This window comes from Cognataquiflexum rubidum (assembly GCF_022538115.1).
Taxonomy (GTDB): Bacteria; Bacteroidota; Bacteroidia; order Cytophagales; family Cyclobacteriaceae; genus Cognataquiflexum; species Cognataquiflexum rubidum.
The window spans coordinates 115,344-173,014 of record NZ_JAKZAL010000001.1 but is presented as its reverse complement, the minus strand read 5'-3'; the positions used below and the strand labels follow the sequence as shown (position 1 = coordinate 173,014).

Below are 57,671 nucleotides of genomic sequence, written 5' to 3'. Positions count from 1 at the left end.
AAGTTACAGCAGGTCAGAGCTTTTGGAGCTGATCTGGGGATATGATTTCAGTGGTTATGAACATACCGTCAATGCCCACATCAATCGGCTGAGGTCAAAAATCGAAGTTGATGGCAACAATCCAAACTTTATATTGACAACATGGGGCATCGGTTACCGCTTCAATGACGAATGGTAAAATCCCCTTAAGAATTAAATTAGATGGTATGAAAAGTCTATTTTGGAGAATCTCCCTGGTTTTTACCTTAGTCATGATGGTGGTAGGCTTTGCGTATATCATGATCACTACAGTCGCATCCAAAAACTATTTCCTGGAAACCACACAAAAACTGAACGCTTCAGTAGCTGAATATCTGGTCAAAGAAGCGCCACCTTTCAAAAACGGTAAAGTCAACGAGGATGCCTTGGGTGTAATCATGCATTCCATGATGGCCGTCAATCCAAGCATTGAGGTATTTCTTCTAGATCCCGAAGGGGAAATACTTTCGTTTGTGGTATTGGATTCCAAGGTCAAGCTCAAAAGGGTAGATGTCAAACCTGTAAAAGAATTCATTGCATCCGGCGGTTCCGGGTTTGTTCTCGGAGATGACCCAAGGGCAAATGGGTATCAGACCATCTTTTCTGCGACAGAGGTCATCGAAGATGGCAAACTCTTGGGGTATGTCTACATCACTTTGGCAAGCGAAAAATTTGAAGAAGTAGCAGCAGGTCTTTTGGGAAGTTATTGGCTCAAATTGACACTGAATTCTTTCCTGATCACAATGGTCATTTCATTGATCATTTCTATGTTGCTGACTGCGCTGTTGACAAAGAACCTCCGGGAAATAGTCAAAACGGTAGGTAAGTTTAAAGATGGAGACCTTCAGGTGAGAATTCCCCAGATGAAAGCCAATTCTGAACTTTCCGTACTTGCCTCTACTTTCAACCAAATGGCAGACAATATTCTGCACAATATGGAGGAGCTCAAAAAAGTGGACAGCCTGAGGAGGGAATTGATCGCCAATGTGTCCCATGACCTCCGCAATCCTTTGGCTGTGATCAACGGATACGTCGAAACCATGATGATCAAGGGTGATCAGCTCACTGAATCCGAAAGAGAGCAATACCTGAAAATCATCTCCGATTCCTCAGACCGGCTTACCAAACTGGTGGCGGATTTGTTTGAGCTCTCCAAACTGGAATCCGGTCAGATGCAGTTAAAATTGGAGCCGTTCAGAATCCAGGAATTGCTTTTTGATGCCTGTCTTAAATTTGAACTTTTGGCCAAAGCCAAAAAAATAGACCTTGTCGCAGACATTTCCCCTTCCCTCCCTGTGGTGAAAGCAGATCTATATTTATTGGACAGGGTAATTCAAAACCTGATTGATAACGCCGTCAAATATGCTCCCGAAAACGGACAGATAATCCTCAAGGCATTTTATTGCCAGACTACCTACAAAGTCTGTGTCAGTATCAAAAACACCGGTTCGGGAATTCCCCAAAAAGACTTGGCTTCACTCTTTGAGAGGTATTATATGGTAGACAGGGACAAAAAAGGAATCGAAGGGGCAGGTCTCGGTTTGGCGATTGTCAAAAAAATATTGGAAGTCCACGATTCAAACATTCAAGTCTTTTCGGATTCTTCCACCTTTACCGAATTCGTTTTTGAACTTGATCCCATGAGGTCTAATTAAGGGTAAAGGCTTTTTTTATGGCTTTAGGAATTATGAAGTTTGGAATCTAACATGGATTCTTTAGCATTCTTGGATGTAGGATCCCATTTTAACCTAACCTGTGATTGGGCTGAAAAGAAATGACATGACTTAAACCCCTTCATGGGACAAAAAAAAGGGAGATGAATCTTCATCCCCCGTTTTTTATAATAAATAGACCAAACAAAATGTTATTCCAATAAGGCATTTCCAAAAGGAATGGCTGCAGCTCCGCACCAGATGATACCGTGTGTAAACTTATCGTCTTTATTGCCCTGAAGCTCATAAAAGTGTGCTCCGGGCCTGTTTGCCAATCCCAACAACTGGAAACTCCCGCTTTCATTCAGCCTCAATGTAGAGGAGGTAGACAGGTAGACCGTGACCGTGCCGGTAGAGAACTTGGTAGTAAAATTGTCACTCAGGGAGATGTAAAATTTTCCCGCCTGATCCCTTACAAGTTGTACGGTTCCTCTTGTCCCTGCGCCGCTTTGGTTTGATAAGGTGCCGCTTTTGAGCACTTCAAGAGGTCCGGTTACCTCAACCATGTCATCATCCATCGGAATTTCATCCGACATGTTTTCGCAGGACAGCAGAAAGGCTGTCATCAATACTAAAATCATACTTAAGTTTTTCATGTTGAATTGGTTTAATTGTGAATATTTGACAGGCTTCTAAATAGAATCCGGTCTCTTGAATAAATGATTTTCTTTTTGGTTTTAAGTTCATTCATGACTGTGGTCACTGTTTGTCGGCTGGTATCGGCGAGTTTTGCAATGTCTTCATGGGACAGCCAAATTTTAAGCAAAGTTTCATCTCCAAATTTCTGACCTGCTTTTTGGGCAAGGTGCAGGAGTGTCTCCTTGATTCGGTAAGCCGCATCTTTGTTTAAAAGCCTTTTGTGCCGGAGATTTAATTTTTTAAAATCCTCCAAAATAATGGCTGATAGACCTGCAACCGAATTTGGATAGGTCTCCAAATTGATTTCGGAGAGTTTGATATAATGGACCTCAGTATCATCAGATAGGGTGATGGCAGAATTATTAAAATGTATTTCAGGATGGAATAAGGCGTCCCATTCCCCAAAAATCTCTCCTTCAGTTTTGATGGCATGGATGACCTGTTCACCGGACTCGGCTACCTCACACAACTTCACAGCACCGCTTTTTACCATAAAAAGCTTGTTGGCCAAATCTCCCTGCCGGTATACTGTCTGGAATTTCCCCATTTTCTTAAAGGGCAGAAACATCAATCCTATCGGAAAGTCCTTTTTCCCGGAGGTATAATCGGATGATAAATTGATGTGATTCATTCTGTCGGGGGTTTGAGGTTATAGAAGATTCCAACACCAAAGACTCCCCCTGAATAGATGTTTTTTCTATCAAACAGGAGGTCATTGTAATTGCGGTAAGTAAGACTCAGGTGGAATTTTTTATAGACCGGGGCGCTAAGACCCAAACTGTAACTTGTGTATTCCGTGCCGTCCCCTCTTACAAAATCCGTTACTTCGGTAATTTCGTCAACGGAAGTCAGTCCGTTCATCCGGATATTGAACCAGACCTTGTCGGCAATCTTATAACCCAATTCCACCCCAACTGCAAGCTGATCACTGAATGAAATCCCGTCATATTGAGTCCTATAATTGTATGACCCAAACAAGGATCCATAAAACGGGATATCCCCCAATGCAAATGATGTTGCCAATGTAGTCCAGACATTGAATTCCCCATCGCCGCTCGGAAGATTGATTCTTTCAAAGTCGTTGACCGTACTATTGGCAAAATTATTGGCCCTGCCAATCGGGATTTCGGGAGCGATGCTGATGGCCAAGGGGAAGTATTTCTTGAGCAAGGAATGTTTGAATTCCAGTCTCAGGTCGCCGAGTCCTGAGACAGTTTCAGTAGTTTCAAAACCGTTGAAGTTCTGCAAAGGCAGATTGGTGATGATGGTAAATTTGTCCGTCACCCCATATTCCCCATAAAAGACGATGCTTTGCTGGTGAAACCTGTTGGTAACGAGCCTTTCGCCATCAAGGGTGAAGTAATCCTTGGAATTAAATGTCGAAAATGAGGTCTGGAAAAAACCTTCGCCTTTTGTTTTTGTCCATCCACTCTGACCACTTGCTTCCTGTACCACAAACACCAATGCCAAAATCTGGAAGAGTTTTATATTTTTCATGATGGGAGAGTTAAGCACCCCGGGTACTCCGGGATGCTGTTGGGTAATTATTGCAACCTTGCATTACCAAAGGGAATGCCCACAGATCCGCACCAAAGTATAACATGGGAATACTTCCCTAAATCGGCTCCTGATGGTATTCTGAAGAAATTTTCACCTGCATTTCTGACAGGACCTACCAACAATAAATTTGGATTGCCATTTCCCGGATCAGGGGTAAACGTATCAGAGGTAGAGAGGTAAACCGTCACAGTTCCTGTGGCCAAGGCTGTCCGAAAAGCATTGTTGAACGCCAAAAAAACCGTTCCTTGAGTATCGGTACCGATAGTGGCTGTACCTGTACTTCCTGCGCCGTTTTGGTCTGTGAAATTTCCAGCTCGCAGTACTGAAAGGGTCCCGTTTGGTAATGTAGAATCGATGATTATTGGATCTGTGTCATCGGAACATGCGGCAAAGATGACCACCGCTAGAAATAGGATTATTTTTTTCATGATAGTTTTGATTTTGTTTTGATCAAAATTGCCCATCAGTTATCACAAAAAAATCACGAAAAAGTAAAGTTTGAATTTTTCGTTTTCATAAAAGAAAATCCAATTGGGGAAGATCTAAATTCTTGGATGATTTGTACGAAAAGCCCATTTTTTCAATTTTCCCTGAGTGCCTTTTTGAGAAAAATATACCAAGTTGGAGAAAAAACACTGAGGATTGGATGAATTTAGATTTCAATCCCAATTTGTAGCCTAGGGTATATTCAAGTTCTTTTTCTTTTTTTCAGGATGGAAATAATTAACTTGGAATACCCAAAATAATTCCTCCATCCTATGAAGAAAATAGCCTGTTTTTTAATCCTGAGCACCTTGTTGGTTGCATGTTCCCAAACTGACTCTTCTCAGGAATCCACCGTAAAATCCCATTATCTTGTCAACCGTGCACCTTTAGAGCCCACCCCTTATCTTGAATTGCCCCTCGGAAGTATCAAGGCCGAAGGCTGGCTTCAGGACCAACTTCAGCGGATGGCCAAAGGACTGACTGGACACCTGGATGAGGTTTACCCCGAGGTGGTTGGTGCCCGAAGTGGCTGGCTTGGTGGAGATGGGGATGGATGGGAAAGAGGTCCTTATTGGATAGATGGTTTGTTGCCATTGGCCTATATATTGGATGATGAGCAACTCACAGAAAAGGCACAAAACTGGATCGAGTGGACGCTTACCAATCAGGCGGAATCAGGCTACCTGGGACCAATTCCTTTTGAGACCGAACCAGAACCTGAAAAAGGAATCCAAAAAGGGCCAAGGGAGGATTGGTGGCCAAAAATGGTCATGCTCAAAGTCCTGCAGCAATACTATCAGGCCACAGGCGATGAACGGGTAATAGCTGCTTTGACTAAATATTTCCAATACCAATTAAAAACCCTTCCCGAAAAACCTCTGGATTATCTTTCCCTTTGGGCAAACCGCAGGGCAGGGGATAACCTGATGGTCGTCTATTGGCTGTATAATATCACCGGAGATGCATTCCTGTTGGAATTGGGGGATTTGATTCAGGAACAGACTTTTCCCTGGCAGCAGATTTTTACCAATGCGGAAAATGCTGTCCAATATCAAGATGTCTGGCATTACAATAAAATCAAGCGCTTTCCTTTTGATCAGGAAGAAATCGGAAACCTGACCTTGTCAAAAGTCCCCGGACTGCATACCGTCAATGTTGCCCAAAGCCTCAAACAGCCGATGGTTTATTTCCAAAAAAGCAAAGACTCCCAAGCCTTGCCTGCAGTCAAAAAAGCACTTCAAGACCTGCAGCAATATCACGGGCAGGCACAGGGAATGTATGGAGGCGATGAACCCCTGCACGGAAATAATCCTGTTCAGGGAGTTGAGTTGTGCTCCATAGCCGAAGAAATGTTTTCTCTGGAAACCATTCTCAAGATAACCGGAGACATGGAATTCGCAGACCTGCTTGAAAAAATCACCTACAACGCCCTTCCTGCACAGGTTTCGGATGATTACCAAACAAGGCAATATTTCCAAGCCGCCAACCAGGTAGAACTCACCGATCAGCTTGAAACTTCCTATGAGAAAACCAACCATGAGGGGACGGATTTTGTGTTTGGGGTGCTCTCGGGTTATCCATGCTGCACGACCAATATGCACCAATCTTGGCCAAAATTTGTACAGAATCTATTCTATGCGACGCCGGATGGAGGAGTGGCTGCTTTGCTCTATGCCCCGAGCAGCGTAGAAATGACCGTTGGCCACGGAGCCATGCTCAAAATCAAAGAAACCACCGGATTCCCTTTTCGTGAAACCATCCATTTCGACATGGAGCTTTCGGAAGATGCGTTATTCCCTTTTCACCTCAGGATTCCGGCTTGGTCCCAAAATCCCAAAATTGAGGTCAATGGTACCGAAGAGAAATTTGAAGTTATCGGCCAAGTGGCTGTGCTGAAGCGGACCTGGAAAAGTGGTGACAAGGTTACTTTGACCTTGCCCATGGAATTGAAGTACTCAACCTGGTATCGGGACTTGGTTTCTATTGAAAGAGGGCCTTTGGTTTTCAGTTTGAAAATCGAATCTGAAAATAAAATCAAAGACAGAAAAGACCGCTTCCGCGCCTTTTGGGAAGTTTTTCCGAAAAGCGATTGGAATTTTGCCCTTGAAGCCAACACCCTTTCGAATCTGAGCGGCAATATCGAAATCATCGAAAATGACTGGAACGGGGAGTTTCCATGGAATCTGGAAAACGCGCCTATCGAGCTGAGATTAAAAGGTGTTCATGTACCGGAATGGAGAACCGTCAAGAGTGCGCCACAGCTCCCTGAAAACCTGCCTAAAAGCATGTCCATGAATGAAATAACCCAAAGGCAAAAGGAGATTACTCTTGTTCCTTATGGCTGTACGACGCTCAGGATCACAGAATTTCCGGTAGTCAAAGTAGAATGAACAGCGTAATAATGTGTTTTTGATTAGCCAACTATCGTCCTGAAGGTCAGGTTGACTCTTGGTCTTTTGACCAACTTGGTGGGAGGTAGCCGGTGGAGCCAATGCGTTTGGGTTTTGCCTGCCATCACGAGCAGGCTCCCGTGTTCGAGAACCAATTCCACTTTCTCGGCGGATTCTTTGTGTTTGAAGGCAAATTTCCGCTCGGCCCCAAAACTTACGGAACCAATCGCGCCGTCTTTTTTGAGGTCTGTTTCCCCGTCGCTGTGCCAAGCCATACCTTCCTCTCCGGTATGGTAGAGATTGAGCAGGCAGGAATTGAAAGTCTCCCCGGTTTCATTTTCGATGGCTTCTTTAAGTGTCTTGAGTTCCTTGGTCCAAGGCAGGGCGGTCTTGGTAGTATTGGAGTAAGTGTACTCAAACTCCCGGTCGCCGTACCAGGCTACTTTACGCTTGGTGATGATCTTTTTCCCAAAAATGTGTGCCTCGTCATTTTTCCATTCGATGGTATTCAGGAGAACCTCGTAGTAAAAATCAGCTTCTTTGGGATTGAAAATTTTCCCATAATAATTGACGATTCCTCCTTTGGGAAGTAGGTTTTTGCTTGGGTTAGTACTCGGTTCGAAGAGGTTCAGATTCATGGCAGCAAGTTGGGAATAAAAAATTATAATGATAAAACAACCCTTAAGGTTTTGGAATGAGCCATGTTTTTTAATGCCAATATCGGGAGGTGTTTAAAAAATGTATATCAGTATTGTCTTATGTACCTAACTATTTTCAAAATTTTCTATCTAATACAAAATCTTATAGGTTTGAGGTGGGGAGGAATGATCCCGAAGCTTCGGGAGGCCGACTCCGCCCTTGTGCGCGGATAAGGGATTAAAACGGGAGTTTTAATAGCCAGATTGTGCGGTTGCCCGTCTTGACTTTTTTGGCTACTTTTTTTGTCAAGCAAAAAAGTAGCTGAAAAAAAATAGGATCGATTTCATATAGCTCTAAGAACATTTTTAAAGTTCATTATGATTATCCGCTTTTATACCATTAGCCAAATTCCAATTTTCTTCACCTCGGCAAGCTCGGTGAACGGATAACTTTAGACTTGAAGGGGGAGAGAGAAATGCGGCTTTGCCGCATTTCTCTCTCCCCCTATTAACATCTTTAAATCCCGGTGGTTGAGCCTGCCGAGACCATTCCGTAAGAAATCGCATACTGGTTAGAAGGCGGATATACAGCAAGTTTATTTTATTAAAGTCCGAAGTAAAAATTTCCAATTGAAAAAATCTGAAAAATAATCAATCTACACTTGTAGATTTAAAATTAATATCTACATTTGTAGATATCGATCTTAAATCTAGACAATGAAACTTTCCCCAACCGAAGAAGAACTCATGAACCATCTCTGGAGCCTTAAAAGCGCATTCATGAAAGACCTTTTGGATGCATATCCAGAACCAAAACCCGCATCGACGACAATCTCAACTTTGCTAAAACGGATGCAGGAAAAGGAATTTGTGGCCTACAAGACATTTGGAAATTCACGTGAATACTACCCCCTGGTGACCAAAGAAAATTATTTCTCCAAGCACATCAATGCGCTCATCAAAAACTTCTTCAATGATTCACCGGCTCAGTTTGCCTCTTTTTTTACAAAAAAGACCCAACTCAGCGATGAGGAACTCATCGAAATCAAAGCCAATATTGACAACCTCTTAAATAAAAAGTAATGGCACTTTACTTCATCAAATCCGCGGTCTGCCTGCTTCTCCTTCTGTTGTTTCACCGTTTGGTGTTGCAGAAAGAGGCCATGTATCATTTCAACAGGTTTTACCTCCTGTTTTCAGTGGTGGTGTCATTCCTGATACCTTTAAATACCATTGAAGTTGCAACCACACAGCCGCTGTTTGAACCTGAAGTGCCAACAGAATTTGTACCTGCTGTGGAAAGCTTGGGAATGCAGCCGGTCGTTTCCAATGCCGAAAAAAGCTTAGATTGGAAGCTGGTCCTGATCCTTTTTTATGGGTTGATCACATTTGCATTGTTGGTCCGGTTTATAAGGAATATCAACATTTTATTTGAAAAAGTAAACCGGAATGTTTTGATAAAATACCGCGGGGAAAACCTCGTGATGCTTCATGAAGATTGCCCTCCCTTTTCTTTTTTGAAATATATTTTTGTCTCCCATACAGATTTTGAGGCCGAAAAATTTACGGATGCGATACTGATTCATGAGTCCACCCACGTGAAGGAAAAGCACAGTTGGGATAACCTTTTGGTCGAATTTCTTTTGGTTTTCTTTTGGTTTCACCCGGGATTGTATTGGGTAAAGACCGCCATCAAATTGAACCATGAATTTATCGCTGACCAAGCTGCATTGAAAATTATTCCTATCGAAAAATATAAACTCGAGCTTTTATCCATGGTTTTGACGGGACAAAATTTTGGATTGGCAAGTAGTTTGAATTTTTCACTCACCAAAAAAAGACTTGAAATGATGAAACACAACACAACAAATTCAACAAAATGGATCAAGATTATAGCTTTGGTGCCGGTACTCGGGGCTTTGGTTTATATCTTAAGCGAAAAAGTCTCCGCCCAAAATAAAGACCAAATTCCACAGACGCTCTACTATGACGTCAAGCCCGATCGTAATACAGAGGATTTTGATATCATCCTGACTTTGTTTGCAAATGGTGAAGTGGAAATTGGAAATAAGATATATACCATATCTCAGGCAGTAAAAGTAATTAATGAAATCCCCAAGAAAAAAACAAAGCCGAAAGCGAGACTAACCGTAAAACCGGAGACCCCTATGGGTTTTGTTTCTGATTTGCAATATGCCCTTTTTGACAACGGGATCAAGCATATAGACCATATCCAACTTGAGCAAAAGGCTAAACCCCAAACGTTGAGTCAATCCTCGAAAAAGGATTTTTACTATCAAAACTCGACTTTTTATATTCAGGATAAAAACGGAAACAAGACCAAGAAAATGTATTCTGAATTGACTGAGAATGAAAAATCCGAATTACGTGAACCGCCATCAGTACCTGTCAAGGCAAGTCCTTCCTCTGAGACTTTTGAAGGTTGGAAAGACCCTAAGAAATTTGCGCTGTGGTTGGACGATTTGATTATTCCAAATACAAAATTGGATGGAATGGAAGCTATCCAAATTGTACATGTATTTTCGAGCAGAGTGCACGACAATGCCCGTTCAGAACGGTTTCCACAACCTTATCAAGTCCATTTGTATACGGAGGCCGGATTTCAAAAAACGTTTGGACCGAATTCTGATTTTGTGACAAAACCATTGGGGGGCACGATAACTTTGAGATCAAAGGATTGAGATGTCTCAACCTCCCTTTTTCAATTTCATAAGCAGGTCATCTGAATGCAACACTTTTTATTTTTGATTAGGCCAGTTTCATCTATTTAGTTGATTCAACTTTTTTTGTGCCATACCCTAGGATTTAAGCTTAAATTATTGAAGAGGTTTTTTTTCCAAGTAAAAACTTAAAAACAGGCTTGATTTGCTTCGGTAATAGGATTTAAAACATCATTGATTTTGTCTATATTCAATAGAAAATTGCGATCCTAGACTCGCTTTATTCTGTTGTATCTTTATACAAATAAATGATTCGTCTAAAAATATAAATCCCAAATTATATGAGAAAATTAAGCTTGCTATTTTCCATACTGATCAGTGCAACACTGACAGTAATGGCTCAGGAAACGAAACCTTCTGTCGATGCTTGGTCGGGTGCCACCAAGAAAAGTTCCAGTAACGCGATTGCAACCCAAAATGCGGAATGGTGGCCAAACCAGTTGAACCTAAGCATTCTTCGTCAAAACTCATCTTTGTCCACACCCATGGATCCGGACTTTGACTACATCAAAGCCTTTAACAGTCTGGATTATGAAGCGATCAAAAATGATATCCGTGCGGTGATGACCGAATCTCAGGACTGGTGGCCCGCAGACTATGGTCATTACGGAGGATTATTTATCCGCATGGCTTGGCACAGTGCAGGAACATACCGGTCAGGAGATGGTCGGGGTGGTTCACGCTCTGGTCAGCAACGTTTTGCGCCACTCAACAGTTGGCCGGACAATGGCAACCTGGACAAGGCAAGAAGGTTGATTTGGCCCATCAAACAAAAGTATGGCAATAAGATTTCATGGGCGGATTTGATGGTCCTAACAGGAAATGTCGCATTGGAATCAATGGGCTTCGAAACATACGGATTTGCAGGTGGTAGAGAAGATGTCTATGAACCGGAGCTTGATGTCTATTGGGGATCAGAAGGGAAATGGCTGGATGATAAAAATCGTTATTCAGGTGACCGCAAATTGGAAAACCCTTTGGCAGCCGTTCAGATGGGTCTTATCTATGTCAACCCTGAGGGACCAAAGGGCAATCCTGATCCGTTGCTTGCCGCACATGATATCCGTGAGACATTTGGAAGAATGGGAATGAATGATGAAGAGACAGTAGCTTTGATAGCAGGAGGGCATACATTGGGGAAAACCCACGGAGCTGGTCCCGCCGAAAATGTAGGTCCTGAACCTGAGGCAGCACCCATAGAAGATCAGGGATTTGGCTGGAAAAGTTCTTACAAATCCGGAAAAGGAGTTGATGCCATTACTTCCGGAGTTGAAGTAATTTGGACCGCTACCCCTGTGAAGTGGAGTCAGGGATATTTCAAGAGTTTATTTGAAAATGAGTGGGAACTGACCAAGAGCCCTGCAGGTGCATATCAGTGGGTAGCTAAAGATCCTAAGATACTGTTTCCTGATGCTTTTGATCCAAACAAAAAACACAAGCCTACCATGTTGACCACGGACCTTTCGATGAGAATGGATCCGGTATATGAGAAAATATCCCGAAGGTTTTATGAGAATCCTGACGAGTTTGACAAAGTATTTGCAAAAGCATGGTTCAAACTGACTCATAGGGACATGGGACCAAACACAACCTATTTGGGACCTGAGGCTCCAAAAGAAGACCTGATCTGGCAAGATCCTATTCCTGCTGTAAACCATAAACTGATCGGCGCTCAGGATATTGAGATCCTCAAAAAAGAGATTTCGAACTCAGGTTTATCAATTTCTGAAATGGTTTCTACTGCTTGGGCTTCGGCTTCGACATACAGGGAATCGGATAGACGGGGAGGCGCAAACGGTGCCAGAATCAGATTGGCTCCGCAGAGAAACTGGGAAGTGAACAACCCTAAGCAACTTGATAAAGTATTGTCTGCTTTGGAAAAAATTCAGCAGAATTTCAATTCCAAATCTACAGACAAGAAGGTTTCACTAGCGGACCTGATTGTATTGGCAGGAAATACAGGCGTAGAAAAAGCTGCTGCTAATGCCGGACAAAAAATCCAGATTCCATTTACCCTGGGACGCATGGACGCATCCGCTGAGCAGACTGATGTCGAATCTTTTGGATTGCTAGAGCCTATGGCTGATGGCTTCCGAAATTATTTGAAGACCCAATACACCATCTCGACAGAGGAATTATTGATAGACAAAGCGCAGCTTTTGACCTTGACTGCTCCGGAGATGACGGTGTTGGTAGGGGGAATGCGTGCAATGAATGTCAACTATGATGGTTCTAAAAACGGGATTTTCACTGAAAAGAAGGACATGCTCACCAATGATTTCTTCGTAAATCTATTGGATATGAGTACCGAGTGGAAAGCTGCGGACGACACCAAAGAGAAGTTTGAAGGGAGAGACAGGAAAACCGGTGAATTAAAATATACAGGTACCCGGGTCGATCTGATTTTCGGTTCCCACTCTGAATTAAGAGCACTTGCAGAAGTGTATGCACAGCAGGATTCAAAGGAAAAGTTTGTGAAGGACTTTGCGGCAGCATGGAATAAAGTGATGAATCTGGATAGGTTTGATATAGTTAATAAAAAACAATCTGACACTTTAGTTAAAAAGTAGTGAAAAAAACCAGCCCGAAAAGGCTGGTTTTTTTTTGCTTTTTTGCCCAAGATTCATTGTTGAATATGGATTCCCCTTTTGATACCTATGAGTGAATAAACCGTTTTTTGGCCATTTGAATATTTGCTGATAGCCGTCTATTTCGGTGATATTTTTTTATAGAAGTAGTTCTAAGCAGAAAGATTTCTAAACAAACAGATAAGGTTCGCTTAACTTCCCTTGTTCAATTTTACCATCAATTCATCTGAATAGCCCACTTCCACATTTTCTATTTTCCCTGACTCATCGATCAGAAAAAAGGTGGGGTATCCGCTCACGCCGTATGCTTCTCCCACCGATTTGGCGTCGATGAGCACAGGAAATGGAACAGTCACTCTGGAAACGTATTTCTCCATTTTTTCCTTGGGATCGACGGGATTGACATACAAGGGAATTATGTTAGCTGCAAACTCGAAATTCGGTTTGCTGAATTCCTCTAAGGCGATTTTACACCAACCGCAATTGATCATCGAGAAGTCAAGCAAAACCTTTTTACCTTTGAAATCTGAAAGTTTGACTGTATTTCCGTCTAGGTCTTTAAGTTCAAAATCAGGAGCAATTTCACCTTTTGCGAGTATGTTGGGAGAATCTTTGTCTGTTTGTCCATCGATTTTTGACAGGTAGCCCATGGGTGGGTGGATGCTCAAAGAGTCTTTAATTTTGGAGAATTCATATTCCTCAAAAACATTTTCAATCAATTGGCTTCTTTTTCCATCGTGGTACAACCTGCGCGATAACAATTTCACAGTCAGGTTGGTAGGATTGATAAACATGTTGTTTTCTAGGTAAATCTTCTTTTCGCTGATCACGGTATCCATTTGGACCCAATAGAAGTTCATGTGGGTTTTTCCATTGATGGCTGTGTCCTGTTTATAAATCCATGGTGACTTTTTAAAAAGATTTACAGGAGAAAAATCCAGGTACGTATTTGAACTCGCAAAATTTTCAGATCCAGGTTTGGTTTCCTCTGAATGAATCGTCACAGTGCTGTCCTTGTGATTGATGGTGGTCAATACATCATCCAGATAGGATAATTCTGAATCTTTTCTCCTGCCAATGTAATTGTATTCAAAGTATATATTTGGATGTTTTTGAAGCTTCAACTCATATAAAAATGTATCGACTTCTCCCAATAAAGGATTTTCCCACAGCATCACCTGCTTAAAGCTGACTTGCTCTGCGGCATAGAATTTTTCTTTGGCCGCCTGAAAAACCTCCTCTGGAGTTTTTTCTTTAGCACATCCAAATATCACAAGAGCCAAAAAGAAAAGCAGGGAATTCTTCATATCCACAAATTGATTGTTGTTTCAAAAGTCTAATTTAATAAAGCAGGTAGTTTGAAAAACGGAAATTTCTTTGCGACTCATATTGGATTTAAAGAAAGTATTTCCTTACAACCGCAAACCAATTCCCTGCTGAAGCGCCTCTTGATATTTTTCCTGATCAAAGGAATATAGGAAGGGGGCTTTGTTGGCTGATCCGGTCTTTTTTTTCTCGTTTCTTATAAAAAAATCCAGCCCCAACATTTTGCGCTGAAAGTTGCTACGGACCAAGGTTTTTCCCAAAAGAATCTCGTATAGTTTTTGGAGCTCAGACATAGTGAATTTTTTGGGTAATAAAGCTTGGCTGACTGGCTGGTAATGCAATTGGATCCGGATGTGTTCCAAAGCTTTTTTTACTGTTTCATTTTGTCCTAAAAACAAATCCGGCAATTCCTCGACAGAAATCCATTCACAGGATTCAAATATGGGGTCAACCTCAGGACGCTGTTCGCTGATTTCTACCAAAGCATAAAATCCGATTGTCACCAGCCTTTTTGAAAACCAGTCTTTCAGCTCTTGATTTTCTCCAAGTCCAAATTTTTCCATCCATGAATCCAACTGTCCCGGATATTTACCCATTTGGTCATAGGACTTGTTTTTGGATCCGAATACATGAAACTGTTTTAAATAAAGGGATTTCAATCCTGTCCGCTCTTCTACAATCCGGTCTGCCGCTTCCTCTACATCTTCCTCCTTTTTTATAAATCCACCGGGTAGGGACCAACTTAATTCGCCTTTGAATTTAAAAACCAAGGTTTTTAACTGTTGATTCTCATACCCTAGGATCACACACTCAATGGAAAGACCCGGGAGACATTCCTGCGAGATTTTGTAGAGACTGACCTGAAGGTTATTTTCCATGTACCAAAGGTAAAAACTATTGTATCATATTAATACATAAAAAAATATCCCTACTATTGTATCAAAATGATAAATTAAAATTTCTTCTATGAAAGCGGTTAGATATATTTTGATCACACTGGGAGTTTTGGTCTTGACAGGGGCGGTTGCTTGGTTTGGGTTTTTGCGGCCCGAACCACCCTTGATTTCTCCCGAAGACCGTGCCCAAATTTACCTTATGCCATTGCCCGCGAAGCTGGAACTTGGTGAGGGCGAATTCCTGATCAGTTCTGATGTCACTTTGGAAATTGAAAATCATTCGACCCAAAGGGTTGAAAAAGCTTTGGATCGGTTTTTCAGCAGGATGAAATCCCAAACAGGTTTTGGTAAAAATTCAGGTCAATCCAAAAATCTGATCGTCAAGCTTAGCAGCCCCGATTCAGATCCTTTTCCGGTTTTTGATTCCGATGAATCTTATAATTTATCCATTACTGCTGATCAAATAATTCTGTCTGCCCCCGTAGAATACGGGATATTGCATGGATTGGAGACTTTGTCTCAACTGATCCAAGAAAAAAATGGACAATGGTATATCCAAACTATGGAAATCGAGGACAAACCTAGATTTCCCTGGAGGGGATTGATGATAGATGTTGCCCGTCATTTTTTGCCAAAAGAGGTTATTTTGAGAAATCTAGATGCCATGGCAGCAAATAAAATGAATGTCCTGCATTTGCACCTGACCGATTTTCAGGGTTTCAGGGTTGAGTCCAAGCTTTTTCCAAAACTCCATGAAATGGGTTCCAATGGCCATTATTATACCCAAGAGGAAATCAGGGAAGTAGTCCAATATGCAGCAGATCGGGGGATTAGGGTAGTTCCGGAATTTGATCTACCCGGCCATTCCACTTCTTGGTTGGTAGGTTATCCTGAGTTTGACAGTGGACCGGGACCGGAGGGGCCCTCCCTGGATTTTGGGATTTCCACCCATGTGATGGATCCTACAAATGAAGACTTATATGTTTTCCTAGACCAGGTAATTGGAGAAATGACCGGGCTTTTTCCTGACCGGTATTTCCATATAGGTGGAGATGAGGTCAGTCCAAAAAGATGGGAAGAAAATGAAAAAATCCAGTCTTTCATGAAAGAGAATGGTTTGGAAAACCCTAAAGCCCTACAGGCATATTTCAATAAGAGACTTTTTGAGATTGTTTCCAATCATGGTAAAAATATGTCCGGGTGGGACGAAATCCTGAACCCTGAACTTCCAAAAGGCAATATCACAGTGCAGGCATGGAGAAATATGCGTTCCCTATGGGACGCCGCAAGACAGGATTACAAGGCCATCCTTTCCACAGGATATTACCTTGACCATAAGCTTTCTGCCAAATCCCACTATGAAACTGACCCTTTTGTGATTCCCGGAGCAGTTGAAATAGAAATTGATACCGCACTTTGGAAAAGCTGGGAATTGGAAATGAAAATTGATGAAACTATCCTGGAGGCTGAGCTTTTCCTTTTTGGAGAAGGAGAAAACCTTCGGGGAATCATGTCCTTTATGGGAGATGCAAGGGGTTTTGAAGAAGCCCGATTAGAAGGCAATAAGCTGAACTTTGAGTTTGCAATTTCTTTGGGAACATTCAAGAATGAATTGGAAATCAAGGGAGATTCTTTGATCGGAAGCGCCAGCATAGCGCTGTTCGATATCCATGTCGAAGGGGTGAGAAACGGGGGTTCTGATATGGTGGAGGGAATTCCACTGCCAAAGTTTGACAAAATCGAACCCCTCACGGAGCTTCAGCAAAAAAATATCATTGGCGGAGAAGCCGCCATGTGGACAGAAATGGCTGATTCAAGGACGGCGGAGTCCAGAATATGGCCCAGGGCTTCGTCAGTAGCCGAAAAACTTTGGAGTCCACAGTCAATGACTACAGACATACCGGACTTGTATCGCAGACTAAAAAGGATGGACGATTACCTTGAAATTTCGGGAATCCAACACCGCACTGCAACTGGTGAGATTCTTCGTGAAATTACCGCACCCCCATTTCTCAGTCCTTTGACATCCTTGGTTTCTATACTCCAGGAAGACATTCTTTTCAACAGAATGGTCATCTACAGCCCAAAACTCCTCACCACAACTCCATTGGACAGGGTGGTGGATGCCGCCAGGCCGGAAAGCATAATTGCCTATCAGTTTAACCAGGACGCTGCAAAATACCTCGAATCCAAAGAGGATAGCCTCAAGCAAAACCTGATCCTACAACTTGAAGAATGGACAGCCATCAATCAAAAGCTAATCCCGGCTTATGGTTCAAATGAACGGATTGCCGAAATCGCTCCCCATGCCCAACATTTGGAGAAATTGGCCACACTAGCGATCCAAAAGCTTCGGGGCGAATCTTCTGAATTAAGTGCTGAGGAAATTAAAAATCTGCTGGCCGACTCTTCCAAAGGATATGGAGGAACATTGCTTGCCGTACATGAAGGCCTCCAAGCCTTAATTCTGAAAAATTAATTACCAAACTGCAGCCCATGACCATAGTCTATTGGTCATGGGCTTATTCTTGAAAGGAAAGGAATGTGATTTCTTCCGTTTTGAATATTGAACCAAGCCTCTTGATCTTGCCCTTGTACATTTTTTTCCACCTCCCCATTGTTTGAAAATCGTAATTATTACTTTGAAAAAAGTTAAAAATGCCCCTTCTCATTTGGTAATTTTGTATCATCAAAAAAATAAAAAGCATTCACAAACAGGAACATGACGCAGTATTTTCAAATTTTTGGAGAAGAACCATCGCCAAACCCACGGGAAGGATATTATTTGATTTTTGGTTTCCATAAGTTGGCTTTGAGAAAAGCGATGATCCTTTTGGTGTATGTTCTATTTATAGGTACGGATGTTTTTGCTCAGGATAATTCCGGAAAAGGGCCAAGCTATTTCCGTGGCAATATCAGCGTCACCAACAACGGACTTTCTCTCATTCCGGCATTTTCGCTTGGGAGACCGGCAGCGATTTTTGAACTCTCGATGGGCGGTGAAAGGCTGAGTTTCGATCCCGAACTACGCTTTGCATTGGATGGGAAGCCTTGGTCATTTATCTTTTGGTGGCGGTACAAAATCGTCAAATCTGATAAATTCACCCTGCATGTCGGTGCACATCCGGCTTTTATTTTTACGACTACCATGGAGCCTGATGCCAATGGTCAAATGGTTGAAAAAACAGAAGTCCAACGGTTTTTTGCTGCAGAAATCTCACCCACCTACACGATCAGTCCAAAGACAAAAGTGAGTTTTCTTTACCTTGCCGGCAGGAGTTTGGGCAAAGTCCCTTATGCCCTCAATCAATTTGTGGCCTTGGGCCCGTCATTTACAGATATTTCCATATCGGAGAAAGTATTCTTCAATGCCCGGCCAAATGTATTCTACTTGAAGATGAATGAAAAAGACGGGTATTTTGCAAGTTCCTCTTTGGTGATTGGCAGAAGAGATTTCCCGATATCACTAGGCGGAATTGTCAGCAAAAAGATTGTTTCAGAAATCGAGGTTGATAATTGGATCTGGAACATCAGTCTGATCTATTCCTTCAACAATGAATTTGTCAAAAGATCGAATCCGATACTTTAAATAGATATTAATGGATACTGGATATTAATTGATATTGGTTAGGTAGAAATACAGTGGAAATACAATAGATATAAAGTTGAAATAGGTTGCAGAAACCAACCATAAATTAAGTCAATAAGGCTAGATGCTTTAAATAGATATTAATGGATACTGGATATTAATTGATATTGGTTAGGTAGAAATACAGTAGAAATACAATAGATATAAAGTTGAAATAGGTTGCAGAAATCAACCAAAAGTTATGTCAATCAGGCTTGATGCTAAAACCTATATCACGAAGTATATATCCATTTATATCGCGCAGCATATATCTATCAAGAAACCTCACCAAGGTTTCCTTTTCACCAAACATTTTGAGTAGAGAAAACTTGGACAAACCAGAAAGTTTAGAAGAATTTTACAAAAGGAAATTCAATTGGCTTCCTGAGAATATCAGGAACGACATCGGGCATTTCAACATGTTCCGGTTGGAACCTTATTCCCAAGGAAAAACCACCTCTATCCCTTACAGAAGACGGGATTTCTATAAGGTCATGTTGGTCAAGGGCAAAAGTGAAGTGTACTATGCAGATCAGGTCATAGAGGTCAAAAAGCAGGCATTGGCATTTTCAAATCCTTTGATCCCCTACAAATGGGAGCACCATGAGAACCTGAAAGGCCAATACTGTATCTTCAACCAACATTTCATGCATGACTTTGGCAACATCAGCCAATATGAGATCTTCCAGCCAACAGGCAACCACGTTTTTGAACTTTCCGACCAACAGGTGGAGGAAGTGGAGGCGGTTTTTAAGAAAATGGAAACCGACTTCAGCTCGGAATACAAATACAAGTATGACAGCATCCGAAGTCTGATCTTGGAACTCATCCATTATGGCCTCAAGCTGCAGCCAAATACCTTGGCTGACAGACAGCCATTCAATGCCGCCCAAAGGATATCGGCCATGTTTTTGGAATTACTCGAAAGGCAGTTTCCCGTCGAGGACAATCATCCCCAAATCGACCTGCGCTCAGCTTCCGAATTTGCTGAGCACCTCAATGTCCACGTCAACCACCTCAACCGCGCCGTCAAGGAAACCACCGGCAAAACCACCTCTCAGGTGATCGCTGACAGGCTCATACAGGAAGCCAAAGTCCTGCTCAAACACAGCAAATGGAATGTTTCTGATATTGCCTACGCCTTGGGATTTTCCGAAGTGACCCATTTCAACAACTTTTTCAAAAAACACCTAAAGACCAGCCCGTTAAAATTCAGGGCCGGATAATTATTCCTTAAGTTTTTTCAACCACGGAAGCCTTTTGACCACCGGCAGATCAAAGGTCAGATAGTTATTCAACATCCTAAATGGGATAAGCTAATGGATAAGTGTTCCGTCGATTTATTAAAAGGAATGCTTGGCTGATGGGGATTTTATTTTGTTAGAAAATCGGGTTATAGACAAGTGATGGAAACGGTCCAAAAATATTATCGGTAGGTATTATTTACCTACTTTTCTGCATTCACCAAGTTAAAAGGAATCGGATTCCAAAATAATTTTTAAGTCTATGAATTGCTTATTTTTATTTTGAGTTTCATTGTTTACCGAAATTTTTTGTATCACTATTTGGTGAAAAAATTTATTATTTATTTGTAAAAAGGATTTTTTTAAAATAAAAACTCTTTTATATTTCCTAAGACAAAATTAATTTGAAATCCTCGTAATGATTTCTTTACATTAATTCCTTACTGTGATCTTTTTATTTACTCCATTAACCATAACTTAACAAAACAGTAACATGAGAAAAAGTACCAGTTTTCATTGGATTAAAAACCTCTTTAGTCCAATGCTGTTCCTCCTTCTTTTTGGGGGAATCATGTCGCCCCTAATTGCCCAGGAAAGGGAGTTTTTGGACGGCAAGTATGCAGTCACCCGAAGTGACAATCAGATCTTCATCTTCAGCTTCCACAAAGATGGAACGGTCATCGTCACCGAGAAAAACTCGGAAGACAAAGATTTCAAAGAAAAACAGAAGTATGAATTGATCGGTGACAAACTGACCATTACCCCGATTTGGCCACCGAGTGTCATCGACGATTTTAATGATGTCACCATGACCAAAGCAGGAGAGGGTTTGTTCACTTTTTCCAAAGACGGACTTGATTATGAAGTGCAGGAGCATTCCAATGTGCCTGCCATCATACATGTCTCGGCGGTTTTGATTGTTTTGCTGATTTTCAATTACCTCTGCAGAGGGTCCAAATGGTTTGTTTGGGCTACATGTATCATTTTGCCGCTTTACCTCACCATTTATGTATGGCCCATCACGACAGTAGGTACTGCGGTAGACACGTGGTTTCACGTAGCTAAGGTATGGTCAGCCCTCGCTGGCTCAGTGTTTTTCACCCTGGTCAGGTTTACCAAATTGAACAATTACAAATGGGCAAAATTTGTAGTAGCAGCCATTTTGGCCATCAATATTGTGGAAGCTGTTATGAGGGATTTTGAATTGGGTACCGGATTTGGAGGCATTTACCATTACCTCAACGGTACAGCCGGCATCCTTTGTATCATCACGCTTTCCGGATGGTTGACCATCAAGGCGGACGATTCAAAATTCAAAGACATGGTTTGGCCTGACATGACCTTGCTTTGGATCATCGCTTATGACGTTTGGAACTGGAGTTACATCTGTAACTGTATCCCTGAGCACGGTGTCATGGGTCTGATAGTGCTTTTATCATGTACCATTCCTGCCTTTTACAAAGTGGGTACTTGGCTTCAGGCAAGGGCTTACACTTTATCTGCATACATGATGTACATCATGAGCGGTTCCAAATGGATCAGCCATCCACTGAACAATGTATTGCTTCCGGATGACCCTACTTTTATCATTCTTTTGGCATTGTTAAGTCTTGGACTCAACGTATACAATGCGTATATCCATTTTGGAATGATGATCAGGAGAAAAGCTTGGGGATTTGGTCAGCCTGTATTGACCCTAGCCGAGCAGGAGGCAATAGTGGCCACCAACAAAACCTTCCCGCATTTTATCAAATTTGCCTGATATAGAGCAATAGTCTTTTCCAACTTTTATTTTACTGAAGAAAAAAGGCTGCCGGATCAAGGGTAGCCTTTTTTCTTTATCATAATCCATAAAAAAGGCCAAATATTTATTCACTATAAATTACCTTGAAGATGAATAATCCAAAAAATATATTGTTGATATTATTCCTATTCGGCTTTGGGAACTTGTCCCATAGCCAAGATACAGATTCCATCCCCGAAGGAAAGAAAGAAAAAAAAGTAACCATCATCCCCATGCCGGTCATAGCCGCCAATCCTACCACAGGGTTGGTTTATGGAGTTGCTCCCGGGTTTAATTGGTTCAATGGCAATCCCGAAACTACAAGTATGACAAGTTTCCTGGGGACTTTTCTCTATACCCAAAAAACCAGTTGTTTCTCCAGGTAAGGGGAAATATGTTTTTGGAGGATGACAGATGGCTGATGATGACTGACCTCAGGTTCAACCTCAACAGCCAACCGACTTACGGATTGAGTACGGACGCTTCTTATATGTACCATACGGTAATAGGCGAAGACGGGGAAGTTTCTGATGACCTGGTCAAAGGTCCACCCGAAAATGAAATGATGGGATTTGACCACTTCAGGTTTTACCAGACCGCTTTGAGGCGGCATGCAGATACCAGGTTTTTCTACGGGGTTGGATACCATCTGGACATCATGTCCAATATCGATGACAAGCAATTGGACCTGGATGCAGATCCTCCCAGACTCACCTACCACTACCAATACCAAACAGGTAAGGACATGCCTCTTGAAGGCTATACCCAATCCGGTGTTTCCTTAAATGCCTCTTTGGATAGCCGGGATAATGTAGCCAATCCCTATGACGGCCGTTTGGTTTTTGCCTCTTTGAGACTCAATCCCGAGTTTTTGGGAAGTACCGAAGGAGCAAGTCAACTTTGGCTGGAATACCGGGATTATTTCAACCTCAACCCGAAAGACCCAGAAATCTGATTGCGGTCTGGGCTTATGGTTGGTTTGTGACAGGAGGCAAGGTGCCTTATATGTTTTTGCCTGCGACAGGTTGGGACATGTTTGGTAGATCAGGAAGACCATACACCATGGGGAGATTTAGGGGAGAAGACCTTACCTACACAGAAGCAGAATGGCGGTTTCCACTTCAAAAAACCAAGGACAGACTCGGTGGAGTCGTCTTTGTCAATGCCACTTCTGCCAGCAGCCGGACAGACAATGTGAAGCTTTTCAACCACTTCCAGGCAGGTTATGGCGCGGGTTTGAGGTATATGATCAGTCCAAAAAACAGGGTCAATATCGGATTGGATTACGGAAGGGGAATCCACGGCGCTTCGGCCATTTTTCTCAATTTGAATGAAATGTTCTAGAATTTAGACTAAAATTTTTACCTAAAACATAAACGATTATGAAAGTATCCAACACCAAGATTTGCATTTTCCTTATGGTTTCATTTTTGAGCACATCAATATCATTTGCCCAGGATCATTTATTAAAAAAAGGAATGACGAGCCATTTTATCGAAACCAACGGAATTAAAATGCATTATGTCAAAGCCGGCGAAGGCCCTAAGTTAGTTGTGATGGCACATGGGTTTCCGGAGTTTTGGTATGGCAATTATAATATTCTGGAATCCTTTATTGGGAGCAAGGAATATACTGCTATCGCTCCTGATATGCGGGGGTACAACCTGACAGACAAGCCCGGGGAAGTAAAAGCCTACCAAATAAAAAATATGGTGGATGACCTAGCGGGAATGGTAAAAAGTCTTGGTTATGAGAAATTTTCCCTTATTGGACATGACTGGGGAGGGATTGTTTCTTGGGTTCTGGCAATAGTACATCCTGACCTTTTGGAAAAATTCATTATAATCAATTCTCCCCATCCGGCGATCTTTGCAAGGGAAATGAGGGAAAATCCAGCGCAGCAGGCAGGGAATAGTTACACACAGATGTTTAGGGCAGAAGGATCTGAAGCAAAACTCACAGCCAATGATTTTGAAATTCTGATCACCATGATGATGTCAGATGGGTTGAAAACTGGGGTATTTACCGAAAAGGACAAAAAAATATACAGAGAGGCTTGGTCTCGCCCCGGTGCTTTGACCGGAGGACTTAACTGGTATAGGGCTAGCGCCCAATATGGCTACGGTTATGATATAAAGGATTTTTCGGTCAATGTCCCGACACTTGTTATCTGGGGCATGGACGATGAATTTATTCTCAGTTCCAACCTAAATGGATTGGATGCATTCGTACCTGACCTGACTATCAAGGAGGTGGAAGGAGCCACTCATTGGATCATTCACGAAAAACCGGATTTGGTCAATAAATATATAATGGAATTTTTGTCAGGCAAATAAGTTAGAGGAAAACTGGTTTGTAGCGATAATTGATTAAACCTCAATCAAGGGCGTGAGGAGGTGTTTTATGCACAAGAGGCGTATACATCAGTAATCTTTCTCAATTTGAATGAAATGTTTTAGAATTAAATTTGAATCAAAACAAAAAAGGCTATCCCGATCAGGATAGCCTTTTTGATTGCCTGCTTTTTTGAGCCTCAAACTTTTAAAATTGAGATTGTGGATGGTGTAGGAATCCGTATCAATCAATATCAAATTTTAAAGCACAGATTCGCTTTGCCCCACTTCCAGATTGGCAGGAGCTTTTCCTGTAAATCTCCACCTGTAATGAAGCACAAAATAAGCCACATTGAAGGCCAAGCTGACCAAAGCCATGATCAATACCAGGTTTTCAGACCTTGGCATCGGGATCACAAAAGTCAGTCCCAAGCTGTTGTCTGCAAAGGCTTTGAAGCTGAAGAGATACATCATATAAATCGCCAAAGTAAATGCCCTTGCCTGAAGGTAGGTTCCTTTTTTGATCCAAATGGCGGCTACTGTCGGCGCCAATAAGACGATGAAAGAAAATGCAACGGTATTTGGGAAATTGATATAAACAAAGGTGATGTTCCATACATCATAGGCCAAAATCCAAAATGTCGTCATTCCCGGCCACAGCATGTCATGGGGTTTTTGCTCGTCTTTTTTGACGCCCTTCCATCTTGATATTGTAACCATACACAATACGCCGGCAATGCCATTGATGATGTTAGGCAAATCCGGTTGGGAAAAATCCTGCAATACCGCCTCAGCAATATTGATGGCCAGGATCAACATGACCACAAATTTTGCCCATGTTTTTCCATCAATATTGTGAAACCTAAAAAATGTCGTAAAAACACTTCCTGCGACGGCAGAATACAGTTTGATCCACCTGAACCAACCGTCAAATCCGGCTTTCATCCAATGTGGGATCAAGACTATGGGAAGAATGAAATAAAGCAAATAAGAAACGCCCTTGTAATATCTGGAGATTTCATTGCCCACCATCAGGATTATAAACAGAAACACCAAATGCATCCAGGACCAGAAGGGTTTGCTTTTGCGGATTTCTACGTCTGTTTCGCCATCCACATGTTTGAATTCGTACCGGGTGTCATCGATGTAGGTGATGGTCCTGTCTGAAAGTTCTCCGATAGGACCGGAAGCATCGCCGGACAGGACAATGTCTGACCCTTCCATCGACCAATTGAAAGTCTGCTTCAGTTTGCGGACAGTCATGCTTTTTTCAACATCGACGGTGCCGTCTTCCTTGAATTGAAAATCATACACCAGGCCGCTTCCCTGGGAATCGACCATCGAACCTTCCAAAGTTCCAATCCATCGGCCATGATCGCCGGGAAGACTTTGGGCTTGTACCAAGGGAATCCCCGCAAGCACGAAAAACATAGCAAACAGGAAAACTGATAGGGAGTTTCTTGCAAAATTGAGATTTGACATAATTTTTATTGGTTAAAGGGTGGATGTAAAGAATATTATTTCAGTCAAATTAAGGATTTATATTTAAAAACAGGGCCTGGTTTATAATTATTTGGCAAGGCGGTGCTTCGAAATTTGTCTGGTAACCGGATTCGGGAAATCCGTTTTCAGTAAAAAATCAAAAAGAGTTGCCGAGGATGGGGCAACTCTTTTTGGCAAACTGCTACAGCGGATATCTCAAGATCCCTGCGATGGCGCTGCTTTCATCCGGCATCATGTCAGGTTCTACGAGGTAGACCTTGCCTTTGAAATCAATCACCCTGGCAGCAGCCTCATCTATCAGGCAGTGCATTCCCGGTTCTTGGGTTTCGGAAAGGACGATTTGGTGGGCACTTTCATCATAGATACCCCACAGATGCTCATGGTCTTTGTCCACCAAAAGTGTGTCTACTGCTCCTGTCAGTGCAGCCTTGATCAGTTTGAGTTTGTCATTGTTGATCGCAAGACCATTGGCGAGGTAAGAACCGAAGCTTGACTTTCTTTCGAGTCTTTCTGTTTCAAAATAAGGCGCTGCGACTTCCCATGATTTGGCATGGAGAATCATCATGTCATTGTGGTTGAATGCTCCGGTGATCTTGCCCTCCTTCAGGTATCCGTAACTGTTTGCCTCCCTATATATCGGTGCAAGGTATTCCACCCCTGCAAGGTATAGCGGCAAGGGGTTTTTGTTCAGAACTGGCACAAGCCTATTGTTTACTTTATGGAAAAATTGGAGTAACCGCTTCTTTCTCTCCTCGTCGGAATTTTCGCTGTGTCCATGAAACTGCGAACCAACACCGCCGCCGCCTCTAGCCTGAAAACCTTTTTCACCGCCTTCATTTTCTTCTTCTGTAAAAGAGGAGGCGATATCTTCATCATCTATTTCCTGAATCCCGTTTCTCGTCGCTTCATAGAGGTAGATATGATCGAGATTCAATAACAGTAAATAATAGTGACCATCATCCGAAAGCTCAGGAATCACCGGAAGCAGCATCGGTTTGGATCCGATAAAATGGCTGCTTTCCTGTACTTCAAGAGGTAACTGAAAAACCTCCATTTCCCCATCATGAAGGAAGACGGCCAACATGTCGGAATTGTGTTCCCAAAATTCACCGTTATCCAAAAGGCTGTGGGCAGGGGCAAGAATTCTTTCGGCCTCTTTCCAAGCCAAACCTTTTTCGGTAGTAAGTCTGCTGCTGATCTCCTGCAGTTGGTTTTTGAAATGGGTTTTGTCCTCCTTGTAAGCAGTGGTACTCAACCGGGAGGTCGGTGTGTAGATAGAAACAAAGGAAAAACCTGATTTTTTGGAAAGGGCAATAAACTGTTCTCTGTCAAAAATTTTCATGGTATTTGTGGTTTATGGATGGATAAAATTAAAATTCAGGATACCGTAGTTGAATATAAAAGATAAAACATTCTATGAAAAAAAACAAAATAATATGCAATCCAATGCATGAAAAGTTATAAAAATCTCAATTTTTGATAAAAAGGCAGTGATGTTCCCTTTCGGGATTTGTGGCAATATTCCGATACTGGGTGACCAAAGGTCGGACGGATTGGCTAAGAGATAAATCAAAACTCAAGAATATCGTACATGTAGGTGCATCGCCGTAGCAAAAAGGTCCAAAGTTGGGCTAATGAACCGGAGGGGGATCTTCGAAAGTCCAAGGGGGTATTTCGGAAGATTCTCTGAGTAGGGGAAAGTAGCCCAGGTAAATTCCAGACTCAGGCTTTTCTTGGGTTGGCTATCATCGGACCACATCCCATCTCTGGACAAAATCAGAGCCATCCTCTGTAAACGTGAATATCACAGAGTCATTGCCACTATCTAATTCATATTGGTATACCGATTCACTTTGATCTTCCCATTGGAAAACAATGGTTTCCTGATTGGGATCAATGGTAAAAAATCCATTGCCTATCTGTCTGGCACCCTCTTTATAAGTAAACCTCCCTCTAAAATCCCTACTGTCCTCGTCGGGAACAAACTCCAAAAACCTGCAGCATTTTACAGTCAAGTCACTGATTCCGTTTATGGATTCACTGGAGATTTCCCATGGGCCAAGCACCCAAATGTCATTTAACCTATCATTCGGGTACTTGATCTCCTCATCAAGGCAGGTGGTGGCCATCAGCAAGGGCAGGAGTATAATTAATCTTAGGATTTTCATTTGACTTAATTTTAATTTTTAAAGATAACCTCTATTGCAGGATTTGTCTGACAAAAGGAATTATCAAAACATTACCAATAGGGTCCCTTCTTATGAAGGTATACTTTGGAAGTACCCCCATGAGGCAAAATAGTTCGATCTCCCCTGTTCTTGGGAATGGCATTTCAGTGGCTTGGGAAGAATCTAGGATTACTTTTTCAGGGGGAAGCAGCCAAGGATTGAACTTCTCAGAATTGGGATTTCAAATCCCAAAAAATAAGAGGAGAATAAATAAAGATTATTATTGTAAAGACACAAACTTTGGCGATGGCGGCCGACCACGCAGTGGGCTTTAGCCAAAAAGATTGGCCAGGAATGATCCCATCGGGATCAAATATGGGTAGCCCCGAGTAATCCCGCCATCGGGAGCAACTCGGGATAAAGAAAGAACCCAGTGATTCCGGGTTTTGGCTGAGGAAATTTAAATAGGGAATTCAGGTTTCCGCCAAAAACAGGGAAGGTCAATTCCCGGAATTTAATTCAACCCCTGCCTGCGGCAGGCAGGCCTTCGGGGTTGGCCTAAATTTCATCGCTTTTATTTTCTATAAATATGCCACCCCTTTGGGGTTGGCAGGAAATCGAACCATTTTCTGTCTCTCTGTTATACCCGGGGCTCCGCCACGGCGGACAAGTTATTTAAGGTTAGAACCCTTTGGGGTCTTCACCCCACCTTATATTTCCTCTGTGCTCTACTTGTGATCAATAATTCCCACTGATACTCCTTCTTTTTCCAATGCAGCAAAATCCCATCAGCCCTAAAAGGGCGAAATTTGTTGAAGGAATTGTTCCGCACCTTCAGGGCTCACGGGAATCCATCCAAACTTTAAGGATGGGCTGCACCCATCCCTTTGTTATTCTGCCCTTTCAGGGCTTTAACCATGATAAAATAAAAACTCCACGGTCTCTGTGACCTCCGTGTAAGCCGTGGTAAATTATTACTATAGCCGATTCTCCCTTTGCGTCCATTGCGAAACCTTCTTTTCCTTTGCGGTGAAAAATAAATTTTCACGGAGTTCACAGAGTACGATGAGAAAAAAAGAGAAAAGATACTCTGCGCTCTCAGTGTCCTCTGCGGTAAAAAATCAGCCACCCCTCTTTGCGAAACCTTGGCGAACATTGCGGTTAAGAAAAGAATGGTGACATCCCTTTTGATTCTTCCGTCCTTTGTGCTCTCAGCAGCCTGCGCGGTAAAAATTCCTAATCTTTTTTCCCCTCTATTTCGGTTAAATGAATGAGGAATGAATAAGATTATATGGGTATAATTATTAAAATTTTTTATGATTTGATTTCCTATATTTATGTAAGTCAATCAAATCCCATATGGCCACCTACGACATAGAGATCATTCTCAACAGACAGCTTGCCGATTGCCTTTCCATTCCGGTATTTATCACGGATACGGCAGGCAATTTGATCTTTTACAATGAGCCTGCGGAAACTATTCTAGGTTCCCGGTTTGGAGATACAGGCGAAATGCCCGTGGAGGTGTGGGGTACTATTTTCAAACCTTTGGATGAAAAGGGGAAACCATTGCCGCCAGAAGGATTGCCCTTGGTAAAAACCCTAAAAGACCAACTTCCCCACCACAAAGTGTTTTGGATAGAAAGCCTGAAGGGCAAACCACAAAAGATATCTGTGACCTCCTATCCGATCATCGGCAGGATGGGGAAATTTCTCGGTGGAGTCGCTATTTTTTGGGAAAACAAAGACATATGAAAGTTTCCGTTCAAGGCGTAAGGGGTTCCATACCCACTTCAGGTTCGCAAACAACCCAATTTGGAGGAAATACCTCTTGTGTCACCCTTATGGAGGATGGCCGGATGATAATCTTGGATGGCGGCTCGGGACTGCAGAAGGTAACCCTTCCGGATCCGGAGGTCAAGAGGGTAGATATATTGCTGACTCATTTCCATTTGGACCATATCCAGGGACTTGGCTTTTTCAGCCCGTTGTTTGACCCTGACAAAGAGATCCATATTTGGGGTCCTTCCAGCATCACCCACAACCTGCATTCCCGGCTCAACAGGTTTCTTTCACCGCCTTTGTTTCCTGTGTTGATGCGGGATCTTCCATGTGAAATTGTCCTGCATGATGTTTCCAATAGCAGTTTTGAGATTGGTCCTTTCACCATTACTTCCCAATTTGTCATCCACCCTGGGGCCACAGTCGGCTTTAGGATCAAAGGAAAAAGCGCCGTGTTTGCCTATGTCCCCGACCACGAACCAGCACTTGGCCCTAAGGGATTGATCTTCGATAAAAAATGGATTTCGGGTTTCGAACTCATGGAGGAAGCCGACCTACTCCTGCATGACGGGCAATTCACCACCGAACAATATGGTAAAAAAATCGGATGGGGACATTCCAGTATGGAGGACGCCATCCAATTAGCTGAGTATGTAGGAGTCAAAAGGCTGTTGCTGACCCACCATGACCCGGCACACAGCGACACAAAGCTTAATGAGATCCTTGATGCCCTGAAGTCCAAGCATACAGGACAACTTGACTTTGACCTAGCCAGGGAAGGCATGGAAATTGAATTGGGGTAATTTATTTAGCGGGATGCCCGATAATATTAACTTAATTCTACCGGAACCAATACTTTACCTAAACGCTAATTCGATATAGAATTTACATTGCGAAGGACTTCACTTTTTTCAATAGGTATGTACAATACCTTGGTTTAAGGCTTCTTCATAATTTGCTTTATCAAACTGGTATAGGTAAGGCGAACGGTGTGGACCAATGTTTCTTCTTTCATCTAGTTTTTTGATAAGCCCAAGTGTCAAAAGTTTTTTGGAAAAATTTCTTTGATCCAGTTCTTTTCCCAAAATGGTTTGATATAAAGAGTGGATTTCAGGGATGGTGAATTTTTCAGGCAAAAGGTTATAACCGATCGGTTGATGATAAATCGCGAGCCTTAGCATTTTCAAAGCCATTTCTACCACTTCATTTTGATCAAACAAAAGGAATGGAACTTCATTCACATCACACCAATAAAAATCATCGGTAAAAAAATCTGTGGTAATATCCACTTTTGAATAATCTACTAAAGCGAAATACCCTATTGACAAGGTTCGTTGAAATAACCAGTTGTCTTCCGAAGTTATTGGACCAAATTTTTCACGGAATTCGGCCTGGCTTCTTTCCCGCACCCTATATGGCGAATCTCCAAATACATGAAACTGCTGCAAAAACAAATCGCTAAGCCGGGTTCTTTCTTTCAATATCCTGTAGGCAGCTTCCGTCAGTGGCTCCCGGCTTTTGATAAAACCTCCCGGCAATCCCCATCCACTATGTCCTATCCATTTTAACAGTAAAATTTTGAGTTGTTGGTGGTGATATCCAAATATGACACTGTCAATCGATACATGAGGAAGGTAATCTTTATGACCATTGATTACAAAGTCAATTACTTCTTCTTGTGCGTTCATATACAAAGCTAAAAAATAATTGCGTAAATATTACAGAATAGAAATAACAATGCCATATCTTTATTTCCTAAAACTTACATTAAGACAATTTCTAACCAAAACCATTAAAATTATGAAAAAGCTAAGCCTTATTATCGGCGGATTATTAATCTCACTTCTTTCACTCAATGCAAATGTATATGCGCAGTCTCCTGCTGATTATTTTGTCGGTAAGTGGAAGGTGGTTATTAAAGGAACTCCTAACGGAGATGCTAACATGATTTTAGTGCTTGAAAAGAAGGAAGATTCATTGACCGGAGTTGTGCAGGATGAGTCAGGAAATGAAATCACCAAAATCGATAATGCAGAGTTAGGCGTAGACACTGCTACTTTTTATTTCAATGCACAAGGTTATGACGTGACATTAGAATTGACGAAAGCTGACGAAGACCATGTGACAGGAAACTTATTAGGGATGTTTGAAGCAGAAGGAGAACGAATTATAACACCTAAACAATAATCAATAAGGCGGATTGCATGATTGCAATCTGCCTATTTAGATCCTACCGGACTTGGCGAACCGCTTTTTCCTCCGGTATTTGCGGCTTTAGCCAATTCCCTGTACAAAGCCATTGGAAGAAGATATTCCGACCAGCCTTTTGCCACTCAGCTCGAAATGCAGCATCTGAGAATGTGATTTCAAAAACCGGTAATGCTTAAATAAAAAAAACCGCGCCCAAGGGAAATGGGTGCGGTTTTTATTACCAAGAGATTTCCGCCTTTTTCTTCATCTTTTAATTTAGATATCCTGAAACCGGCTTTCTAAGAAAAAAATCAGCAAATGAACCTTGGGCATGATTATTCATTGAAGTTCAGATTCCGGGCTGTGGACTATGGACTATGGACTTTTTTTAACTCCTCTCAATCAAACTCATACGCGGCCTTTATTCCTTTCTTTTCGAAAATGGTTTTAACGGTTTCTTGATTGGCACCGAAAGCCCTGCGTTTGGAAATGTCTTCCAAATACTTGTCTATGTAGCTTTGACTCAGTTCTGAACTGTCGCCATATTTTTTTCTGAGTTCTTCCAATTGGGCGTGCAATTCTTTTTTGATATCGGTATAGGCAGGATCGTCATAGACATTTTTCATTTCATTGGGATCATTCATGCGGTCGATGAGTTCCCATTCATCCACATCAAAGTAATAATGGACCAGCTTGTATTCCTTGGTGACGATGGCATAATGCCGCTTGACCATGTGTACCGCCGGGTACTCGTAGTAATGGTAATAGACGGCTTCCCGGGTCCACTTTTCGTCATTTCCTGTCAAGATCGGCATGAGGCTTTCACCCTGCATGTCAGCAGGTGCAGGAATCCCTGCAGCTTCCAAAAATGTCTGTGCAAAATCCAGGTTTTGGACCATTTCATCTGATTTGGTTCCCGCTTTGATTTTTCCGGGCCATGAAACCAAAAGCGGTGTCTTGAAAGATTCATTGTAAATAAATCGCTTGTCAAACCAACCGTGCTCTCCCAAGTAAAAGCCCTGATCGGAAGTATAGACGATGATGGTATTTTCCATCAGTCCATTGGCCTCAAGGTAATCGAGAACGCGCCCCACATTTTCATCCACTGAGGCGATGGTGCCAAGGTAATCCTGCATGTAGCGTTGGTATCTCCACTGCATTTTTTCCTTTTCAGTCATGGTAGGAAATGCTTTTTTGAAGTCTTCATTCACTTTCATGTAAGCTTTATCCCAATTTGCTCTTTGTTCGGGGCTGAGTCTGCCAACTTCCCTTTCAAATGCACCTTTGTCCCATCCTGATTCGTCCGGAATTCCCATTTCACCCATGGTTTCAGGGTACAATTTGGAATCCCCTGACCAGTTCATATGCTTCAACAGGTTCATTTCTGCTTCCCTTGCAGCGGATCCACGTCCCGAATAATCGTCAAAAAGCGTTGTCGGTTCAGGGAATGTCTTGTTTGTAAATTCGGCCATATGCCGCTCCGCCATCAGCCATTCTCGGTGTGGGGCTTTGTGGAGGTACATCAACATAAATGGCTGATCGGCTTTGCGCTCATTCTGTAGCCAATCCAAAGTCATGTCCGTCACGATATCCGTCACGTAGCCATCGACTTTAATATTTCCCTCATTTTTGGTGATAAAATCCGGGTTGTAATAGGAACCCTGACCGGGAAGGATTTTGAATTGGTCAAAACCTTTTGGACTGTTGCCAAAATGGAGCTTGCCAAACATCGCAGTCTGGTAACCGGCACTTTGAAGAATTTGGGGAAAAGTAATGTTGGTCGTATCGAAAGGGAAGTGGTTGTCGATTTTGCCGTTGAGGTGGGAATGCTTTCCTGTCAGGATCGTAGCGCGTGAAGGTGCACAGATCGAGTTGGTCACACAGGCATTGGTGAAGAGCATGCCCATTTTTGCAATCCTGTCGATATTTGGGGTTTGGATTAACCTCGTATCATAAGCAGAAATTGCTTGGTAAGCGTGGTCATCCGACATGATAAAGATGATATTTGGCCGTTTTACTTCGGTTTCTTCAGGTGCTGTCTTGCAGCTGAAAATGAAAAATATTCCGAGTATCAACAGGAGGTATGATGGGTTTTGTTTCATGGTTGCTGGTTGGATGCTTTTTATAAATGTAAAAAAGATAAAGAATGATTTCTAGCCATTTGTAAAAAGTTGTGTTGGATTGTACTCAGGGTTCAGCCCCGAAGTGGTTTTTTAATGATTATAAAGATTCAGAGTGTTAATTCCAGATATTTTGTAAATGATCAGCCCCGAAGTGGGCGAAATATTTCTAGCCATGGGCAAGGTGCTTGTTGAATCTTTATATTTTGAAAAATTATCATGCACCGCAGCCCATGGTTTGAATCTCGCAGTATTTGGGAATTTCGGTCACGCATCTATTTAGGAAGAGTATACTCATTACCGAAATGGCGGGAGGAATTCTTTCGTTCTTTTTCAATCATTGAATCCGAATTTTAACGTTTTTTTCTCGTGTCACTTTTTGTCATGATACAAAAAGTAACCAATCCCTGATAGCTATCGGGACTAGCGAAATAATCCTCCCACACACAAACCAACGCCGGCCCGGAATTTCGCTTCCTCCCCACGGGTGTTCCAAAGGAGGATTTTTCAAAAGTATAAGATCTTTGATTTCCCTCAACAAAATTATTACCCCTCTCCATTTTCATCCCACCTCACAAGGCAAATCTTCCGGATATTTATTAGCTTGTAGCTGCCTAAATAGTCCCTTAACTATCCGGCGAACTCTCTAACCTTAAACCCAAGATTATGAAATCCAAAATCTGGAACCTCATCGTCCTCAGCGTACTGCTATTGGCGGTGATTTCTTTCTTCTTTCTCTTTCAGGAAAACAAACCTGATCCCACCCTGTGGGGCATTCCATTTATATTTTGGACAGGATTTTTGGTTACGGTTCTGGTTGTGGTGTTGACATACCTCGCCTCCCGGTTTTTTCCATATGAAGAAAAAGGAATCAAATGATCGGTTGGCTGGGGTTTTTCTTCTTCATCTTTCTGGCTTCCTTGGGCTATGCCTCCTACAAGTCCTACAGGAAAGACCGCTCCTCGGATGACTTTATCCTTGCAGGATCCAACATCGGCGCGATACTCGGTTTCCTGACTTTCTCAGCAGCATTGTTCAGTGCATTCACCTTTATGGGTATGCCGGATTTCTTCCGCGTTCATGGGGTGGGGGCTTGGGTTTTTCTGGGTTTGTCGGACGCATTTATGGTTTTCTTTCTGATCTGGTTTGGTTACAAGCTGCGCAAAAGGGCTTCACTTCAAGGTTATAAGGGAGTTGCGGGACTGATGATTTCCTGCTACAAAAACAAGTACGCAGGTTACCTTGTCTTTGCAAGCGCCTTCCTTTTTCTGATCCCTTATGTGGCCATCCAAATCCGGGGAATTTCAATTTTCCTGAATGCAGCATTTCCGGATTTGCTTCCATATTGGTCATGGTCAGCCATCCTGGTTTTGATTATGCTTGCTTATGCAGAGATCGGAGGGCTCAAAGCCATCATGTATTCGGATGCGATTCAGGGTGTGATCTTATTGGTGGTCATCTGGATTATCGGGGTCACTTGCCTTCAGATGAGTGGGGGTTTCCAAGCTGCCATGGCGCAGGTCAATGTAACCAATCCAGGCTTGCAAACATTACCCGGTCCAAAAGGGCTTTTTTCCCACCAATTTCTGATAGCTTCGACCATTGCGATTGTCATGATCCCTGTTTCCCAACCCCAATTCACCACCAGATTGATCGTCATGAAGGACTTAAAATCTGTCCATAAAATGGCTTATGCAGTGGGGATATTTGCCATTTTGGTAATTCTGCCTACAGCCTTTATCGGATTGTATGGCGCGGTCAAATATCCTGATGCAAGCACATCGGATTTTCTTGCGAAAGCTTTACTCTTTGACCAAGCCGTACCTGTGGCTGCTTTGGCCGTAGTCGGATTATTTGCGGCCTGTCTTTCTACTACCAATGCACAGATTTTCGCTTTGGGATCCGAATTGAGGTCCTTGCTCTCAGGTTCGGACAAGGCCATCATGAGGAGGACAAAAATCTCCATCATGGTGTTTTCCTTGATTGTTTTGGTGTTTTCGACATACATGAGCGACGAACTGGTCTTGCTGGCAAGGGTGAGTTTTACCGGGACCTCGATGGTGGCACCGGTGATATTGGGTGCGGTGATTTTCAAGAACCCTCCCCGAGAACTCATCTGGATTTCGACCGCATTTTTGGGATATTTTATCCTTTCCATCCTTGGTGTCGTACCAAATGGATTTGAAAATTTCCCGTTGGATTTTCTGATGTATTGTATATTGCTTGTGGTGGTGCCTGCCATCATGGTGCGTCACCATTTTATCCAAAAGAATAGCCATGAAGCTTGATTCGAATTTTGAAATAAAGCAGATAGAAAGTTCCTTAAATGGATTCTGGGAACTATCGGGGAAGAAAATCCTTTCGATCGAAAAGACTTTTGATACCTCCAAAGGTGCTCCTGTTTTTACCGAAAAGGGAAAATATGTCACCCGAGGATGGACTGAATGGACCCAAGGTTTTCAATTTGGTTCTGCCCTCCTTCAATATGATGCCACTGGCGAGGAGATTTTTCTCCATTTGGGAAAAGAAAATACACTGAAGAAAATGGCGCCGCACCTCACGCATACGGGTGTTCATGACCATGGATTCAACAATGTCAGCACGTATGGCAATCTTCTCCGGATGATCACAGAAGGGAAATTGGAAGCTACTTTTTGGGAAAAAGAATATTACCGCCTGGCCCTCAAAGTCAGTGGTGCCGTGCAAGCCTTACGCTGGACCTCCATCCCTTCGGGAGGATATATGTATTCCTTCAATGGACCGCATTCTCTTTTTGTGGATACGATCAGGACTTGCAGGGCGGTGATACTTTCCCATCAACTCGGCCATGTCCTACAGGGAGAAAATGACAAAAAGATTAACCTCCTTGGTCGGGCCATTCAGCATTTACTCAGTACGGTGCGTTATTCCATTTTCTTTGGGGAAGGTCGCGACCAATATGACATCGCCGGGAGGACTGCCCATGAAATCATATTCAATACCAATGACGGTAACTACCGCTGTCCAAATTCCCAACAGGGTTATACCGGATTCAGTACCTGGACAAGGGGATTGGCCTGGGCGATATGTGGTTTGGGCGAGATTTTGGAGATTTTGGAGGATTTGCCTGAGGCGGACTATGCAGGAATCATCTCCCAAGAAAACCTGAAGTTTGCATTATCCAAGGCTGCTACAGCCACTGCTGATTTTTACCTGGCAAATACTCCTACTGATGGGATTCCCTATTGGGATACCGGAGCACCGGGTTTGGCCATGATGGGGGATTACCTCAACCGACCCGCTGATCCATTCAATGCCTATGAACCTGTGGATTCCTCCGCGGCGGCGATTGCTGCACAGGGATTTCTCAGGATAGGGAATTGGCTCAAAACGAGTGATTCCGAAAAGTCCAACCGCTACCACCATGTAGGTTACCAACTCGCTAAAACCCTTTTCTCCGAACCCTATCTTTCCACTGATGAGGAGCATCAGGGTTTGATTTTACACTCGATTTACCACCATCCAAATGGTTGGGATTATCGGCCAAATCCGGGACAAGTTCCCCATGGCGAATCCAGTATGTGGGGAGATTACCATGCACGGGAGCTTGCCTTGCTCTTGCAAAGAATCCAAAACGGAGAGCAATACTACAGTTTTATCAATTGCATCGAAAAATGAGCAGCGGAAAATACAAACCATCCTTTCCCCGTGTCGCCCAACTGAAGACAGCCGAGCAGTTTCAACAACACCTGTCTGAGCAGGGAATTGATTTGCCTTTTGCAGAAAAACTGGTCCCAGGTTCAGATTCTCCTTTTGTCAAAGGCCATACTCTCCGCTCAGGAAACCGGATCGGAAATGCTTTTTGCATTTTGCCTATGGAAGGTTGGGATGGTACGACGGATGGAAAACCTACTGAACTGACGAAAAGAAGATGGAAGAATTTTGCAAGGAGCGGAGCCAAACTCCTGTGGGGCTGTGAGGCAGTAGCAGTCCGCCATGAAGGTCGGGCAAATCCCAATCAGTTGCTGATGAATCAGTCGAACTTATCTGATTTCGCTTCACTTTTTCAATTGATCCAAAATGAACACCGGAATGAATTTGGCAAAACCGATGACTTACTCACCGGATTGCAGTTGACCCATTCGGGACGGTTTTGCAAGCCCAACAGCAAAACCCAAATGGAACCCAAGATCCTTTATCACCATCCTATTTTGGACAAAAAGTTTGGGTTGAAGGAAGACTATCCACTTTTTACGGATGCAGAGATTGATGAATTAGTGTCTGACTATGTGAAAGCTGCTGTTTTGGCACAAAAAGCGGGATTCCAATTTGTAGATATCAAACATTGCCATGGCTATCTGGGACATGAGTTTTTGAGTGCCTATGAACGGGAAGGGAAATATGGGAAGTCCATGGAAAACCGCAGCCGATTTCTCAGGGAAATTACCGCTGGAATTAACACAGAAGCACCTGGATTGGAAATCGGTGTTCGGTTGAGCGTTTTCGATTGGGTGCCATTTCAGAAAGGACCGGACGACAAAGGAACACCTTCAGCAAATGGAAAGTATACTTTTGCTTTTGGTGGGGATGAATCAGGAACAACAGAAGACCTTTCCGAATCTTTTGAATTTCTCGAAGAACTCAAAAAACTCGGGATTGAACTGCTGTGCACTACCGCAGGAAGTCCATATTACAATCCGCATATCCAGCGCCCTGCCTTGTTTCCTCCTTCGGATGGCTACCTACCGCCCGAAGATCCTCTCCAAGGTGTTGCCCGACAGATCAGGGTGACAGGAGAGGTGAAAGCCGCATTTCCAGGTTTCTATGTGGTAGGTTCGGCCTATTCTTATTTGCAGGAATGGCTTCCCAATGTTGCTCAGGAAGTCCTCCAATCCGGAAAAGCGGACTCTATTGGATTGGGTAGGATGGTATTGAGTTACCCGGAAATGCCCGCAGATATCCTCTCAGGCAATGGACTGAAGCGGCAGAAGATCTGTCGTACTTTCTCAGATTGTACCACTGCCCCGAGGAATGGCATCGTGTCAGGATGCTTTCCTTTGGATCCGTTTTACAAAAATATGCCCGAACACAGTCAACTTAAATCCCTCAAAGAAATATGAAACCCGTCGCATTGATCACAGGAGGAAGCCGGGGAATCGGTTTGGGTATCGCCATTAAATTGGCTGAAAATGGCTATGACCTTGCTATCAACGGGGTACGGAAAGAATCCGAAGTGAAGACTGTTTTGGAGGAATTGACTGCGTTGGGTGTCAATGTACATTACATACAAGGAGACATCAGCAAGGCATCGGACAGGGAAAAAATAGTAAATGAATTGAAAATGGTTTTCGGGATAGTCCATGTTCTTGTCAACAATGCTGGAGTGGCACCGCGGACAAGGGCAGATGTGTTGGAAGTCAGTGAAGCGGATTATGACGAGATGATGGGGATCAATTTGAAGGGTACTTTTTTTTTGACACAGGCGATTGCCAATTGGATGGTAGACATCAAGAAAGCGAACCCCCATTCTGCCGTTTCGATAGTGAACATTACGTCCATCTCGGCAGTGATGGCATCGGTTAACAGGGCTGCTTATTGCATGTCCAAAGCAGGTTTGTCCATGCTGTCTAAAGTCATGGCAGTAAGAATGGCAGAGTTTGGAATCCCGGTGTATGAAGTCCGGCCGGGAGTGATTGAGACCGATATGACGGAGAAAGTAAAGGCTGTGTACCACGAAAAAATCAAAGCCGGATTGACACTCGAACCACGGATTGGACTTCCTTCCGATGTCGGAAAGGCCGTTGCTGCCCTAGTTCGTGGGGATATCCCCTATGCCACCGGGCAGGTGGTCACAGTGGATGGGGGATTGATGGTGGAGAGGATGTGAGTAATTGTTTTGTAAGTTGGAAAAAAAAAACTTACCACTTTAAACAAAAAGCTGGGTCAAAGTCTTCATTGAAATAAACATTTTTCCGCTGTCAGGCAATTTTATAAAATCATATTTCTCATAAAACTTCTCCGCTTCTTCGTCAATCGGGTCAACTACTACTGCGAATGAGCCAATTTCTTGTGAAATTTCATAACTCCTCTTCAAAGCGTCTATCAGCAAAATCTTTCCGATTCCTTTGCCCTGATATTTTGTGTCAATAGCCAATCTACCAAGTAAAGTAGTGGGAATTGAAATATAGGATCTAGGAAGCTTTTTCTGAATATATTCAGGAAAACTACTTAATGGAATGCTGTTATTGGAAAGGGTGTAATAGCCTTGGATTTGATCTGAGGTACTTTCTGCCAATACAAAACAAGCTGAAAGCTTTCTTTTGATGTCTTGTCCCGCCTGATTTTTTAAATAGTTGTTCAAAAGCTCTTTCCCACAGTCAAAATCATCTCTGTTGTGCTTTTTGTCTAAAAGTTCAATCATTACCTACTTTGAATTAGATAAAAAAGTCTTGTAATCATCTAAGGCTTTTCTCAAATTTTCAGATGGTTCTTTTGGATTGGTAATGGCATCGAAGAAAATTTCAGAATCTCTTTCTGAGGCAAGCACCTGTTCTTTCTCTTTGATAATTTTCTTGGCTTTTTCCTGAACAGTAAGGATAACAAAGTCAGTCAGATTACGGTATCCTCCCAAATAGGCAGCTTTCTCAAACAATTGTTTTTGTTCTTTGGGGAGTCTTGCATCAAATCTTGCATGTTCTTTTGTATCAGTACTCATGGCTTAACATGTTTTTTCAAATGTACGTATAAAATCCGTAAAAAAATTCCATTTCAACACCAGAAACTAGTAGAGGCAGGCAATTGTAAATTGGATTCTACAAAAAGGCCAATTCCAACAGATTCTTTTTAACTCAAATTCCTGAATTCCAACGGTGTCTGTCCGGTTTTTTGCTTGAAGAGTTTGTTGAAATATTGGGGATATTCAAAACCCAGATTATAGGCGATTTCATTGACGGTTTTGTCAGAGTTGATCAAAATGTTTTTCGCAGCTTCGATCAAGAAATAATGAATATGCTCTTGTGCATTTTTTCCTGTTTCCTTTTTGAGTAAGTCGCTCAATTAGCTTGCCGATAGATTGACTTTTTCAGCCAGGTATTTGACTGTCGGGAATCCCTTTTCGCTGATCTCGTCAGACGTAAAGTGTTGGTGGAGGATCCCTTCGACTTGGGACACGATGGTTTTGTTGGTATTACTCCTTGTGATCATTTGTCTGCCATAGAACCTGGAGCAAAAGTTCAACAACAATTCGATCGTGGAGACGATGATATTTTGGCTGTATACATCTATGTTTTCTTGCAGTTCTGTCCGAATCTGCTGTACGCATTCATACAGGATGTTTTTTTCCTTGTTAGAGAGATGAAGAGATTCGGAGATTTCGTAGGAGAAAAAACTGTAGTCCTTCATTTTCTCATTCAAAGACGTGGCCCGGATCAGATCGGGATGAAAAAACAAGCCCCACCCCATCATATTCTCCGTGGATTCCACTTCGTCGTCCATTTCGATCATTTGGTTGGGAGCAATGCAAATCAGACTACCATCGTGAAAATCGATGTTTTTCCGGCCATATTTGATCGTGTTTTTGCAGTAATTCTTAAACATGATCGAATAAAAATCAGTGCTGATCCGGGTATGCTTTTCAACCTGCTCACTAACTTTACTAAAATCCAACACAGCCACCAAAGGATGGTGATTTGGTCCCAAACCAAATAATCTGTAGAGGTCTGAGATGGTGGACAGGTGGATGATCGGCTTCATATTTTATCAATTAAACTGTTTAAATATTCCAGATAGAATTGACCTCTTCTTTCTGCAAAAAAATCCAATCCCAATACAATACCCGCTTTGATAAAGAAGCCCAAACCAATGCCTTGCCAGAAAGTATCGATTGGTGTGGTATACATCAATACGATGCCAAAGATAATCAATGCAATTTCCACATACCTGTAAATCACAAAATTACGCAGGACCGTTTCCATTCTCGGGATTTCATCTGTTTTGATTTTTTCCGGCTCGTTTTGGACAAACTTTTCTGCCCTGATCATGTCATTTTCACTGCGGGTTACAATCGTAAAACCCACGATAACTTCCAGGATCGCCACCACCACAAAAGGAATGGCAACCCCTTTCCAAAAGGATGTTTTTAAACCAAAAACGAAATAGAGTGCCATTGCCAATGCAATGACTCCGACAAGGACGAAGATATAGCTTTCAGCTTTTTCACCATTGAAATACTTGATAATCGGATTCATAGAGGTGTGATTTTAAAGTCCAAACTGTGCCTTGATTCCCCCTATAAATGTAGCATCATCATGTTGTTGGCGGTTGGCTATCAACATTTTGGCGTCTTCGCCCGCTGTATACCGCAATTGATTTTTGCCATCCGTGGCGGCTTCAAAGATCACATCTGCTACCACACTTGAGGGAGAAGCATTTTGTGCCATTGTCGGCATTGCACCCATCAATGCACCCACGATTTTTTGGTATTCGACCATCGTGTCATCATTGCTAAAGTCAAATGACCTGCCCGAAAATTCTGTTGCGATCATCCCCGGTTCTACAATTTTCACCTGTCCGCCAAACTGCTCCACTTCATAATGCAGCGATTCTGAGATGCCTTCCACGGCAAATTTTGTCCCGTGATACAATGCACCCAAGGGGAAGGTTATTTTGCCACCGATGGATGAAATATTGATGATCAATCCTTTTTTGTTTTGTCGGAAATGCGGAAGAACTGATTTGGTTACGTCCAAAAGCCCGATCACATTGGTATTGAACTGACGTAAAATTTTGTCTCTGGAAAATGATTCCAAGGGTCCGTAAGCGCCGTAGCCTGCATTGTTGAGTAAGACATCAATTCCCCCAAATTTTTGAATGCCTTCAGATACTGCTTTTGCGATAGAATCCAGATCCAATACATCAAGCTTGGTGACCCATACATTTTCCAATGTGCTTAATTCGCTTTCGCTGTCCGGATTTCGCATGGTGGCGATTACATTCCAACCTTTGGCCTGAAATAATCTGGCAGTTTCTTTTCCGATTCCGCTGCTTGCCCCTGTTATTAAAATTGTCTTTGTCATGTTGCTTAAAGTTTAAATCACGGGACAAAGTTGCCGCTATCTGTTTTCTGACAGGTAATACAAATTCAGGTTGTTAGTATACTTTTTGCGGTAATACTTCCTGTATTGGAGTCAGGTTGGATGAGGGAGAAATTTACCGGACGATATAGGATCGACTCAAAAAGTGCCACTGCACATCACCTGATGGCCAAGTGCTGATTTTTTTCAGAAAGGATTGGGTGTTTTTTCCAACCTCCGACTTAAAGGATACTGTGGATATACAATTCAATGTCGTTTAGTTAGGGGAGATTTGATAAACTTTTCCAAAGTTCGGAATGGATGTTTTAAGATTTTCATGGTCTGGTCCCAACTTTGGAAAAGGTTTGGATAACGCAATAGCTTATCTAAATGACATTGATATGCAATTAAAGAAGCCGATTGCCTAGAGGGGAAGCTTATTACCTTAGGGAAAAACTTTTTCCATATAAATTTTCGAAAAAACCTACGTCAAAGCCTCCTATACATCACATACGCTCCCACCAATTCCTTTTCGGGATGTCGGTAGGCTTCGGGGATTTCTCCGATGATATCAAATCCCAAGGATTGCCAAAGCTTGACGGCAGCTTGGTTGGTGCTTACTACAAAGTTGAACTGCATGGCGAGGAACCCCTCTTTTTTGGCTTCTGCCAAAGCAAAAAGTCCCATCTGTCTGCCGATGCTTTTGCCGCTTTCCTTTTCATCGACCATAAATCCTGCATTGCAGACATGGTTTCCCAAACCGGGTTGGTTTGGTTTCAGGTAAAAAGTTCCTACGATTTTACCGTCCATTTCTGCCACAAAAGTGCTTTTGTCCTTACCCATCCAAAAAGCCATCATTTCCTTTTCCGAGCTATCTAGCGAAAACACGTACGTGCCTCCTTTGCGGATAATTGGCCGGATGATTTCCCATAGGGCATTGAGGTCTGTTGGCTTGGCAAGTCTGAATTTTAAGATTTTTCTTGACATAGGTTTCGGAATAATTTCAAAAAACTGTCTTTTAATTAGGTTTCTTTTTTCAAAGAACCGCCATGAATTTAGAATTCCAAGAACACCAAAAATAAGTTATCTCTTTCACTAATAATTAAAAAGTAAAAAAGGTTGACCATTAAATTGAATGGGGATTGATAGTAACAAGACCTTTAATATGGTTAAAATCAGAAGTATTTCGACTGATTAATTTCAAATCATAAACCAATGCTGTGGATGCAATTATGGCATCAGGCAGTTTGATTCTGGTTTTCTTCCGTAGTTCGATACATTTTTCAACCACCTTATCCGATAAATCAAAAACCACTGAATCAGCAATAAAACTAGATAGAATCGCATATTGTTCTTCAGTTGTATTAAATCCAAGTAGTTCAATTTTTGAAATGACAGATAAGTAAGGAACTACGTCCACCACTTCGTTGAGGAACGACATTCCTTTTTTAGGAAGTTTCATACCTAGATAGTCAATTAGTGCATTTGTGTCTATCAAATATTCCTGCTTTCCCATTCTTCACGGCTTTTTGAAACGTACTCCTGCAATTCCTCTGTTACTTTTGGGTTAAGTTTTCCTGCATATTTTTCGGAGAGTTTTTCAGGAGTTTGCTCCTTTTTTTGAAGAACTTTGATGAGGTTGAGGTCTTCTAAATCTTCAAGGAGTTTATATGCCTTATGATTGGTAATCTGAATCAACATGGTTTCCATATGATCTATTTTTTGTTTACTTTATTTCTAAAAATACAAAGATAAGCCAAAATGTAATCGTCAGTAAAAACATTTCTTGGTTGCTTTTCGGAAATCAATATCAGGTCGATTACTTTTCCATTCAACTTTATATAATTGCATTTCAATCCTCTTCGACTTACTTTCCACTTTTGAATCTGATGCATGGAAGTAAAACCTACAAACCTTAGAACTGAAATCCTGGCAGGAACGAGCACTTTCCTTGCGGCTTTCTACATCATCATCGTCAATCCTGCCATCTTGGCTGAGGCAGGTATGCCTTTTTCGGGAGCATTGACAGCAACGGTTTTGGTGTCTGCTTTCGGCAGTCTGATGATGGGATTGTATGCCCGCAATCCGATCGTTGTCGCACCCGGCATGGGAATCAACGCTTTCTTTACCTACACCGCCGTCAAAGGTTATGGTCTGACATATGAAGAAGCTTTGGGTGCAGTATTTTGGTCAGGCGTGATCTTTCTGTTGCTTTCAGTTTTCAAAACCCGGGAGAAAATCATCGCATCCATTCCTGTTGCGCTGAGACATGCGGTATCGGCAGGCATCGGGTTATTTATCTGCTTTATAGGATTTCAAAATGCCCACTTCATCGTGGACAATACCGCCACACTCGTAGGAATGGCCGCTTTCAAGGATCCTATCAGCCTGACATTTATGACAGGTTTATTGGTGACGGGCGCCTTGATCAGCCGCAAGGTTTCGGGAGCGATCATTTACGGGATTATCTTCACGACCCTTTTGGCTTGGCCGATCGGCAGGTGGTGGGGAGATGCCTCTGCTGTCAATTTCGGTGTGGCCACCATGGTCAATTACACCGGTTTGTTTGCGTTGCCGGACTTTAGTCTGGTAGGAAAAGCTGACATTTTGGGTTCGCTCCGATACGCCTATGTGCCGGTGATTTTTGTATTTACGTTCACTATTCTATTTGACGGGATTTCCACTTTTGTGGGTTTGGCGGAAGCTTCGGGACTGAAAGATCCTGATGGAAGCCCAAGAAATATGCGCAAGTCTTTGCTGACAGATTCGATGGCAACACTTTTTGCCGGTTTGGTGGGAAGCAGTTCGGGAACAGCCTACATCGAATCTGCAGTGGGGATCGAAGAAGGAGGAAGAACAGGCGCCACAGCAGTTACAGCCGGACTGCTGTTTTTACCTTTTATGTTTTTCTCGCCGCTGCTTTCCATCATTCCCTCCATCGCAAGCTCTATTGCTTTGGTATTGGTGGGTTCCTTCATGGTGATGCCGCTGACTAAAATCAACTGGCGAAAACCTGATGAGGCGATTCCCTCTTTCCTTACAATTACTTTGATACCGTTTACCTACAGCCTTTCAGTGGGCATCTCGTTTGGCTTTATCAGTTGGACTGTTTTGAAATTATTGACCGGAAAAAAATCCGAAATCAACCCCATCCTTTTCGTCATCACCCTCCTTTCTATTTTCTTCCTTTGGCTATGAAAAAGTTTTTGCTCCTATTACTGATTGTTGGTTTTTCCTTTTCTGCCTCTGCCCAACGGATTGCGCTGATGGGCGCTTTGGATCAGGAGATCGCCATTTTGCTCGATTCCATGCAGGGACAAAAGAAAGTAAGTAGGGGTGGAATTGATTTTTACAAAGGAAAACTGAAAGGCAAGAAGGTTGTCATCCTCAAAGCCGGTGTGGGCAAAGTCAATGCCGCTTACAGCACGGCCGTACTTACCGAGAATTTTAAAATTTCAACGCTGATTTTTACCGGAGTGGCAGGGGGCTTGGATCCTGAAGCATTGCCGGGAGATTTGGTAATCGGGGAAAAGTTGGTGCAATATGACTTCGGGAAAGTGGATTCTTTGGGATTTTCTGTTGCTCCATTCAGGAAATTAAGCGGGGGTGCGCATGACGAATTGTTCATTGATTCCGACAAGGATTTGCTCCGGATAAGTCAAAATGCAGCACAAAAGGTGGTTTTTGTTCCGATTGCCAACAGGCAGCCAAAGGTTTTCAGCGGGGTGATTGCAACAGGGGATATTTTTGTCAGCAGCAACGAAAAGGCAAAATGGCTCTATACCGAGTTTGAGGCTTTGGCTACCGAGATGGAAGGGGCGGCAGTGGCGCATATCTGTAGGACATTGGACATTCCCTTTATTGTCATCCGCAGCTGCAGCGACAATGCCAACAACCACGCCCGCATGAATTTCAACCAATTTGTAGGTCCCGCTTCAGAGAATTCAGCAAGGTTGGTTTTGGCGATTTTAGGGGAAATGGAGTAGTTTAAATAGTTATCAGATCCTTTGCCAGTAATCTTAAATTCCTATTCAGACTAGACAGAAGACCGAAGACGGATGACCGGTGTACCGGGAATTCCAGTCTCAGCCATGAACTAAATCAAATCATCATTTTTGCACAGAAGATGGTTCACAACTCAATTCCTTCCCAAAGTCGCTTTAAGGACTAAACGTGGGTAGAAAAAAACGATGGGCATTGATTTTTGTGCCTTTAGGTACAAAATATATTCCGTACCTAACGGCACGGAAAACCATCATGTGCGAAATCTTTCTACCAATATTTTGTCCCTAAAGGGACAGCAAAACCATTGCGATTTAATGCCCACTTATTCAATTCCTTCCCAAAAGTCCCTTTAGGGACTAAACGTGGGTAGAAAAAAACGATGGGCATTGATTTTTTTGCCTTTAGGTACAAAATATATTCCATACCTAAAGGCACGGAAAATTTCTTATATGTTGATTTTCTACCGATATTTTGTCTCTAAAGGGCCTTAAAAAGGCTGGCAATGACAAGTGAATCCTTTAAGTTCTAAACAGACCGAAACATCGGTCATCGGTCATTTTGCCATTTCCTCACCCCTTTTCCACCAATCAAAACCCCAAAAACACATCCCTGAAAATTTTTTAGCAGCAAGGAAAAATTTTTACTAAGTTGTTTGATCCTAAACCCATCAAACCATGCTTTCCCTCTACAAAACACATTTTCAATTCCGGTTAATTTTTGGACTTTTATTGCTATTGATATTTTTTTCCTGCAAAAAAACCGAAGATACTACTGTCAAACCTGAGGACAACCGGTTTACCAAAGTCGTCCTTACCGAAGGCATGGACGAGCCGATGGAAATGACTTTCCTCCCCCAAAACAAAATCCTGTTGGTCGAGAGAAAGGGCGGTATCAAGATTTTTGATGAGAAAACCGGGGAGATGAAGCTTATCGCCACCATTCCTGTCAATACCAAATACACCAACAAAGAAGGCAGGGTAAGGGAAGCAGAAGAGGGATTGATGGGTGTGATTGCACATCCTGATTTTGCCAAAAACTCCTGGATCTATATGTATTACGCAGACCCTGCGGAAGCCAAGCATGTCCTTGCAAGGTGGGAATTGCATGGCGATTCCCTGTATGCCGATACCAAAAAAATAATCTTGGAAGTTCCGACCCAACGGGAGGAATGTTGCCATACCGGTGGGGGGATGGTATTTGACAAGGAAGGAAACCTATTTCTTACTGTAGGTAATAACACCGTCAATCCACGAGTTGGATCCTCCAACCTTGACGAGCGTCCCGGAATGGAGAGTTCAGATGACCAACGCGCTCCTGGCAATACCAACGACCTGAGGGGAAAAATCCTTCGGATTCATCCTGAAGATGATGGAACCTATACGATTCCGGAGGGAAATTTATTTCCGGTAGGTACTGAAAAAACCAGACCGGAAATCTATACAATGGGTCACAGGAATCCATGGAGACCTACTTTGGACAGTGAAACAGGGTACCTATATTGGGGAGAGGTAGGGCCGGATGCCTCCATCGATTCTATTTGGGGACCAAAAGGATATGATGAATTCAATCAGGCCAAAGGTCCCGGATTTTTCGGTTGGCCATATTTTATCGGAAACAACCAACCCTACAACAAACATGACCTTGCGACCAACACTTATGGAGCACCATTTGATGTGAATAGTCCGGTCAATGAATCGGTAAACAATACCGGTCTCAAAAATTTGCCTACACCTGTAGTGCCTGCGATGATCTGGTATCCTTACGGGGTTTCGGAGGAGTTCCCTATATTGGGAAGTTCGGGTAGAAGCGCTACGGGCGGACCTGTTTTCCGCAAGGCAGATTTCAAAAAAGAAGCCCCTTTTGTATTTCCTGCTTATTATGAAGGCAAGTGGCTTATAGTGGATTTTATGCGGGGATGGATCATGGCGGTGACCATGGATGAAAATGGAGACTACAAATCCATGGAGCGATTCCTACCCAATGAAACTTTCAGCTCGGCGATAGATATGGATTTTGGTCCGGATGGTGCATTGTATGTCTTGGAATACGGCAGCGCCTGGTTTCGTGGCAATGCCAATTCCCGCATTGTCAAAATCGAATACAACGCCGGCAACCGCAAACCGAATGTCAGTGCTTCGTCGGATAAATATGCCGGTGGAGTTCCCCTGACTGCCAAATTCTCCGCTGAGGGGACTTCCGATTACGATGATTATGATCAGGGCAAACTGGGTTTTGAGTGGAGTTTGACTTCCGCCAGTGGATTCAAGCAGGTTTTGAAAGATCAAAATCCGGAATTTACCTTCACGGAAGCAGGAACATACCAAGTGTTGCTTACCGTCACCGATACCAAGGGAGAGAAAAATTCAGCCACTTTCGAAATCGTTGCAGGGAATGAACCTCCTGTTGTTTCGATTGATTTTGGGGGATTGAATAAAACCTTCTATTTCGGGGAAAAGGAATTTGAATATACTATTCAGGTTGAGGACAAAGAAGATGGGACATCCGCTGAAGGAAAGATCAAGGCCGAAGAAGTCGCTGTGACTTTTGATTATGTACCGGCAGGTTTTGACCCGATAGAGATCGCTTCCAAGCAAAGTGGCGCTGAGAACATGGCGTTTTTGAAAATTGGCAAAAACCTGATTGAAGCAAGCGACTGCAAATCCTGTCACCAATATGACAAAACTTCCATCGGTCCGAGCTACACCGTGGTGGCAGCTAGGTATCCCAAAACAGAAGAAAACACCAAATTGCTTATCGGGAAGATCATCAATGGAGGCAGTGGCGTATGGGGGGAACACGGGATGAGTGCCCATCCGCAGTTATCTGAGGCAGATGCACGGCGAATGGTGGATTTTATTCTCAGTATGAATGAAACAAAACCGACAGTGGCTTCTTTGCCACTCAGCGGAAAAGTGACACCTGTCGTTCCTGAAGGGGAAAATGGTCAGGGAGGCTATCTCCTGAGGGCGTCCTATGCTGATAAAGGTGCAGGAAATGTGGGTTCGCTTACCGGTGTGGATTACATCGCTTTGCGGAATCCTTTCCTTGACCCGCAACTTTCGGATATCCGAAAAGGGGTGAATATGATGACTACGCCAAGAGTCAACTTTTTTATGGTGGGTGACCAATCGCACATTGGGTTTAAAGCATTGGATTTGACAGGTGTCAAACAGATCGACCTGTATGTGGAGGTAAGTCCCCGCAATGATGCCATTGGCGGTTCGGTGGAGGTGAGAGTTGGCTCGCCGACCGGAGAACTTCTAGGCCAGAGTGAACAGATGGTTCCAAAGGAAGCTGAATTCCGAAGACCTCCCGAAGGAGTCAATCCTGTTGAGTGGAGAAGGCAAAATGCCACCAAAGCCCAAGTTGTGTTGAATCCCACAGCTGGAAAACAGGATGTGTATTTCATCTTCAAAAATCCAAAAGCAAAAGGTGAAGAAATCCTGATGAGTATCTCTGAGATTGAGTTTAGGGATAAATAGGATAATCCGAAATAGGGTGAAATAAGGATTTTGGCTTCATATGGTCGGATTATCGTCCACAGACCACAGTCAACAGACCATAGCTGCAGGAATTGAACTTCAATTCAGTTCCTAAAAAATCCGAAGATTATTTGGAGATACTCAAAAAAAATCACCCATTCAAAATTTTTAAAACAAAAAAGCAGAGGCCTTTGATGGTCTCTGCTTTTTTTTATACTGGATTTAAAGAATTTGGTTTAAAAACTAGCTAGGCCATAAAAACAAAAGCGGGAAAAATTCTTTCGAACTTTTCCCGCTTCACAACCTGAAGACCGTAATCTTCAAATTATGTCAAGCTGCAGTTATTGTGACTTTTCCCCCAGTTGCCCGAGTTCATAACCTTAGGTTTTCCGACTCTGATTCCGCCGCCTTTCGACTTTGGTTCATGATTCCAAGACTTCTGCGGTTGCCCTTCTCAGACTTTCTACGTTGCCGTTTTCAGCCCCTTCGTCTTTTCATCTTGAGTTTTTGACCCTAGTCTGAAATTTTACTTTCAGCCTTTTATCTCTCACTTGATAGAATCAAATTTATGCCTCAAATAATTGATTTCCAATAAATTAATAAAGAATTTCTGCACAATTTTTCCACTGGAAAAAAGCTTTAATCACAAAGTTATCCACATCTATTTTTCACTTAACTAAAAACAACCTAAAACCATCTTTATCCGTAAGGATCTCTATGTTCCTAAACCCCTGTTTTTATGAAAAGGCTCCTTCTTCTTTTGGTTTTTATCTTGGTTGCAAATTTCAGTTTTTCCCAAAGTAAAGTCACGCTCAAAGGGTACGTCATCCGGCCGTTTGGGGAATATGCTGTCGGAGATACGGTCACCGTTTATGGTACCAGAAAAAACATCAATACCGGAATGGTTCAATACTATATCAGGTCCTCATTTGGGGAATACCGGTATTTCAATGAGGACAGGATTTCCCTTCTTGGCAACGACCTTGATTTTTGGGAAAATGTGTGGATGGAAAACAGGGCTGAAACCATCAATAAAAAAGGTTGGGAAAGAGGACTAAGGCAGGAACTGATAGAAGATGCCATGGATTATTATTCCCAAGCCCTAGCCAATAATATGGTTTTGCAGGATGACATGCTCTATGATTATATCTATCAGTTGATCTATTCGATCCATCCGCTTTCCATGCTGAAAGACAGGGCTTCGGATTTCAGCCTGGTCATTTTGAACTCCACGGAGCATATCGCATTTTCATTTGACAACGGCATGATTGTACTGACCACAGGCCTGATTGCGAGTACAGATTCTGAAAATGAACTCAACCTGATTTTGGCCCAATGCATTGCCCATGCTGTCCTCGAGCATAATCTTGTCAACCTGAATGAGGTCATCCGAGCAGAGCGCCGGGCAAGGATTTGGGGAACAGTAGCAACCTTGGCTGCTGCTACGGCCATGGCAGTAGATGAGGCCAATAACGGGGTTTTACATGACTACACCTTGGCGACGGATTTCGGGATGGCTGTGTATTTCCTTTCCTCCCAAGTCTTGGATAACCTGGGTGCAGGTTATTCTTCCGAACAGCAATTGATGGCCAAAAGGATTGCTGCCCAATTTATGGATGAGCATCCTCAGGTTAATTTTTTAGATGACCAACAGTACCTGAACACCATCGCAAGTGCTGTTTCCATTACTGCATGGCAGGAATACCATTTGAAGAATTACTCCTATGCCCAATTGCTTGCCTTGAAGCTTGCTGACGCCAGGATGGCTTCTGATATTGATTATCTGCTCATGAGTAGGATTCAAAGGAGAAAATCCAATGAAATGGAATCCAACCAATTGGCTTTGGATTACCTTCATATAGCAAGGAAAATGGCATTGGATCCAATGCCGGAATTGGATAAGGAAGAGGGTTTGGTGTATGCGAGGCTTCAGCAACATGAAAAATCCAAAGCGGCTTATTTGAAATACCGGGATAGCTTGTTGGAGATGAAGGCGCAGGGGAGAAATGTGGATGCTGAACTCAGGATGATCAACCAATACCTGCAGCGGAATTTGAGTCAAGATGCTGCAGCGATGTTGAAGACAACTTTGGATATTGACTGATGAATGTATTGCCCTGATTCAATAATGAAAAAAGATGGGGAATAGAATTTGAAAAAAATTACTAGGGCTTAAAAACAAAAGCGGGAAGAAATTCTTTCGAACTTTTCCCGCTTCATCACCTGAAGACCGTAATCTTCAAATCATGCAAGCTACAGTTATTGTGACTTTTCCCTCAGTTGCCCAAGTTCATAACCTTAGATTTTCAAACTCTGATTTCTCAGCCTTTTGGCTTTGATCCATGATTTCAAGACTTCTGTGGTTGCCCTTTTCAGACTTTCTACGTTGCCGTTTTCAGCCCCTTTGCCTTTTCATCTCGAGTTTTTGACCCTAGTCTGAAATTTTACTTTCAGCCTTTTATCTCTCACTTGATAGAATCAAATTTATGTCTCAAATATTTGATTTACAATAAATTAATAAATAATTTCTGCACAATTTTTCCACTGGATAAAAGCTTAAATCACAAAGTTATCCACAATTAAATTGCTACTTCAATTTTGGATTGAAAGAATTGTAAGTTCTCTTCCAAGTAAAACAATCGTCTTTGAGGTAAGCTGAATTGATTTTCCTTTTGCTTTTTAATACCTTGAACTTTCCAAATGACCCTTCCATGAAAATCACCCACTTCTTCCTCGCATTCCTTTTCCTGAATTTTACGACCGAAGCTTTTTCACAGGAAAAACCTTTGAAAATCATCATGATAGGTGCCCATCCGGATGACTGCGACATCAAAGGGGGAGGAACCGCAGCCCTATTTGTTCAAATGGGCCATCAGGTGAAGTTTGTCTCTGTGACCAACGGAGATGCAGGGCACATGAAAGAGGGCGGCGGGATGTTGGCCAAAAGAAGAATGGCCGAAGCAAAAGAGGCGGGCCGGAGGTTGGGAGTCACTTACGATGTTTTGGACCACCACGACGGTGAATTGCTCGCCACGTTACCGATCAGGTTGGAAATCATCCGCCTCATCCGTGATTGGGATGCAGATGTGGTCATTTCCCACCGTTCCAATGATTACCATCCGGACCACCGGTACACTGCCATTTTGGTTCAGGATGCCGCGTATATGGTCGGGGTTCCCAATATTGCCCCTGATACACCGCCTCTTCGAAAAAACCCTGTTTTCCTTTATTTCCAGGACAATTTCCAAAAACCTAATCCTTTTAAAGCAGACATAGCTGTCGACATTACCCCTGTTTTGGATAAAAAAATAGATGCGATGGATGCCCATGAATCTCAGTTTTATGAGTGGCTGCCTTGGATCGGGAATTATGCAGCAGAAGTACCTACGGACAAAGGGGAAAGAAAAGCATGGTTAAAAAGCAAGCGCACCGTTGCTCCAAATGCAGCTGTCCATGAAGCTTTGAAGACTTGGTACGGGGAGTCCAAGTCCCTGCAAATCAAGTATGCCGAAGCCTTTGAAATATGTGAATATGGTAGCCAGCCCTCCAGAGAGGAAATTAAAAGGCTTTTTCCGATGCTACAATAAAGTGGGAGGGTTATTATTTCCCCGTTCCTACCTTTTCCATGGTGATTTCTTTCAGGTCAAGTAAGGCCCCATTTTCAAATTGGTCCAGAGATTTAAAGATTACTTTCTGATAGCCTGAATTCAACCTTATTTTGCCAATTGAAACTTTCTTGAAAGTTTCCCACGAACCTGATTTCTCTACTTTTCCCTGTATGGATTCACTCCCTGCTGACAGAATAAATTGCTTCCCCGCCTCTTCATCGGAAACAGACCAGTCCATCCACACTTCATAGATTCCTTCTTCGGGGATGTCGACTTCCCATACCACACTGTCTTTGGAAGTAAACCATCCAAAAGCCCTCCAATCCGGCATGTATTTGATGTCGGGACCATTTGCTCGTCCCTTTTCAGCGGTCAACCTTAACCTGCCATCAGCCGAACTCCTGACGAGTTCAGGGATGTTTGTGGTGTCTGAAGTTGCAAGACGGGTATCGAGAACATATTTTGCCACTGTTCCGATGGGAGCGATCCAGATCCCGTTGGCGGGGTCAGTGGCATATTCTGAAAGTTTTTTCAACATGTTTAAATAAGTGGTTTGATTTCCGGCATCGGCAGTTTCATGTCCCGCCAAAACCAACCATTGTCCGGTTTTTCGAGCCGATTCAATCAATGGCAAGATTTCATCAAAATCCTTATTGTCCATTTCCATTCCGGTCAGCTGAGCCATATCTGCATAGAATGGATCAGAGGGCGCTTCATCCATCCAACTTCTTCCGGCAAGAAACATTTCAGAAATCAGGGGAACAAAGGATTGGGTATAAATCCCCTTCCCAACGAAGGTTTGGCCACATGGATACGCATAAACTGTTGGCCTTACACCAAGTAATTCCTCAATTTCTTTATTGGCCTGATGCAATTCAGCTTTCATTCTGTCTAAAGTATAATTTTCCAATGCCCTTTCCCGGGACCAGACAAAATTTCCGCTGCAGGGATGCTGTATGGAATGATTTCCCATTTCATGGCCTGCAGCTACGGCTTTTTGCCAACCTTCCAAATCCCGTTTCAGGCTATTTGGCAATACAAAAAATGTGGCCTTTACTCCGTACTCATTCAAAAGTGGAATGCCCAGGCTTGTATTTGTAGCGCGGGCATCATCAAAACTCAGGCTCAGCGCCATTTTCTTTCCCTCAGGCCAAGGAAAAGATTGTTGCTGGGAAAAGGCCGCACTACCAAAAAGGAAAAGCAAAAGACACAGGGTGAAAATCGGTGGTTTTTTCATTTTGGGTTGGATTTAATTTTAAGGATAAAGGCCAGCAAATCCGCCATTTGCTGTGGGTTGATGGCTTCTTCCAGACCTGGGGGCATGGCCGAAATGTCCATGACATTTAGACTCTTGATGTCACTGCGTGAAATGTTTCTCTCTGTTCCGCCGCCTATCCTAAGGAGAATTGCATTGGGTGTTTCGGATCCGATGATGCCTTGCAAAACCTCTCCATTTTGCATTTCGATGGACCATAGGTCATAGCCATCCGCTATGGACAGGTTTGGGAATAGGATATCACTCAATATGTTTTCGGCCCTCCTGTTTTTAAGACTTGCGAGGTTAGGACCAAAATCCCGGCCCATATCTTCCCCCATTTTGTGACATGATGCGCAGTTGTTGTCAAAGATGATTCTGCCTTTTTCGAAGGTTCCATGTGATGTGAGTGCTGCTTGATACTTTTGCAATAATTCTTCCCCTTTGCTTTCATCTTTATTTATCAACAGGCGTGCTTTTGTCTTAATGGATTCATTGGAATGATTCATCAGTTGGACACTTCGCCTCCAGCCAAGATTAGAAGGCTGAACTGTTCCCTCCTCAATAGCTCCGAGCAATAATTTCATTCTTGTTTCATTTGACATCAGGGCATTGATAGCCTCCTCTCTGATTTCAGGAGTCAGGGTGGACCATTGGCTCAAAACAAATGGTGCTACCATGTCATCCGGAATATAGCTGAGTGTTTTTATAGCAGCTACCTGAACGGGCTTTGGTTCAGTAGGCTGAATCAGCCCTTTTAAGGATTCCAGATAGGGATAGGGGTTTTGTAACGAAAGGAATTCGATGGCCAAGACCCTTTCATCATCCGCCAAGGTTCTATTCCTTAAGTTCAATTTGGCATGCTCCATCCAAATTTTAGACTCATCATTTATTGAGAGACCAATGACCTTCAACAGTTGGAGGGAAGCTTGTCGCACAGCAATGGAGGGATTTTCGAAACAAGATTTGGCAAGCAGGTTTTCGGCTGGTTTAAGGGAGGAGTCTGATGCTTTTTTACTTTGAATCCCTTGCGCCAATCCTCGCAGCAGTGGAGCCTGCCAATCCTTACCATCTATTGGTTTTGAGGTTGCTTTTTGAATCAAATTTAGGATGATAGCATAATCAAGACTGGCACCTGTCATCGCACTCAACCGCTGCAATAGCGTGGTATATCCAGGATTATCAGGTTGAAAACCTTCCAAAACAGAAACCATTAACTTGCTGCTTTCCTCAAATGGGGCAGATAATGCCGCCACCTGCATCCATGGATCATCCATGTTTCCAAAAAGTAAATCCTGCCGGGCTTGTGCTGCTTTAGGACTATCCAAAAACCCAAGCGTACAAAGCAATTGAAACCTGACTTTGGGATCCTTGTCATCTTTCATTTTGGGTAAATAATCCTTCAATTCAGAAGCAGCATCCAAATGCAATTCAGCTAGTTTGATGGCATTTTCCCTTACGCCTGGTTCAGGGTTTTTCAAAGCACTTAGGATTGAGCCGGGACTAAGCTTGCCCAATCCTTCCAAAGTCCACAATGCATGAACACTTCCTTTGGGGGAATTTTGATTTTCAGCCAATAAAGTTAAGCCCTCGGTTGTCTCCTTTGATTTCTTATCCAAAAGGAGCCGCTGCGCATTTCTTCTCCACCAGATATTGGGGTCATTGAGTTTTTCTACAAGCTGTTCTGCGGAGAAATCCCCCAATTTGATGTTGTTTGACCAGTTGAGTGGTTTGGTACCCTTTGGCGTAATCCTATAAATTCTTCCTTTTTCAGTTCCATTATACAATGCGCCGGATTTGATAACTTCTTCCGCCATCCACTCCGGATGTTCGATGATTTGCCTGTAATAGTCCACCACATAGAGCGCCCCATCGGGTCCGATATACATGTTTACCGGCCGAAACCAAGAATCAGTAGAAGCCAGGAATTCCTTTTCAGCATGCTGTCTTCGGGCAGTGAAAACCGTTCCTTTTTCCTCCAAAATATCTATATGGATGATATTACTTACAGGTTCGGCTACAAATACAGCTTGGTCATACTCTGAGGGAAATGAGGCGCCAAGGTAGGCCGTTATTCCACAGGCAGAAGTGATGACCCCAATATCCGTCAACAGCTGGTGTTCAGGGTTTTTTGTTATGGGAAAGACTTCAGCTGCATTGCCGTGGTCGGAAATGGATTGGGTAGTTTCCGGTACAATAAGGAAGGGGTTTCGGTCAAGGTATTTTGCGGCCATCACATCCTGGATGATATGGTTGCTGTTGTTTACCACAAAGCGATGGCCCCAATTATCGAAAGTATGCCCAAACTGTGTCCTGCTGGCCAAAGCTTCCAATTGATGTGAATCAGGCTGGAAACGTACACTCCTGCCCCCGGCATTTTGGATAAGTTTTGGGCCGTCGGGTTGGGAAGGAAAATACACCTCTGATCCCCTGTCACCAAATTCCGCCTCGTAAGTCTTTGTAGTTACCGCTTGTTCATGTCCCAAATAGATCCAATTGTCCAATCCAAGCCTGGGACTATTGACG

At 42.8% G+C, this 57,671-nt stretch carries 51 protein-coding genes (2 of these 51 cut by a window edge); 28 read left to right on the top strand and 23 right to left on the bottom strand.

The window, feature by feature from the left end; genetic code table 11:
* On the top strand, positions 1-178 hold the end of the coding sequence (locus MMU05_RS00710) for a response regulator transcription factor (protein ID WP_241139766.1). The gene continues 521 nt to the left of window position 1, outside the view; the window shows 178 of its 699 coding nt (coding positions 522-699); the start codon falls outside the window, past its left edge; the stop codon is at positions 176-178.
* Between the two features lie 28 nt (positions 179-206).
* Positions 207-1,673, top strand: coding sequence for a sensor histidine kinase (locus tag MMU05_RS00705; protein WP_241139765.1), 1,467 nt, complete (start codon positions 207-209; stop codon positions 1,671-1,673).
* Positions 1,674-1,882: 209 nt separating this feature from the next.
* On the opposite strand, the gene MMU05_RS00700 is transcribed toward MMU05_RS00705, so the two are convergent.
* The 4 genes from MMU05_RS00700 to MMU05_RS00685 are packed head-to-tail and all read right to left on the bottom strand — an operon-like array spanning position 1,883 to position 4,357.
* A complete protein-coding gene (locus MMU05_RS00700) occupies positions 1,883-2,326 on the bottom strand; it encodes a DM13 domain-containing protein (RefSeq protein ID WP_241139764.1) in 444 nt (147 codons plus the stop codon).
* Positions 2,327-2,337: 11 nt separating this feature from the next.
* On the bottom strand, positions 2,338-3,000 hold the full coding sequence (locus MMU05_RS00695; RefSeq protein WP_241139763.1) for a Crp/Fnr family transcriptional regulator: 663 nt from the start codon (positions 2,998-3,000) through the stop codon (positions 2,338-2,340).
* On the bottom strand, positions 2,997-3,866 hold the full coding sequence (locus tag MMU05_RS00690) for a hypothetical protein (RefSeq protein WP_241139762.1): 870 nt from the start codon (positions 3,864-3,866) through the stop codon (positions 2,997-2,999). Before MMU05_RS00690 ends, MMU05_RS00695 begins: the two co-directional genes overlap by 4 nt.
* 47 nt (positions 3,867-3,913) lie before the next feature.
* Positions 3,914-4,357 (bottom strand): DM13 domain-containing protein, encoded by a 444-nt coding sequence (locus MMU05_RS00685; RefSeq protein ID WP_241139761.1) that lies wholly within the window; start codon positions 4,355-4,357, stop codon positions 3,914-3,916.
* Between the two features lie 330 nt (positions 4,358-4,687).
* Here MMU05_RS00685 and MMU05_RS00680 point away from each other — a divergent pair, with 330 nt between their 5' ends.
* Entirely contained in the window at positions 4,688-6,805 is a 2,118-nt protein-coding gene (locus MMU05_RS00680) for a beta-L-arabinofuranosidase domain-containing protein (protein WP_241139760.1), read from the top strand.
* Positions 6,806-6,828: 23 nt separating this feature from the next.
* Here MMU05_RS00680 and MMU05_RS00675 read toward each other — a convergent pair whose 3' ends face one another.
* Positions 6,829-7,437 carry an alpha-ketoglutarate-dependent dioxygenase AlkB family protein gene (locus tag MMU05_RS00675; protein ID WP_241140058.1) on the bottom strand — a complete coding sequence of 203 codons (609 nt, stop codon included), beginning with the start codon at positions 7,435-7,437 and terminating at the stop codon, positions 6,829-6,831.
* Positions 7,438-8,160: 723 nt separating this feature from the next.
* Here MMU05_RS00675 and MMU05_RS00670 point away from each other — a divergent pair.
* From MMU05_RS00670 to katG, 3 genes are all read left to right on the top strand, one after another.
* Positions 8,161-8,526: a BlaI/MecI/CopY family transcriptional regulator gene (locus MMU05_RS00670; RefSeq protein WP_241139759.1), complete on the top strand. Its 366-nt coding sequence runs from the start codon at positions 8,161-8,163 to the stop codon at positions 8,524-8,526.
* The gene (locus tag MMU05_RS00665; RefSeq protein ID WP_241139758.1) at positions 8,526-10,145 is read left to right on the top strand and encodes a M56 family metallopeptidase; all 1,620 of its coding nucleotides are present in this window, start codon (positions 8,526-8,528) and stop codon (positions 10,143-10,145) included. The genes MMU05_RS00670 and MMU05_RS00665 overlap by 1 nt, the downstream gene beginning before the upstream one ends.
* 374 nt (positions 10,146-10,519) lie before the next feature.
* Positions 10,520-12,754, top strand: coding sequence for a catalase/peroxidase HPI (gene katG / locus MMU05_RS00660; protein ID WP_418884455.1), 2,235 nt, complete (start codon positions 10,520-10,522; stop codon positions 12,752-12,754).
* A 209-nt stretch (positions 12,755-12,963) separates the two neighbouring features.
* Here katG and MMU05_RS00655 read toward each other — a convergent pair whose 3' ends face one another.
* Both MMU05_RS00655 and MMU05_RS00650 read right to left on the bottom strand, forming a co-directional pair.
* Entirely contained in the window at positions 12,964-14,079 is a 1,116-nt protein-coding gene (locus MMU05_RS00655) for a peroxiredoxin family protein (protein ID WP_241139756.1), read from the bottom strand.
* A gap of 105 nt (positions 14,080-14,184) precedes the next feature.
* Positions 14,185-14,976 carry an NUDIX hydrolase gene (locus MMU05_RS00650; protein WP_241139755.1) on the bottom strand — a complete coding sequence of 264 codons (792 nt, stop codon included), beginning with the start codon at positions 14,974-14,976 and terminating at the stop codon, positions 14,185-14,187.
* Between the two features lie 88 nt (positions 14,977-15,064).
* Here MMU05_RS00650 and MMU05_RS00645 point away from each other — a divergent pair, with 88 nt between their 5' ends.
* The 8 genes from MMU05_RS00645 to MMU05_RS00610 all read left to right on the top strand — a co-directional run bounded on the left by MMU05_RS00645 (position 15,065) and on the right by MMU05_RS00610 (position 23,985).
* Positions 15,065-17,473 carry a beta-N-acetylhexosaminidase gene (locus tag MMU05_RS00645; RefSeq protein WP_241139754.1) on the top strand — a complete coding sequence of 803 codons (2,409 nt, stop codon included), beginning with the start codon at positions 15,065-15,067 and terminating at the stop codon, positions 17,471-17,473.
* 243 nt (positions 17,474-17,716) lie between these two features.
* Positions 17,717-18,583, top strand: a complete 867-nt coding sequence (locus MMU05_RS00640) for a hypothetical protein (RefSeq protein ID WP_241139753.1) — start codon at positions 17,717-17,719, stop codon at positions 18,581-18,583.
* Between the two features lie 368 nt (positions 18,584-18,951).
* The gene (locus MMU05_RS00635; RefSeq protein WP_241140057.1) at positions 18,952-19,848 is read left to right on the top strand and encodes a helix-turn-helix domain-containing protein; all 897 of its coding nucleotides are present in this window, start codon (positions 18,952-18,954) and stop codon (positions 19,846-19,848) included.
* Positions 19,849-20,359: 511 nt separating this feature from the next.
* Positions 20,360-21,628 carry a DUF5692 family protein gene (locus MMU05_RS00630; protein ID WP_241139752.1) on the top strand — a complete coding sequence of 423 codons (1,269 nt, stop codon included), beginning with the start codon at positions 20,360-20,362 and terminating at the stop codon, positions 21,626-21,628.
* A 131-nt stretch (positions 21,629-21,759) separates the two neighbouring features.
* Entirely contained in the window at positions 21,760-22,035 is a 276-nt protein-coding gene (locus MMU05_RS00625; protein WP_241139751.1) for a hypothetical protein, read from the top strand.
* On the top strand, positions 22,020-22,604 hold the full coding sequence (locus MMU05_RS00620; protein WP_241139750.1) for a hypothetical protein: 585 nt from the start codon (positions 22,020-22,022) through the stop codon (positions 22,602-22,604). The genes MMU05_RS00625 and MMU05_RS00620 overlap by 16 nt, the downstream gene beginning before the upstream one ends.
* Positions 22,550-22,993, top strand: coding sequence for a hypothetical protein (locus MMU05_RS00615; RefSeq protein ID WP_241139749.1), 444 nt, complete (start codon positions 22,550-22,552; stop codon positions 22,991-22,993). Before MMU05_RS00620 ends, MMU05_RS00615 begins: the two co-directional genes overlap by 55 nt.
* A gap of 38 nt (positions 22,994-23,031) precedes the next feature.
* On the top strand, positions 23,032-23,985 hold the full coding sequence (locus MMU05_RS00610; RefSeq protein WP_241139748.1) for an alpha/beta fold hydrolase: 954 nt from the start codon (positions 23,032-23,034) through the stop codon (positions 23,983-23,985).
* 258 nt (positions 23,986-24,243) lie between these two features.
* On the opposite strand, the gene MMU05_RS00605 is transcribed toward MMU05_RS00610, so the two are convergent.
* The 3 genes from MMU05_RS00605 to MMU05_RS00595 all read right to left on the bottom strand — a co-directional run bounded on the left by MMU05_RS00605 (position 24,244) and on the right by MMU05_RS00595 (position 27,653).
* Entirely contained in the window at positions 24,244-25,464 is a 1,221-nt protein-coding gene (locus tag MMU05_RS00605; protein WP_241139747.1) for a DUF5692 family protein, read from the bottom strand.
* A 202-nt stretch (positions 25,465-25,666) separates the two neighbouring features.
* The gene (locus MMU05_RS00600; protein ID WP_241139746.1) at positions 25,667-26,827 is read right to left on the bottom strand and encodes a baeRF7 domain-containing protein; all 1,161 of its coding nucleotides are present in this window, start codon (positions 26,825-26,827) and stop codon (positions 25,667-25,669) included.
* A 403-nt stretch (positions 26,828-27,230) separates the two neighbouring features.
* Positions 27,231-27,653, bottom strand: coding sequence for a hypothetical protein (locus MMU05_RS00595; RefSeq protein ID WP_241139745.1), 423 nt, complete (start codon positions 27,651-27,653; stop codon positions 27,231-27,233).
* A 1,359-nt stretch (positions 27,654-29,012) separates the two neighbouring features.
* Here MMU05_RS00595 and MMU05_RS00590 point away from each other — a divergent pair.
* On the top strand, positions 29,013-29,408 hold the full coding sequence (locus MMU05_RS00590) for a PAS domain-containing protein (RefSeq protein ID WP_241139744.1): 396 nt from the start codon (positions 29,013-29,015) through the stop codon (positions 29,406-29,408).
* Positions 29,405-30,238 (top strand): MBL fold metallo-hydrolase, encoded by an 834-nt coding sequence (locus tag MMU05_RS00585; protein WP_241139743.1) that lies wholly within the window; start codon positions 29,405-29,407, stop codon positions 30,236-30,238. The genes MMU05_RS00590 and MMU05_RS00585 overlap by 4 nt, the downstream gene beginning before the upstream one ends.
* Positions 30,239-30,346: 108 nt before the next feature.
* Here the strand turns inward: MMU05_RS00585 and MMU05_RS00580 are convergent, their stop codons facing one another.
* The gene (locus MMU05_RS00580; protein ID WP_241139742.1) at positions 30,347-31,123 is read right to left on the bottom strand and encodes an NUDIX hydrolase; all 777 of its coding nucleotides are present in this window, start codon (positions 31,121-31,123) and stop codon (positions 30,347-30,349) included.
* 112 nt (positions 31,124-31,235) lie between these two features.
* Here MMU05_RS00580 and MMU05_RS00575 point away from each other — a divergent pair, with 112 nt between their 5' ends.
* Together MMU05_RS00575 and MMU05_RS00570 are read left to right on the top strand one after the other, a co-directional pair.
* Positions 31,236-31,622: a hypothetical protein gene (locus tag MMU05_RS00575; protein ID WP_241139741.1), complete on the top strand. Its 387-nt coding sequence runs from the start codon at positions 31,236-31,238 to the stop codon at positions 31,620-31,622.
* A gap of 21 nt (positions 31,623-31,643) precedes the next feature.
* Entirely contained in the window at positions 31,644-31,799 is a 156-nt protein-coding gene (locus MMU05_RS00570; RefSeq protein ID WP_241140065.1) for a hypothetical protein, read from the top strand.
* Between the two features lie 224 nt (positions 31,800-32,023).
* On the opposite strand, the gene MMU05_RS00565 is transcribed toward MMU05_RS00570, so the two are convergent.
* Positions 32,024-33,727, bottom strand: coding sequence for a sulfatase family protein (locus tag MMU05_RS00565; RefSeq protein WP_241139740.1), 1,704 nt, complete (start codon positions 33,725-33,727; stop codon positions 32,024-32,026).
* Between the two features lie 684 nt (positions 33,728-34,411).
* Between MMU05_RS00565 and MMU05_RS00560 the strand changes: the two genes are divergently transcribed.
* The 5 genes from MMU05_RS00560 to MMU05_RS00540 are packed head-to-tail and all read left to right on the top strand — an operon-like array spanning position 34,412 to position 39,611.
* The gene (locus tag MMU05_RS00560) at positions 34,412-34,624 is read left to right on the top strand and encodes a hypothetical protein (protein ID WP_241139739.1); all 213 of its coding nucleotides are present in this window, start codon (positions 34,412-34,414) and stop codon (positions 34,622-34,624) included.
* Positions 34,621-36,033, top strand: coding sequence for a sodium:solute symporter family protein (locus MMU05_RS00555; protein WP_241139738.1), 1,413 nt, complete (start codon positions 34,621-34,623; stop codon positions 36,031-36,033). The genes MMU05_RS00560 and MMU05_RS00555 overlap by 4 nt, the downstream gene beginning before the upstream one ends.
* Positions 36,023-37,402: a glycosyl hydrolase gene (locus MMU05_RS00550; protein ID WP_241139737.1), complete on the top strand. Its 1,380-nt coding sequence runs from the start codon at positions 36,023-36,025 to the stop codon at positions 37,400-37,402. The genes MMU05_RS00555 and MMU05_RS00550 overlap by 11 nt, the downstream gene beginning before the upstream one ends.
* The gene (locus MMU05_RS00545; protein WP_241139736.1) at positions 37,399-38,844 is read left to right on the top strand and encodes an oxidoreductase; all 1,446 of its coding nucleotides are present in this window, start codon (positions 37,399-37,401) and stop codon (positions 38,842-38,844) included. Before MMU05_RS00550 ends, MMU05_RS00545 begins: the two co-directional genes overlap by 4 nt.
* Positions 38,841-39,611, top strand: a complete 771-nt coding sequence (locus MMU05_RS00540) for a 3-ketoacyl-ACP reductase (protein ID WP_241139735.1) — start codon at positions 38,841-38,843, stop codon at positions 39,609-39,611. The genes MMU05_RS00545 and MMU05_RS00540 overlap by 4 nt, the downstream gene beginning before the upstream one ends.
* Before the next feature lie 39 nt (positions 39,612-39,650).
* Here MMU05_RS00540 and MMU05_RS00535 read toward each other — a convergent pair whose 3' ends face one another.
* From MMU05_RS00535 to MMU05_RS00495, 9 genes are all read right to left on the bottom strand, one after another.
* On the bottom strand, positions 39,651-40,145 hold the full coding sequence (locus MMU05_RS00535; protein ID WP_241139734.1) for a GNAT family N-acetyltransferase: 495 nt from the start codon (positions 40,143-40,145) through the stop codon (positions 39,651-39,653).
* Positions 40,146-40,148: 3 nt separating this feature from the next.
* On the bottom strand, positions 40,149-40,439 hold the full coding sequence (locus MMU05_RS00530) for a type II toxin-antitoxin system TacA family antitoxin (RefSeq protein WP_241139733.1): 291 nt from the start codon (positions 40,437-40,439) through the stop codon (positions 40,149-40,151).
* A 128-nt stretch (positions 40,440-40,567) separates the two neighbouring features.
* Complete coding sequence (locus MMU05_RS00525) at positions 40,568-40,780, bottom strand: helix-turn-helix domain-containing protein (protein ID WP_241139732.1); 213 nt, start codon at positions 40,778-40,780, stop codon at positions 40,568-40,570.
* Positions 40,781-41,476 (bottom strand): AraC family transcriptional regulator, encoded by a 696-nt coding sequence (locus MMU05_RS00520; RefSeq protein WP_241139731.1) that lies wholly within the window; start codon positions 41,474-41,476, stop codon positions 40,781-40,783.
* Positions 41,473-41,970 carry a hypothetical protein gene (locus tag MMU05_RS00515; protein ID WP_241139730.1) on the bottom strand — a complete coding sequence of 166 codons (498 nt, stop codon included), beginning with the start codon at positions 41,968-41,970 and terminating at the stop codon, positions 41,473-41,475. Before MMU05_RS00515 ends, MMU05_RS00520 begins: the two co-directional genes overlap by 4 nt.
* A gap of 12 nt (positions 41,971-41,982) precedes the next feature.
* The gene (locus MMU05_RS00510) at positions 41,983-42,798 is read right to left on the bottom strand and encodes an SDR family oxidoreductase (protein ID WP_241139729.1); all 816 of its coding nucleotides are present in this window, start codon (positions 42,796-42,798) and stop codon (positions 41,983-41,985) included.
* A gap of 486 nt (positions 42,799-43,284) precedes the next feature.
* Complete coding sequence (locus MMU05_RS00505; protein ID WP_241139728.1) at positions 43,285-43,782, bottom strand: GNAT family N-acetyltransferase; 498 nt, start codon at positions 43,780-43,782, stop codon at positions 43,285-43,287.
* Positions 43,783-43,921: 139 nt separating this feature from the next.
* Positions 43,922-44,311: a type II toxin-antitoxin system VapC family toxin gene (locus MMU05_RS00500; RefSeq protein WP_241139727.1), complete on the bottom strand. Its 390-nt coding sequence runs from the start codon at positions 44,309-44,311 to the stop codon at positions 43,922-43,924.
* Positions 44,290-44,505 (bottom strand): hypothetical protein, encoded by a 216-nt coding sequence (locus MMU05_RS00495; protein ID WP_241139726.1) that lies wholly within the window; start codon positions 44,503-44,505, stop codon positions 44,290-44,292. Before MMU05_RS00495 ends, MMU05_RS00500 begins: the two co-directional genes overlap by 22 nt.
* A 183-nt stretch (positions 44,506-44,688) precedes the next feature.
* On the opposite strand from MMU05_RS00495, the gene MMU05_RS00490 reads away from it, so the two are divergent.
* The 5 genes from MMU05_RS00490 to MMU05_RS00470 all read left to right on the top strand — a co-directional run bounded on the left by MMU05_RS00490 (position 44,689) and on the right by MMU05_RS00470 (position 53,869).
* Complete coding sequence (locus MMU05_RS00490; RefSeq protein WP_241139725.1) at positions 44,689-45,993, top strand: NCS2 family permease; 1,305 nt, start codon at positions 44,689-44,691, stop codon at positions 45,991-45,993.
* On the top strand, positions 45,990-46,781 hold the full coding sequence (locus MMU05_RS00485; RefSeq protein ID WP_241139724.1) for a 5'-methylthioadenosine/adenosylhomocysteine nucleosidase: 792 nt from the start codon (positions 45,990-45,992) through the stop codon (positions 46,779-46,781). The genes MMU05_RS00490 and MMU05_RS00485 overlap by 4 nt, the downstream gene beginning before the upstream one ends.
* 693 nt (positions 46,782-47,474) lie before the next feature.
* On the top strand, positions 47,475-50,282 hold the full coding sequence (locus MMU05_RS00480) for a PQQ-dependent sugar dehydrogenase (RefSeq protein WP_241139723.1): 2,808 nt from the start codon (positions 47,475-47,477) through the stop codon (positions 50,280-50,282).
* Positions 50,283-51,021: 739 nt separating this feature from the next.
* Positions 51,022-52,386, top strand: coding sequence for a M48 family metalloprotease (locus MMU05_RS00475; protein WP_241139722.1), 1,365 nt, complete (start codon positions 51,022-51,024; stop codon positions 52,384-52,386).
* Positions 52,387-52,993: 607 nt separating this feature from the next.
* Positions 52,994-53,869 (top strand): PIG-L deacetylase family protein, encoded by an 876-nt coding sequence (locus MMU05_RS00470; RefSeq protein WP_241139721.1) that lies wholly within the window; start codon positions 52,994-52,996, stop codon positions 53,867-53,869.
* A 13-nt stretch (positions 53,870-53,882) separates the two neighbouring features.
* Here the strand turns inward: MMU05_RS00470 and MMU05_RS00465 are convergent, their stop codons facing one another.
* On the bottom strand, positions 53,883-55,127 hold the full coding sequence (locus MMU05_RS00465; protein WP_241139720.1) for a polysaccharide deacetylase family protein: 1,245 nt from the start codon (positions 55,125-55,127) through the stop codon (positions 53,883-53,885).
* Positions 55,124-57,671: the 3' portion of a PVC-type heme-binding CxxCH protein gene (locus MMU05_RS00460; protein WP_241139719.1), read on the bottom strand. 485 nt of this gene lie beyond the right edge of the window; only the last 2,548 of its 3,033 coding nucleotides appear in the window; the start codon falls outside the window, past its right edge; the stop codon is at positions 55,124-55,126. Before MMU05_RS00460 ends, MMU05_RS00465 begins: the two co-directional genes overlap by 4 nt.

What these genes read in the sequence shown, in the direction of transcription:
- MMU05_RS00590 (WP_241139744.1), top strand. Translation starts at nt 29,013, where the DNA reads ATGGCCACCTACGACATAGAGATCATTCTCAACAGACAGCTTGCCGAT.
- katG (WP_418884455.1), top strand. Translation starts at nt 10,520, where the DNA reads ATGGCTCAGGAAACGAAACCTTCTGTCGATGCTTGGTCGGGTGCCACC.
- MMU05_RS00580 (WP_241139742.1), bottom strand. Translation starts at nt 31,123, where the DNA reads ATGAACGCACAAGAAGAAGTAATTGACTTTGTAATCAATGGTCATAAA.
- MMU05_RS00690 (WP_241139762.1), bottom strand. Translation starts at nt 3,866, where the DNA reads ATGAAAAATATAAAACTCTTCCAGATTTTGGCATTGGTGTTTGTGGTA.
- MMU05_RS00640 (WP_241139753.1), top strand. Translation starts at nt 17,717, where the DNA reads ATGACGCAGTATTTTCAAATTTTTGGAGAAGAACCATCGCCAAACCCA.
- MMU05_RS00500 (WP_241139727.1), bottom strand. Translation starts at nt 44,311, where the DNA reads ATGGGAAAGCAGGAATATTTGATAGACACAAATGCACTAATTGACTAT.
- MMU05_RS00705 (WP_241139765.1), top strand. Translation starts at nt 207, where the DNA reads ATGAAAAGTCTATTTTGGAGAATCTCCCTGGTTTTTACCTTAGTCATG.
- MMU05_RS00540 (WP_241139735.1), top strand. Translation starts at nt 38,841, where the DNA reads ATGAAACCCGTCGCATTGATCACAGGAGGAAGCCGGGGAATCGGTTTG.
- MMU05_RS00515 (WP_241139730.1), bottom strand. Translation starts at nt 41,970, where the DNA reads ATGAATCCGATTATCAAGTATTTCAATGGTGAAAAAGCTGAAAGCTAT.
- MMU05_RS00680 (WP_241139760.1), top strand. Translation starts at nt 4,688, where the DNA reads ATGAAGAAAATAGCCTGTTTTTTAATCCTGAGCACCTTGTTGGTTGCA.
- MMU05_RS00665 (WP_241139758.1), top strand. Translation starts at nt 8,526, where the DNA reads ATGGCACTTTACTTCATCAAATCCGCGGTCTGCCTGCTTCTCCTTCTG.
- MMU05_RS00510 (WP_241139729.1), bottom strand. Translation starts at nt 42,798, where the DNA reads ATGACAAAGACAATTTTAATAACAGGGGCAAGCAGCGGAATCGGAAAA.
- MMU05_RS00585 (WP_241139743.1), top strand. Translation starts at nt 29,405, where the DNA reads ATGAAAGTTTCCGTTCAAGGCGTAAGGGGTTCCATACCCACTTCAGGT.
- MMU05_RS00495 (WP_241139726.1), bottom strand. Translation starts at nt 44,505, where the DNA reads ATGGAAACCATGTTGATTCAGATTACCAATCATAAGGCATATAAACTC.
- MMU05_RS00630 (WP_241139752.1), top strand. Translation starts at nt 20,360, where the DNA reads ATGAGAAAAAGTACCAGTTTTCATTGGATTAAAAACCTCTTTAGTCCA.
- MMU05_RS00565 (WP_241139740.1), bottom strand. Translation starts at nt 33,727, where the DNA reads ATGAAACAAAACCCATCATACCTCCTGTTGATACTCGGAATATTTTTC.
- MMU05_RS00480 (WP_241139723.1), top strand. Translation starts at nt 47,475, where the DNA reads ATGCTTTCCCTCTACAAAACACATTTTCAATTCCGGTTAATTTTTGGA.
- MMU05_RS00550 (WP_241139737.1), top strand. Translation starts at nt 36,023, where the DNA reads ATGAAGCTTGATTCGAATTTTGAAATAAAGCAGATAGAAAGTTCCTTA.
- MMU05_RS00555 (WP_241139738.1), top strand. Translation starts at nt 34,621, where the DNA reads ATGATCGGTTGGCTGGGGTTTTTCTTCTTCATCTTTCTGGCTTCCTTG.
- MMU05_RS00560 (WP_241139739.1), top strand. Translation starts at nt 34,412, where the DNA reads ATGAAATCCAAAATCTGGAACCTCATCGTCCTCAGCGTACTGCTATTG.
- MMU05_RS00575 (WP_241139741.1), top strand. Translation starts at nt 31,236, where the DNA reads ATGAAAAAGCTAAGCCTTATTATCGGCGGATTATTAATCTCACTTCTT.
- MMU05_RS00485 (WP_241139724.1), top strand. Translation starts at nt 45,990, where the DNA reads ATGAAAAAGTTTTTGCTCCTATTACTGATTGTTGGTTTTTCCTTTTCT.
- MMU05_RS00645 (WP_241139754.1), top strand. Translation starts at nt 15,065, where the DNA reads ATGAAAGCGGTTAGATATATTTTGATCACACTGGGAGTTTTGGTCTTG.
- MMU05_RS00670 (WP_241139759.1), top strand. Translation starts at nt 8,161, where the DNA reads ATGAAACTTTCCCCAACCGAAGAAGAACTCATGAACCATCTCTGGAGC.
- MMU05_RS00605 (WP_241139747.1), bottom strand. Translation starts at nt 25,464, where the DNA reads ATGTCAAATCTCAATTTTGCAAGAAACTCCCTATCAGTTTTCCTGTTT.
- MMU05_RS00610 (WP_241139748.1), top strand. Translation starts at nt 23,032, where the DNA reads ATGAAAGTATCCAACACCAAGATTTGCATTTTCCTTATGGTTTCATTT.
- MMU05_RS00625 (WP_241139751.1), top strand. Translation starts at nt 21,760, where the DNA reads ATGAATAATCCAAAAAATATATTGTTGATATTATTCCTATTCGGCTTT.
- MMU05_RS00600 (WP_241139746.1), bottom strand. Translation starts at nt 26,827, where the DNA reads ATGAAAATTTTTGACAGAGAACAGTTTATTGCCCTTTCCAAAAAATCA.
- MMU05_RS00700 (WP_241139764.1), bottom strand. Translation starts at nt 2,326, where the DNA reads ATGAAAAACTTAAGTATGATTTTAGTATTGATGACAGCCTTTCTGCTG.
- MMU05_RS00535 (WP_241139734.1), bottom strand. Translation starts at nt 40,145, where the DNA reads ATGATTGAACTTTTAGACAAAAAGCACAACAGAGATGATTTTGACTGT.
- MMU05_RS00465 (WP_241139720.1), bottom strand. Translation starts at nt 55,127, where the DNA reads ATGAAAAAACCACCGATTTTCACCCTGTGTCTTTTGCTTTTCCTTTTT.
- MMU05_RS00520 (WP_241139731.1), bottom strand. Translation starts at nt 41,476, where the DNA reads ATGAAGCCGATCATCCACCTGTCCACCATCTCAGACCTCTACAGATTA.
- MMU05_RS00685 (WP_241139761.1), bottom strand. Translation starts at nt 4,357, where the DNA reads ATGAAAAAAATAATCCTATTTCTAGCGGTGGTCATCTTTGCCGCATGT.
- MMU05_RS00545 (WP_241139736.1), top strand. Translation starts at nt 37,399, where the DNA reads ATGAGCAGCGGAAAATACAAACCATCCTTTCCCCGTGTCGCCCAACTG.
- MMU05_RS00695 (WP_241139763.1), bottom strand. Translation starts at nt 3,000, where the DNA reads ATGAATCACATCAATTTATCATCCGATTATACCTCCGGGAAAAAGGAC.
- MMU05_RS00475 (WP_241139722.1), top strand. Translation starts at nt 51,022, where the DNA reads ATGAAAAGGCTCCTTCTTCTTTTGGTTTTTATCTTGGTTGCAAATTTC.
- MMU05_RS00505 (WP_241139728.1), bottom strand. Translation starts at nt 43,782, where the DNA reads ATGTCAAGAAAAATCTTAAAATTCAGACTTGCCAAGCCAACAGACCTC.
- MMU05_RS00490 (WP_241139725.1), top strand. Translation starts at nt 44,689, where the DNA reads ATGGAAGTAAAACCTACAAACCTTAGAACTGAAATCCTGGCAGGAACG.
- MMU05_RS00470 (WP_241139721.1), top strand. Translation starts at nt 52,994, where the DNA reads ATGAAAATCACCCACTTCTTCCTCGCATTCCTTTTCCTGAATTTTACG.
- MMU05_RS00655 (WP_241139756.1), bottom strand. Translation starts at nt 14,079, where the DNA reads ATGAAGAATTCCCTGCTTTTCTTTTTGGCTCTTGTGATATTTGGATGT.
- MMU05_RS00595 (WP_241139745.1), bottom strand. Translation starts at nt 27,653, where the DNA reads ATGAAAATCCTAAGATTAATTATACTCCTGCCCTTGCTGATGGCCACC.
- MMU05_RS00650 (WP_241139755.1), bottom strand. Translation starts at nt 14,976, where the DNA reads ATGGAAAATAACCTTCAGGTCAGTCTCTACAAAATCTCGCAGGAATGT.
- MMU05_RS00530 (WP_241139733.1), bottom strand. Translation starts at nt 40,439, where the DNA reads ATGAGTACTGATACAAAAGAACATGCAAGATTTGATGCAAGACTCCCC.